45 protein-coding genes and 5 pseudogenes are annotated in these 50,244 nt (G+C 65.1%); 25 read left to right on the top strand and 25 right to left on the bottom strand.

Annotation, left to right across the window (positions count from 1 at the left end; genetic code table 11):
• From sctJ to sctV, 8 genes are all read right to left on the bottom strand, one after another.
• A partial coding sequence (gene sctJ, locus FUT88_RS15115; protein ID WP_261797178.1) for a type III secretion system inner membrane ring lipoprotein SctJ occupies positions 1-724 on the bottom strand: 724 nt, incomplete at its 3' end.
• Between the two features lie 2 nt (positions 725-726).
• Positions 727-1,152, bottom strand: a complete 426-nt coding sequence (locus tag FUT88_RS15110; RefSeq protein ID WP_147216320.1) for a hypothetical protein — start codon at positions 1,150-1,152, stop codon at positions 727-729.
• Between the two features lie 101 nt (positions 1,153-1,253).
• Positions 1,254-1,466 carry a hypothetical protein gene (locus FUT88_RS15105; protein ID WP_147216318.1) on the bottom strand — a complete coding sequence of 71 codons (213 nt, stop codon included), beginning with the start codon at positions 1,464-1,466 and terminating at the stop codon, positions 1,254-1,256.
• A gap of 116 nt (positions 1,467-1,582) precedes the next feature.
• Positions 1,583-2,458, bottom strand: coding sequence for a hypothetical protein (locus tag FUT88_RS15100; RefSeq protein WP_147216316.1), 876 nt, complete (start codon positions 2,456-2,458; stop codon positions 1,583-1,585).
• Positions 2,446-2,853 (bottom strand): FHA domain-containing protein, encoded by a 408-nt coding sequence (locus FUT88_RS15095; RefSeq protein ID WP_147216314.1) that lies wholly within the window; start codon positions 2,851-2,853, stop codon positions 2,446-2,448. The genes FUT88_RS15100 and FUT88_RS15095 overlap by 13 nt, the downstream gene beginning before the upstream one ends.
• On the bottom strand, positions 2,828-4,699 hold the full coding sequence (gene sctC / locus FUT88_RS15090; RefSeq protein WP_261797177.1) for a type III secretion system outer membrane ring subunit SctC: 1,872 nt from the start codon (positions 4,697-4,699) through the stop codon (positions 2,828-2,830). The genes FUT88_RS15095 and sctC overlap by 26 nt, the downstream gene beginning before the upstream one ends.
• Before the next feature lie 38 nt (positions 4,700-4,737).
• Complete coding sequence (locus FUT88_RS15085; protein ID WP_027679288.1) at positions 4,738-5,016, bottom strand: EscS/YscS/HrcS family type III secretion system export apparatus protein; 279 nt, start codon at positions 5,014-5,016, stop codon at positions 4,738-4,740.
• The gene (sctV, locus tag FUT88_RS15080) at positions 5,016-7,211 is read right to left on the bottom strand and encodes a type III secretion system export apparatus subunit SctV (RefSeq protein WP_147216311.1); all 2,196 of its coding nucleotides are present in this window, start codon (positions 7,209-7,211) and stop codon (positions 5,016-5,018) included. Before sctV ends, FUT88_RS15085 begins: the two co-directional genes overlap by 1 nt.
• 295 nt (positions 7,212-7,506) lie before the next feature.
• Between sctV and sctQ the strand changes: the two genes are divergently transcribed.
• The 4 genes from sctQ to FUT88_RS15060 all read left to right on the top strand — a co-directional run bounded on the left by sctQ (position 7,507) and on the right by FUT88_RS15060 (position 11,097).
• Positions 7,507-8,670 (top strand): type III secretion system cytoplasmic ring protein SctQ, encoded by a 1,164-nt coding sequence (sctQ, locus tag FUT88_RS15075; protein ID WP_186829316.1) that lies wholly within the window; start codon positions 7,507-7,509, stop codon positions 8,668-8,670.
• Positions 8,663-9,322: a type III secretion system export apparatus subunit SctR gene (gene sctR, locus FUT88_RS15070; RefSeq protein WP_065854284.1), complete on the top strand. Its 660-nt coding sequence runs from the start codon at positions 8,663-8,665 to the stop codon at positions 9,320-9,322. The genes sctQ and sctR overlap by 8 nt, the downstream gene beginning before the upstream one ends.
• A gap of 24 nt (positions 9,323-9,346) precedes the next feature.
• The gene (locus FUT88_RS15065; RefSeq protein ID WP_147216308.1) at positions 9,347-10,099 is read left to right on the top strand and encodes a lytic transglycosylase domain-containing protein; all 753 of its coding nucleotides are present in this window, start codon (positions 9,347-9,349) and stop codon (positions 10,097-10,099) included.
• A gap of 110 nt (positions 10,100-10,209) precedes the next feature.
• Complete coding sequence (locus FUT88_RS15060; RefSeq protein WP_147216307.1) at positions 10,210-11,097, top strand: helix-turn-helix transcriptional regulator; 888 nt, start codon at positions 10,210-10,212, stop codon at positions 11,095-11,097.
• A 22-nt stretch (positions 11,098-11,119) separates the two neighbouring features.
• Here FUT88_RS15060 and FUT88_RS15055 read toward each other — a convergent pair whose 3' ends face one another.
• A complete protein-coding gene (locus FUT88_RS15055; protein ID WP_147216305.1) occupies positions 11,120-12,217 on the bottom strand; it encodes a LysR family transcriptional regulator in 1,098 nt (365 codons plus the stop codon).
• Positions 12,218-12,698: 481 nt separating this feature from the next.
• Here FUT88_RS15055 and FUT88_RS15050 point away from each other — a divergent pair, with 481 nt between their 5' ends.
• Entirely contained in the window at positions 12,699-13,259 is a 561-nt protein-coding gene (locus FUT88_RS15050; protein WP_147216304.1) for a hypothetical protein, read from the top strand.
• On the opposite strand, the gene FUT88_RS15045 is transcribed toward FUT88_RS15050, so the two are convergent.
• Both FUT88_RS15045 and FUT88_RS15040 read right to left on the bottom strand, forming a co-directional pair.
• Positions 13,253-13,501 carry a hypothetical protein gene (locus FUT88_RS15045; protein WP_147216302.1) on the bottom strand — a complete coding sequence of 83 codons (249 nt, stop codon included), beginning with the start codon at positions 13,499-13,501 and terminating at the stop codon, positions 13,253-13,255. The genes FUT88_RS15050 and FUT88_RS15045 overlap by 7 nt on opposite strands.
• A gap of 142 nt (positions 13,502-13,643) precedes the next feature.
• Positions 13,644-14,708, bottom strand: a complete 1,065-nt coding sequence (locus tag FUT88_RS15040) for a hypothetical protein (RefSeq protein WP_147216300.1) — start codon at positions 14,706-14,708, stop codon at positions 13,644-13,646.
• Positions 14,709-15,056: 348 nt separating this feature from the next.
• Here FUT88_RS15040 and FUT88_RS15035 point away from each other — a divergent pair, with 348 nt between their 5' ends.
• Positions 15,057-16,484: a nucleobase:cation symporter-2 family protein gene (locus tag FUT88_RS15035; protein ID WP_147216298.1), complete on the top strand. Its 1,428-nt coding sequence runs from the start codon at positions 15,057-15,059 to the stop codon at positions 16,482-16,484.
• 27 nt (positions 16,485-16,511) lie between these two features.
• Here the strand turns inward: FUT88_RS15035 and FUT88_RS15030 are convergent, their stop codons facing one another.
• Both FUT88_RS15030 and FUT88_RS15025 read right to left on the bottom strand, forming a co-directional pair.
• Positions 16,512-17,594, bottom strand: a complete 1,083-nt coding sequence (locus FUT88_RS15030; protein WP_147216296.1) for an aldose epimerase family protein — start codon at positions 17,592-17,594, stop codon at positions 16,512-16,514.
• Positions 17,591-18,814, bottom strand: coding sequence for a XylR family transcriptional regulator (locus FUT88_RS15025; RefSeq protein ID WP_147216295.1), 1,224 nt, complete (start codon positions 18,812-18,814; stop codon positions 17,591-17,593). The genes FUT88_RS15030 and FUT88_RS15025 overlap by 4 nt, the downstream gene beginning before the upstream one ends.
• Before the next feature lie 270 nt (positions 18,815-19,084).
• On the opposite strand from FUT88_RS15025, the pseudogene xylF reads away from it, so the two are divergent.
• From xylF to FUT88_RS15000, 6 genes and pseudogenes are all read left to right on the top strand, one after another.
• Positions 19,085-20,112 (top strand): annotated as a pseudogene (gene xylF / locus FUT88_RS15020) (D-xylose ABC transporter substrate-binding protein).
• Positions 20,113-20,193: 81 nt separating this feature from the next.
• Positions 20,194-20,650: pseudogene (locus tag FUT88_RS27190) on the top strand (ATP-binding cassette domain-containing protein); the annotation flags it as partial.
• A gap of 225 nt (positions 20,651-20,875) precedes the next feature.
• Positions 20,876-21,763 (top strand): ATP-binding cassette domain-containing protein, encoded by an 888-nt coding sequence (locus FUT88_RS27185; protein ID WP_410003884.1) that lies wholly within the window; start codon positions 20,876-20,878, stop codon positions 21,761-21,763.
• Complete coding sequence (locus tag FUT88_RS15010; protein ID WP_147216293.1) at positions 21,760-22,962, top strand: sugar ABC transporter permease; 1,203 nt, start codon at positions 21,760-21,762, stop codon at positions 22,960-22,962. The genes FUT88_RS27185 and FUT88_RS15010 overlap by 4 nt, the downstream gene beginning before the upstream one ends.
• 46 nt (positions 22,963-23,008) lie before the next feature.
• Positions 23,009-23,776 (top strand): SDR family NAD(P)-dependent oxidoreductase, encoded by a 768-nt coding sequence (locus tag FUT88_RS15005; protein ID WP_147216291.1) that lies wholly within the window; start codon positions 23,009-23,011, stop codon positions 23,774-23,776.
• Positions 23,773-24,678 (top strand): SMP-30/gluconolactonase/LRE family protein, encoded by a 906-nt coding sequence (locus FUT88_RS15000; protein ID WP_147216289.1) that lies wholly within the window; start codon positions 23,773-23,775, stop codon positions 24,676-24,678. The genes FUT88_RS15005 and FUT88_RS15000 overlap by 4 nt, the downstream gene beginning before the upstream one ends.
• Here the strand turns inward: FUT88_RS15000 and FUT88_RS14995 are convergent.
• Positions 24,669-25,852, bottom strand: a pseudogene (locus FUT88_RS14995) (fumarylacetoacetate hydrolase family protein). The gene FUT88_RS15000 and the pseudogene FUT88_RS14995 overlap by 10 nt on opposite strands.
• A 139-nt stretch (positions 25,853-25,991) precedes the next feature.
• Between FUT88_RS14995 and FUT88_RS14990 the strand changes: the two are divergent.
• Positions 25,992-26,747: an IclR family transcriptional regulator gene (locus tag FUT88_RS14990; RefSeq protein WP_147216287.1), complete on the top strand. Its 756-nt coding sequence runs from the start codon at positions 25,992-25,994 to the stop codon at positions 26,745-26,747.
• A gap of 112 nt (positions 26,748-26,859) precedes the next feature.
• Positions 26,860-27,848: pseudogene (locus FUT88_RS14985) on the top strand (LacI family DNA-binding transcriptional regulator).
• Between the two features lie 21 nt (positions 27,849-27,869).
• Here the strand turns inward: FUT88_RS14985 and FUT88_RS14980 are convergent.
• Complete coding sequence (locus FUT88_RS14980) at positions 27,870-29,654, bottom strand: IlvD/Edd family dehydratase (RefSeq protein ID WP_147216285.1); 1,785 nt, start codon at positions 29,652-29,654, stop codon at positions 27,870-27,872.
• A 300-nt stretch (positions 29,655-29,954) separates the two neighbouring features.
• On the opposite strand from FUT88_RS14980, the gene FUT88_RS14975 reads away from it, so the two are divergent.
• Positions 29,955-30,485, top strand: a complete 531-nt coding sequence (locus FUT88_RS14975; protein ID WP_147216284.1) for a hypothetical protein — start codon at positions 29,955-29,957, stop codon at positions 30,483-30,485.
• A 4-nt stretch (positions 30,486-30,489) separates the two neighbouring features.
• Here FUT88_RS14975 and FUT88_RS14970 read toward each other — a convergent pair whose 3' ends face one another.
• A complete protein-coding gene (locus FUT88_RS14970; protein ID WP_147216282.1) occupies positions 30,490-31,149 on the bottom strand; it encodes a cysteine hydrolase family protein in 660 nt (219 codons plus the stop codon).
• Between the two features lie 134 nt (positions 31,150-31,283).
• On the opposite strand from FUT88_RS14970, the gene FUT88_RS14965 reads away from it, so the two are divergent.
• A complete protein-coding gene (locus tag FUT88_RS14965) occupies positions 31,284-32,261 on the top strand; it encodes a GlxA family transcriptional regulator (protein WP_147216280.1) in 978 nt (325 codons plus the stop codon).
• A gap of 40 nt (positions 32,262-32,301) precedes the next feature.
• Here the strand turns inward: FUT88_RS14965 and FUT88_RS14960 are convergent, their stop codons facing one another.
• The gene (locus tag FUT88_RS14960) at positions 32,302-32,484 is read right to left on the bottom strand and encodes a glycine zipper 2TM domain-containing protein (RefSeq protein ID WP_027679263.1); all 183 of its coding nucleotides are present in this window, start codon (positions 32,482-32,484) and stop codon (positions 32,302-32,304) included.
• A gap of 72 nt (positions 32,485-32,556) precedes the next feature.
• Positions 32,557-33,117 (bottom strand): YggT family protein, encoded by a 561-nt coding sequence (locus FUT88_RS14955; RefSeq protein WP_065854340.1) that lies wholly within the window; start codon positions 33,115-33,117, stop codon positions 32,557-32,559.
• A 177-nt stretch (positions 33,118-33,294) separates the two neighbouring features.
• Between FUT88_RS14955 and FUT88_RS14950 the strand changes: the two genes are divergently transcribed.
• The gene (locus tag FUT88_RS14950) at positions 33,295-33,858 is read left to right on the top strand and encodes a YbhB/YbcL family Raf kinase inhibitor-like protein (protein WP_147216278.1); all 564 of its coding nucleotides are present in this window, start codon (positions 33,295-33,297) and stop codon (positions 33,856-33,858) included.
• 50 nt (positions 33,859-33,908) lie between these two features.
• Here FUT88_RS14950 and FUT88_RS14945 read toward each other — a convergent pair.
• The 6 genes and pseudogenes from FUT88_RS14945 to FUT88_RS14920 all read right to left on the bottom strand — a co-directional run bounded on the left by FUT88_RS14945 (position 33,909) and on the right by FUT88_RS14920 (position 39,020).
• Positions 33,909-34,900: pseudogene (locus FUT88_RS14945) on the bottom strand (aliphatic sulfonate ABC transporter substrate-binding protein).
• A gap of 97 nt (positions 34,901-34,997) precedes the next feature.
• Entirely contained in the window at positions 34,998-35,291 is a 294-nt protein-coding gene (locus FUT88_RS14940; RefSeq protein ID WP_147216276.1) for a DUF971 domain-containing protein, read from the bottom strand.
• Positions 35,278-36,237, bottom strand: a complete 960-nt coding sequence (locus FUT88_RS14935; protein ID WP_147216274.1) for a HEAT repeat domain-containing protein — start codon at positions 36,235-36,237, stop codon at positions 35,278-35,280. The genes FUT88_RS14940 and FUT88_RS14935 overlap by 14 nt, the downstream gene beginning before the upstream one ends.
• 7 nt (positions 36,238-36,244) lie before the next feature.
• Positions 36,245-36,511, bottom strand: a complete 267-nt coding sequence (locus FUT88_RS14930) for a ferredoxin family protein (RefSeq protein ID WP_147216272.1) — start codon at positions 36,509-36,511, stop codon at positions 36,245-36,247.
• A 2-nt stretch (positions 36,512-36,513) separates the two neighbouring features.
• Entirely contained in the window at positions 36,514-38,238 is a 1,725-nt protein-coding gene (locus FUT88_RS14925; RefSeq protein ID WP_147216270.1) for a fumarate reductase/succinate dehydrogenase flavoprotein subunit, read from the bottom strand.
• A complete protein-coding gene (locus tag FUT88_RS14920) occupies positions 38,235-39,020 on the bottom strand; it encodes a GntR family transcriptional regulator (protein ID WP_147216268.1) in 786 nt (261 codons plus the stop codon). The genes FUT88_RS14925 and FUT88_RS14920 overlap by 4 nt, the downstream gene beginning before the upstream one ends.
• A gap of 215 nt (positions 39,021-39,235) precedes the next feature.
• Between FUT88_RS14920 and FUT88_RS14915 the strand changes: the two genes are divergently transcribed.
• The 8 genes from FUT88_RS14915 to FUT88_RS14880 all read left to right on the top strand — a co-directional run bounded on the left by FUT88_RS14915 (position 39,236) and on the right by FUT88_RS14880 (position 49,068).
• Complete coding sequence (locus FUT88_RS14915) at positions 39,236-40,171, top strand: helix-turn-helix domain-containing protein (protein WP_147216266.1); 936 nt, start codon at positions 39,236-39,238, stop codon at positions 40,169-40,171.
• A gap of 271 nt (positions 40,172-40,442) precedes the next feature.
• Positions 40,443-41,432 carry an ABC transporter substrate-binding protein gene (locus FUT88_RS14910; RefSeq protein WP_147216265.1) on the top strand — a complete coding sequence of 330 codons (990 nt, stop codon included), beginning with the start codon at positions 40,443-40,445 and terminating at the stop codon, positions 41,430-41,432.
• A gap of 198 nt (positions 41,433-41,630) precedes the next feature.
• On the top strand, positions 41,631-43,220 hold the full coding sequence (locus FUT88_RS14905; protein ID WP_147216263.1) for a sugar ABC transporter ATP-binding protein: 1,590 nt from the start codon (positions 41,631-41,633) through the stop codon (positions 43,218-43,220).
• On the top strand, positions 43,217-44,266 hold the full coding sequence (locus FUT88_RS14900) for an ABC transporter permease (protein WP_147216261.1): 1,050 nt from the start codon (positions 43,217-43,219) through the stop codon (positions 44,264-44,266). The genes FUT88_RS14905 and FUT88_RS14900 overlap by 4 nt, the downstream gene beginning before the upstream one ends.
• Complete coding sequence (gene yjfF, locus FUT88_RS14895) at positions 44,263-45,336, top strand: galactofuranose ABC transporter, permease protein YjfF (protein ID WP_147216259.1); 1,074 nt, start codon at positions 44,263-44,265, stop codon at positions 45,334-45,336. Before FUT88_RS14900 ends, yjfF begins: the two co-directional genes overlap by 4 nt.
• 225 nt (positions 45,337-45,561) lie before the next feature.
• Positions 45,562-47,136: a methyl-accepting chemotaxis protein gene (locus FUT88_RS14890; RefSeq protein ID WP_147216258.1), complete on the top strand. Its 1,575-nt coding sequence runs from the start codon at positions 45,562-45,564 to the stop codon at positions 47,134-47,136.
• Positions 47,137-47,248: 112 nt separating this feature from the next.
• Positions 47,249-48,223 (top strand): helix-turn-helix domain-containing GNAT family N-acetyltransferase, encoded by a 975-nt coding sequence (locus FUT88_RS14885; protein WP_147216256.1) that lies wholly within the window; start codon positions 47,249-47,251, stop codon positions 48,221-48,223.
• 35 nt (positions 48,224-48,258) lie between these two features.
• The gene (locus FUT88_RS14880) at positions 48,259-49,068 is read left to right on the top strand and encodes an arylamine N-acetyltransferase family protein (RefSeq protein ID WP_147216254.1); all 810 of its coding nucleotides are present in this window, start codon (positions 48,259-48,261) and stop codon (positions 49,066-49,068) included.
• 39 nt (positions 49,069-49,107) lie between these two features.
• Here the strand turns inward: FUT88_RS14880 and FUT88_RS14875 are convergent, their stop codons facing one another.
• The gene (locus FUT88_RS14875) at positions 49,108-50,007 is read right to left on the bottom strand and encodes an alpha/beta fold hydrolase (protein ID WP_222614271.1); all 900 of its coding nucleotides are present in this window, start codon (positions 50,005-50,007) and stop codon (positions 49,108-49,110) included.
• Positions 50,008-50,244 lie beyond the last annotated feature (237 nt).

The following is a 50,244-nucleotide window of genomic DNA, read 5'->3' as shown; positions in this document are numbered from 1 at the left end:
GCAATGCCGTGGCCAGCGCCGCCAACACGCCCAGCACGATCAGCACGCCCACCAGCCAGACCAACGGATTGCGCGCATTGATCAGCAGATAGGGCGACGTGGCTGCGCGCGAGCGGCGTTCGTTGGCGCCCAGATCGGTACCTTGCAGCACGAGCGAGACGTTGTCGTAATTCAGCCCCTCGATGCTGTGCGCGACGAGGTCTTTGACCATCGGCGTCATGGCGCGCAGGTTCACGCCGTCGCGGTACTTGATGTAGACCGCCGCGGAGGAAGGCCGCACCTTGTCGGACAGCGGATCGTTCTCGGGAATCACCACGTGCACACGTGCGGTGACCACACCATCCATGGCCTGCAGCGTGCGCGAAAGCTCTTCCGACATGCCGTAGAGATAGCGCACGCGCTCCTCTGCCGGGGTCGCGACCAGACCCTGCTTGCGGAAGATCTCGCCCAGGCGTGCCAGCGGTTCGCGCGGCAGGCCTTGTGCACGCAGCACGTCCAGCGCCTGCCCCATGTCGGAGTCGTCGACCAGCACCTGCCAGCCGTGCTCGTCCACGGCTTCCTTGCGCGCGCCGATGCCGGCGTTGCTCAGGGCGGACAGCACTTCGTTGGCCTGCGGCTCGCCGAGGTTGGAGACGAGCTCCTTGTCGCAGCTGCAGAGGAGAAGGGCGGCGGCGCATGCCAGCCCAAAGCGCAGCCAGCGGGCCGAGCCGGTAGGGATTGCCATCATCATTGACTGGAGTTGTGCAGCAGCGATTTCAGGGTGCCGTTGGCGGCGTTGGCGAGGCCGTAGTTCATCTGCAGGTCGGCGGTGGTGGATGCGATCAGCAGGCTGGCCTCGGTATTCGCAGCGCTCATCTGCATGATGTCGCCGCTTTGCGAGGCGCGATGCACCTGCGTGATCTTGTCTTCCAGATCGGCGTAGCGGTTTGCCACGTCCTTGCCGTAACGACGCAGCTCGACCATCACGCCGGAGCTTGATACGGGCGCGCTGGCATGGGCGGAAGCGTTCGACATGGCCGCGTTGGCCATCATGGCGTCGAACTGCTGCACGTCGGCCGCCCGGTTGGGCGCGGTGTGTGCGGCGGCCTGCGCAGGTGGAGCAGGGGCATTGATGCTGGGCGCCATTGCCGCGGCCGCGATTTCAGTCGACATGGTGTTTTCTCCTGATGAGGAATGGGATGGCCCCCGGAAGAAAAAAGGGCGACGTCCCGAAACAAAGGGAGGACGCAGCAGTACGGTCCTCCCTTTGTGTGTTACTGGGGACGCGAGCCCTCGGACGCCAGTTGCTTGAGGTTTTCCGCGTTGTGCTCCTGCGTGGTGCACAGCATGGTGGTCAACTGTCCGTCGCTGCTCACCTTGGCGAGCTGCATCTGGATCTTGTTGTTCTCCTGCATCTGGTTGATGGTGTCCTGGCTCGAAGCCGCCGCGGTGTTGGTGGTGTTGCCGATGTTCACATCGAATGCCATGGTTTTCTCCAGGTCGGTCTAGGGGGAAAGGCGCCTCGTGAGAGGCAACGGTTGCTTGCCATGCCGGCGGGCCGGCACGAGCGCACAAAGGGTTCGAAAGGCGTTGGCGATTGGCGTCATGGTGTGGGGGCTACTGCCGGTGCTGAAGCAGACACCAGCCCGGGCGCGCCGGCTGTATTGACCGCACTGGCAGCAGCGTCCGACGCAGCCGGCGTGCTCGCCGCCTGCAAATCCACACCCCCGCCCTGGATCGGCCGCACAAACGCCGTACCGCCGTGGTCGAACGTCACCCCCGTGGTGGAGATCTGCCGGATCACGTCGCCGTCGGGCATGCGGGACCCCTCGAAGTAATGCTGCCCGTCGCGCGTGGTGACAAAGCGCATGCCGTCTTCATCGGCATACACGCCCACGATGCTGTTCTTGGCGATGTCCACGTTCTGGCCCACCTCGACGGGGCCGCCGTCCTTGTACTGCACGTTGTCCACGACCTCGATGGCGGGGCGTGCGTCCCGCGCAAACACGCGCAGGTGGTCGCGCACCCGGTAATCGTTTGTCTCGCCCGACACGACCACGCGGCCGTGTCCGGCGTATTCCACTTTGAGTCGGCCGTCGCTCACGAACTGCTGCGCCGTGGCCAGCAGATCGCCCACCACATAGATCTCGCCCAGCGTGAGCTTGGGGATACGCGCGGCGCGCTCGCCGATGGTCTTTCGGTCGGCCTGCGTTTCGACGTACCCACTTGCTTGATACGTGCCATCGCTCATCGGGGCCACTACGATTTCACGTGGATTGCCCAGCGCCTGCTGAATCTGCGCGATGCGATCGGTGGTGGATCCGCTGCGAAAGCGGAACTCGCCGCGAATGGCCAGCACCGCCGCCAGCAGCGTGATCATGGCCAGCACGCACCACAGCGCCACCAGCGCGGGCGCCGCGCGGGAACCACGTCCGCGCAGAAAGCGCCCCACACCCGCCATGTCGATCAGCCAGCGCACGCCCCGTTCGCGTGCGGGCGCAGGCGGTTCCGGCACCGCCGTTGCGGGGCGCCGATGCGCTCGACACCAAAGCGGATGGGCCCGAGGTCCACCGCATCGCTGGGTGACAGCGTGCGCCGCACGCCCTGCGGCAGCGGCGTGCCGCCCAGTTGCACGGGCGTGGCTTCCGCACCTGCCGGCGTGTCTGCCACATTGCGCACGGCCACGGCAATGTCGCCCACCTCCAGGCACAGGTGGCGGCCTGCCACGGCGCGGTCCGGCAGGATCACATCGCAATCGGCCGATGAGCCGACCCAGTTCTGCCCGCGCTTGAGCGGCATCGAGCGCCCATACAGCGGCCCGCTCAGGAAGCGCAGGCTCCACGGCGATTTAGGCAGCGAGGCGGTCGGTTGCATACGGCGTCTTCAGCAGAGTGGCGACGGGGCGCGGCGCCTGCGTGGCGGGTTGATCTGCCGCCGGCGATGTGGGTGACGGAGGCGCCGATGGGGCGGCTGGCGCATCGCTGCTCGGCACCGGCAGCGGGCGGGGCGCATTCGGGCCTTCCATCGGCTGCGGGAAGGCGGGCACATCCGCCTCCGCGAACGGCGTGGTGGCCAGCCGAGGCGTCAGCAGATAGAAGCGCTCCATGTGCTTGCCAGACTTGGTCGTGTACTTGAACAGGTTGCCCAGGATGGGGATGTCCGACAGCAGCGGCACACCGCTCTTGGTGAAGCGCTGCTCGTCGGCGTTGAAGCCGGCAATCAGCAGGCTCTTGCCTTCCTCCACCATGGCCTGCGTGACGATGGCGCGCTGCTGGATCACCGGCAGGTTCTGCACGGTGTCTTGCGTGACGTTGCCGTCGTCGATGCTGATGCTGAGCATCACGCTCTTGTTGCCGTTTTCATCCACCACCAGCGGTGTCACCTTCACGCTGGTGCCGGCCTGCACCGTATAGAGCGACGAATCCTGAAAGCCGCTGACCGGGATGTAGAACTGCGTGAGGTTTTCCAGAATGGCCTCGGTGTTGTCGAGCGCCAGCACCTTCGGTTTGGCCTGCGTCTGGGCGTTGCCGTTCTGCGTCAGGGCGTTGATGCGCGCGAGCAGGTAGTTGCGCAGGCTGCCGCCAATGGACGCGGTGAGCGCAATGCCGTTGGGCGTGCTTGGTCCGGTCGAGCCCTGCTCGGTGCTGCCCACGCTGAAGGTGAGCGGCGGGTTCTGCCCGTTGCCCGATTGGAAGTCGCCGTGCGTGGTGTGCAGGCGCCAATCCACACCGAGGCTGTCGAGCGAATCGGCGCTGATGTCGATGATGGTCAGGCTGATTTCCACCAGACGCGGGCGGATGTCGAGCGACGAGATCACCTTCTGATACTGCGCCAGCCGCTCGGGCAGGTCGCGAATCACTACCGAGTTGATGCCGGGGTCTGGTTCGATGCGCGGCAGGTCCGGCCCCGGGCCGTTCGACGCCAGCAGCGGCGGGCCGGAATCGGCAGGGGGCTCCGTGTAATTGCTGGTGTCGATGCGCGGGATGCTGAGCATGGCGCCCTGGCCGAGCTTGACCTGCCGCGTGGCACTGCCCAGGCGCGGCGCCGCGCTGGTGCTCGACGTGCTCGACCCTTGCCCGTAGAGGCGCCGCAGGATGGTGGCAATGCCAGGCACGGTCACCGAGCGGCCCGAGCGGTTGACCTGGAAGTCCGTCGCCCATGCGTATTTGAGCGGAAAGGCGCGAATCTCCGCGCGCTCGCCCGAATGCGCGCCATCGCCCACGCTGGAGATGGATTGCTTGACCAGTTCGACATAGCGGCGCGGGCCGGACACATACACCGTGCTGTCCTTGTCGCTTACCAGGAGCGGAAAACGTTTGTCCGTGATCTGCATCGACTGCAGCACCTGGCCGACCTGCTCGGCGCTGCCTTTCGGGATGGGAAAGACCTGCGTCTGTGCCTCTTCTGCGCGATCGATGTAGAGGAACGAGCCGTCGTAATACCAGGTGAGCCCGTAGGTGGCGCACACCGTGTTGAGCGTGCTGGCGGGCGAGCCGGAGAAGCGTCCGCTGATCGTCGCGTCAATCTTGCTGTCGACCACGGCCGTGACGCCCTGCGCGGCGGCCAGCTCGCGCAGGAAGTCCGTCAGCCGCTTGTTCTCGGCCACGATCTGGTAAGGGCGATTGCGCCAGTGCAGCTCGGCCGCAGCAGCCGAGGAGGACAAGTCGACGGTACAGCAGGCCAGCAGTGCGGCGAGGCACAGGAGACGGTGCGGGTTCACGAAGAGGTGCTCAAGAAAGGTGGATGAAGACTGCGTGCTCAAAGCAGGCCGGGACGGCCCGTCAAAACGAGTTCCAATGCACCGCCGGCATAGCGCAGCAGTTCCTGGCCGGCCCATCCGGCCATGAGCAGCACGGTCACCATCACGGCGATCATCCGCACCGTGAGGCCGATGCTCTGGTCCTGGATTTGCGTGACGGCCTGCAGCACAGCGATCAGCAACGCCGAGATGCCAGCCACCAGAATCACCGGCAGCGACAGCACCAGCACGAGCGTGAGCGCGTGGCGCGTGATCTCGATCACGGTGGCGGCGTTCATCATGCGGTGGCTCCCGCGGCGGCCGCAGGGTCGGCCTTGGGGCGATCCTCGGGCGGGTTGCGCACCCAGCCGACGGTGTGCAGCTGCACGTCGGCTTCGATTTCCTGCAGAGAGACGACCGGCAGGTCGGGCAGAGTCGCTTCGATCAGGCGGCGCACATAGGCGCGGCACGTCATCGCGACCATGATGGCGGTGCGCGGCTGGCCCGCCGTTGCCTCGCCGTGGCGCACCGCTTCGGTCACGTTCTGGACCTGGTCGGCAATGTTGGTGCGGACCTCGCGCGAGAGCCCGAGCAGGTTGCCCTGCTTGGTGCGCACCACCGCATCTTCAATGCGCTCCTGCAGGCTCTGCTCGAACAGCACGACGTGCAGCGAGCGGTCAGGCCCGCAGAAGTGATCGGTGATCTGCCGGCGCAGGTCCATGCGCACCAGTTCCACCAGCATGGTCACGTCGTCGGGCTCATGCGGCGAGCGGGCGATGAGGCTTTCGAGGATCGTGTTCAGGTTGCGGATGGGGATGCCTTCGTCCAGCAGGCGGCGCAGGACGTCGGTCACGCGCTGCAGCGGCACGAGGCGCGTCAGTTCGCCGACCAGCTCGGCGCGGTCGCGGCGCACGAGCTGCAGCATGTTCTGCACTTCCTGAATGCCGACCATCTGGGCAGCGTGGCGGCGGATCACGGCTTCCACGTGCCGCGCCACAACCTGCTCGGGCTCGAGCGCCTGGCCCCATGCAGCCTTGGCGGTCTCATCAGCCTGCGATGCCGGCATCGTCATCCACCACGCGTGGGTGAACGGACCGAACGCTGCGGTGCTTTCTGCGTCCACGCCGGCGGGCGGCGCGGCCTCCGTCCAGAGGCGATGCGCGACCTGCAGCGTGCCCTCTGAGGCAAACACGTCCTGCACGTAGATGCGGTAGTGATTGGGGAGCGTCTGCGCGCTGTAGGTCAGGTGCACGCGCGGAAACACCAGGCCGATGTCGTCTTCCACGGCCGCTTTGGAGCGGGCCAGCGCGTTCTGCAGCGGCACCAGCTTGATGTCCTTGCGCAGGTTCTCGGCAAGGCGCACGGCCACCGGCGCGGCAATGCCCGCCGCCGCAGACACTTCTTCGGGGCGGCCCGGCTGCGCGCCAACGCCCTCGGCGCCGACCGACAGCAAATTCAGCATCGGCGGCGCTTGGCGCTCGCGCAGGAAGTGGATCGCGCTTGCACCCGCCAGCAAGGCCAGCGACAGGAATGCCCACTTCGGCATGCCGGGCACGAGCACAAACGCAAACAGCACCAGGGCGCCCATCAGCAGGCCACGCGGGTGTGCGGCGATCTGCGCACCGATCAACTGCCCGAGGTGGCGGTCGTTCATCTCGCGCGACGACACGCGCGTGGTGACCACCCCCGCCGCAATCGACACCATCAGCGAGGGAATCTGCGAGGCCATGCCGTCGCCGACGGTGAGCACGGCATAGCGGTGCAGCGCATCGGCCACCGACATGTCATGCATGAGCGCGCCCACTGCAATGCCGGCCAGGATGTTGATCACGGCGATGAGGATGCCGGCAATGGCATCGCCCTTGACGAACTTCATCGCGCCGTCCATGGCGCCGTGCAATTGCGATTCCTGTTCGAGCAGTTCGCGGCGGTGCTTGGCCTGATCGGACGTGATGATGCCGGCGCGCAGGTCGGCGTCGATGCTCATCTGCTTGCCGGGCATGGCATCGAGCGTGAAGCGCGCGCCCACCTCCGCCACACGTTCCGAACCCTTGGCAATGACCACGAACTGCACGATCGCGATGACGGTGAACACCACGCCGCCCACCACAACGTTGCCGCCCACCACCAGCTTGCCGAACGTGTCGATCACGTGGCCGGCGTTGGCCTGCAGCAGGATCAGCTTGCACGAGGCGATGTTCAGCGAGAGCCGGAACAGCGTCGTAAACAGCAGCAGCGACGGAAAAGAAGAGAACGCCAGCGCCGAGGGCAGGTAGATCGAGATCGTCAGCAGGATCACGCTCGCCGCCAGGTTGAGCGAGATGAGCCCGTCGAGCACGACCGTGGGCAGCGGCAGCACGAACAGCGCCACCACGGAGCCGATGAACAGCGCGATGAGCAGGTCATAGCGCAGCAGGCCGCTGGCAAACGCAGCATGGCCCGGGTCGGACCGCAGTTTGGCGAGGGCTTCCTGCGCGTTGGGGATGCTCGGCATGGCCTTCCTAACCTTCCTTATCTGTTGGCGGCGTGCAGGGCACGACGGGGCAGCAGTGCTTTGAAGAACGCTGTCCCGCACATGCGGTGCGGGCGTGCTGCAAGGCGAGCCCAGTGTAAGAGCGGCCCTTCGCGGCGCCGCGTCCGAACTCACGTAACGGCAGCAGGTGGGATTTGCGACGGCTACGAGAACGAGTAGCGGGCGTGGGGGGGCATCGGCACTACAGTGGCTCCGTTTTCCAGCCACCCTCCCAACGAGCCGCGAGCCGCGAAAGAACGTGAAGCGAGAGATGCCCGTGTCGGTCACTGACCTCGCGCAGGCCGAAGGACTCCTGCGCCTGGACAGCGGCGTTGCGCGGGCCCAGTCGTGGGCGTACGTGCAGGCGCATGGCGACGTGCCGCTGCCGCTGGTGCAGGTTGGTACCGAGCGTTGGCGGTTGCGCTGGACGCCGCTGGGCGCGGATGCGGCAACGCAGCCGGATGCGCCGCTGCCGGGTTGGCATGCATTGCGTTTTGCGGTGGGCAAGCATGAAGGCTGGCTGCTGGCGGACGTGGCATTGGCCACGCGCCTGGCCGATGACGGCGTGCAGCCCGACGTGCCGCATGCCATCTTCTGCGCGCTGGCGGCCGATGCGCTGGGCAACGTGTCGCGCGCGGTCGAGACGCAGTTGCGCCAGCCGGTGCGCTGGCAGCCCGACGCCACCATGCGCCCGACCACTGCATGGCTCATGCAGCACGCCGTGGGCTTTACCGTCGGCACCGACGACGGCGCCACACGCGGCAGCGGCGCCATCGCCATGGATGACCTTGCCGGCTGGCAGCGTTGGCAGCAGGCATTGGAGGAAGTGACCAGTGCAGAAGCGCACCGCGACGCGCCTGCGAACACCGCGAACCGCGCCCCGCAATGGATGGAACGCCTGGCGATCGGTGTGCGTTTCTCGATCGGGCAGACGCAGCTGCGCGCCTCCGAACTGCGTGGCGTGGCCAAGGGCGACATCATCGCCATCGAGAAATGGACTTCGCGCGGTGCAGCGCTGGAGTGCGTCGGCACGGTGCCGGGCATTCCCACGCTGGGCATCGCCGCGCATGCCCTCGGCAAACAAATCATGGTGGACGCCGTCCGCCACACGGAGCGCGACATGCCCGATGACAGGAACCCCGCCAAACCGGTGCAGGCCAAGGGCTTGCCCGGTGCGGCCACAGCAGGCGCCCCGGTGGCCTCGTTTGACGACATCGAGGTGCTGACCACGTTCGAACTGGCCGAGCAGGCGCTGCCGCTGCACGTGCTGCGCAATCTGGCGCCAGGGCAGGTCATCGAGCTGGAGCAGCCGCTGAACCACACGACCGTGCAGATCCGCGCCAACGGCACCCTGGTCGGCAGCGGCCAACTGGTGGCCGTCGGCAACCGGCTCGCCGTGCGCGTCGCCGCCTTCGTGCACGACACGCCCGACCATGCCTAGCCTGCCGAATCCCGTACCGATGATCGCGATGATCGTCGCGATCGGGCTGATCCCGTTCGCGGCGCTCATGGTGACGTGCTACACCAAGCTGGTGATCGTCTTCGGGCTCACGCGCAATGCGCTGGGCATCCAGCAGGTGCCGCCCAACCTCGTGCTCAATGGCATTGCGCTGATCCTGACGCTGTTCATCATGGCCCCCGTGGGCGGCGACATGGTCAACAACCTGAAGGGCCGCAACTTCAATTCCGGCGCGCAGTTCAGCGTGGACGACGTCATGGCCATCGTTGACGCGGGTGTGCCGCCCATCAAGGCTTTCCTGCAGAAGCACACGCAGGAGCGCGAGCGCAATTTCTTCCTGAAATCCGCCACCAACATCTGGCCCAGCGGGCGTGCCCAGAACCTGCAGGCTGATGACCTGACGGTGCTGGTGCCGAGCTTCACGCTGACCGAACTCACCAAGGCGTTCCAGATCGGCTTTGTGGTCTACATCGTCTTCGTCATCGTCGATCTGCTGGTGGCCAACGTGCTGCTGGCGCTGGGCATGCAGATGATCTCACCGACGACGATTTCGGTGCCGTTCAAGCTGCTGCTGTTTGTCATGCTGGACGGCTGGGCCGTGCTGATCCACGGGCTGGTGCTGTCGTACCACTGAACCGTCAACACGGAAGGGGCAGCCATGCGGTTTCGTGTCTTTTTCGGCGTGCTGATGTCCGTGGTGGCGTTTGCCGCCGGCCCGGCACATGCGGGCCCCGCGCTTTCCGCCGCGGAGTTTGCACAGGTGGCACAGCAGTGCGCACCGCGCGTGGATGTGATGACGCTGGCGGCGCTCGTGCGAACCGAGTCCGGCTACAACCCCTACGCGATCGGCGTGGTGGGCGCGCGGCTCGCGCGGCAACCGGTGTCGATGGAAGAAGCGCAGGCGACCATTCAGATGCTTGAGCAGCGCGGCTACGACTTCAGCCTGGGCCTTGCGCAGATCAACCGGCGCAACCTTGCCCGCCTGGGCGAGACCACCGCCACGGTGCTCGACCCGTGCCGGAATCTGGCCGCCAGCCAGCGCATCCTGGGCGAGTGCTTCACGCGGGCCACGCGCAGCACGGCCATCGAACAGCAAGCCTTGCGGCATGCGCTGTCCTGCTACTACTCGGGAGGCTTCAGCGTGGGGTACCGAGAAGGCTACGTGAGCCGCGTGGTGGCCAACGCGCAAGCGGGCGTGCCGCCGATCGACGTTGCCCCCGCACGCGTGCAGCCGATCCCGCTGGCGGAGCCGTCGCGGCGCGTGCAGGCCGCTGCAGCGCCCATGCCAGCGCCCACGCCGTCGCCGTTGTCCACACGCCCGATGACATCGTCCGCAGGTTGCACCGCCGGGCGGCAGGTCATGCTCGTCAGTTGCGGACGCGGGACTTGCGTGCGCTGCCTTGGGCACTGAGCGGAACATCGGACCGCACGCGTCCGATCTCGTTCTCATTCGGCAATGGACAGCGGCATAGGCAACCACAAGACTACGCAGAGCCATTGCGGTTTTTCCGGGAACCCACCATGACGAGTGCCAGCGACAACGCCGGAGCTTCCTACTTCACGCCCCAGTCGGCCACCGCCGGGCTGCATGATGCCGTGCACATGCGCACGCTGGGCGGCGTTCTGTTGTTCGACGACCAGAAGATCATCACGCGCCAGCCGCCGCACACGCTGGCCGTCCATGCGCCGCAGCTCGCCGCGCAGCTGGCCGCCAGCATGCAGCCGTATCAGCGCCGCCAGAAGGTGCAGGAGGTGCTGACCAGCATCGGCTTCGACAGCTTCGAGTACAGCGTCGCGCGCATGATTTCCGGCACGGTGGAAGTGCTCTCCAGCCTCACCACGTACGGCAAGCCTGACTGGATCCATCGCTATTTCTCGCAGCGTTACCACGAGATCGATCCGTGCCTCAAGCGGTGCCTGGCCAGCGGCACACCGCTGGTGTGGGATGCCGATGACCTTGCTGCGTGGACGGATCGCACCCCGGGCCTCGCGCGCATGCAGGCGTATCTGCTGGACTGCGCGGCCTTTGGCGTGTCCAGCGGCGTGACGTATTGCTGGCCGGCCCCGGAGGGGCGGGCGCGTGTGGTGGTGCGCTTTCATTCCAGCAACCGCAACCGGCGCTGGATTTCTGACGCCGTGATCGGGCAGGCGCTGGCACTCGGCATGGCCGTCCATGAGTATCTGACCGCCTACGAGCTGGTGCCGAGTCGACCGCTGCCCGGCGATCCGCATCTCTCGCCGGTGCAGCAGCGCATCCTGGATTGCCTCATCAAGGGGATGACCGATCGCGAGATCGCCCAGCTGCTCGAACTCACCACGCACAACGTCGACTACCACCTGCGCCGCCTGCGCGCCTTGTTTGGCGTGACCACGCGCGTGCAACTGGTGAAGGCCGCCTGCTACGGATAGCGGGCACGGACAAGGTGCCGGCTCAGGCCAGCATGGAGTGCAGGAAGTTCAGGTGATCGTCGGGAAGCACGGTGCTTCCGCATGGCGTGTTCGAAGGAAGCTCGATACGGGCGGGCGCCGGCGGCACGGGCGTGCCCGTGTCCGTCAGCACACCGAGGCCCGGCACGGACAAGAGCTTCGACTGCGGGGCCGGTGCGCCGGGGCTGTGTGTGCCGCTCAGGGCTGACACCACGGCACTCACGACCGGATGGCAATCGGCCTTCGGGTACACGAGGGCGGTGTGGATCTGCGGCGCGTCCCACGCCAGTTGCACGCGCACCAGGTCGGGCGGCAGGGCGGTGTGTGCCTGGCCCACCTGCAGTGTCACGGCGATGCCGCTGGCAGCCAGGTCGCTGGCGCCGGCAGCGTCGGGGGTGATCAACAGCGGCCCCGGCGTGGCGCCATGCCGCCCGCACCAGTGAGTCAGTGCACCGAACAGGCCATCCTGCAACGCGGTGTCCAGCGCAATGGGCACGTTGTCCAGCTGCCAGGCGTCCACTACGTTCTGGCGGGCCAGCCAATGGTTGATCGAGACCACCAGCGTCACGCGCTCATAGGCGACCGACACCTGGTCCAGACCGTCATGCACGGGGACGTAGCCCGCGATCAGGCCGGCGTGCAACACGCCGCGCATGACGTTGGCGACGATACGCTCCGGGGCCATCACGAGCATGTCGGCACGCATGCCGGGGGCCGTTGTCGACAGGGCCCTCACCACGCGCTGCAGTGCCGCGGGCATGCCCGGCATAAGCGACGACTGCGTATAGGCGAATGTCATCGCCGTGCGGGCTTCGACTTGCGGGTCGGCCTGGGCCTGGCTGGTGTCGGGCTGGACGATGCGCCGTGCCAGCGTATCGGCCTGCTGAAGCAAAGCCCGGGCCTCGGTGAGCAGCCTGCGTCCCGCCTCCGTCAGCTTGAGGCGCTTGCGCTCGCGCTCGAACAGCACCACACCCAGCGCTTCCTCCAGGCGGATGATCTGCCGGCTCAGCGGTGAGGCTGAAATATGCAGGCGTTCAGACGCTTGAGCGATGTTCTCGGTCGTGGCAACCGTGACGAAATAGCGAAGCTGTCGCAGATCCATGCGCGTACACATCGTGGAAACAGAGGCGGTGATCCGCCTCGCTAGGGTATGTCTTCAAGACTTGGGCAGTTGTCCGGCTTTTCGTAGGGCGCCGCTGCTCAAGGGCCTGCGAAAACGATAGCGCGTTGGCTTATGGGGCGTGCGCGCTTTCTTGCGACGATTGTCGGGTTCCTGCCATTGGGCATGGCAAAAGCGTGGGCATGGGTTTGCGGCGCAATAGCCAAAACCGTAGTCCTTATGCTGAAAAGGCATGGGCGCCGGGGCTTACGTCATATGAGCGGGCGCCTTTGCCGGCGTGAAAGTGCGCGACGCGCTTCCCCCGCAGGCTCCCTGGCACGCTACGCCAGCCCTCCCGGGCCTACGGTGCGTGACGCATCGTTTGACAACAGCCGGACCAGCCGCACGATTTCTCGGAGGCACCGTGCGTGCGGGCCGCTGCCAGAATCGACGGATCGCTTTTCTTGCTGGTCAGGAGCCCGTCATGCAACGCGACGCTTCGAGCAAACCGCGCCGGAAGGCGTATATCGCCTTCATTGTGGTTGGCGGCGCTTTCCTGGTGGGCGTCGTCATCTGCTGGGCCATTGCGCTCCATATCCTGCGCACTCAAGTACGCGCATCGACGCCGCTGATGGCGGTGGTGGGCATGGGCTGGGCGGTGCTCACCATGACGCTGTCGATGGTGCTGACGATGCTCGGAGCGCGGGTGCGTGCGGCACGGCTGGGCGCGCGGCGCGGGCACGTCGTGATCAGCGGGTACGACCCCGCGTTGGCGCGGGACCGACTGATCGTGGAAGGCGAGGGCGTCGAGGCCGTCGGCGAGACTGATGTCGAAATCACCTCCGTGCTGCCGGCGGTCGTCACAGCCATCAGCACGCTCATGCTCGCGGTGGTCACCATCGGTTTGTTCTGGGTTGGCCGCACGACGCCCATGGGCGTGTTCATCGGCGGCCTGCTTTGCTACTTCATGTCGGACTGGGTGTACCGCATGTGGCCGCGCCGAAAGGCCGATGGCGGCACCGCAGCGTCGTCAGGGCGTCAGTAATCGATGCGTGCCTGGCCGCCGGCCAATTCCGGGTGGGCGGCCAGGATGGCGCGCGCATCGCCCATCGGCTTGCGCTTCGTGAGCGTGCTGGTGAGCGTGATGCGATAGATCTGCCCCGGCGCCACGGTGCTCAGGTCCTGCCCGGGCTCGTAGCGGACCACGCGGCCGTGACGGCCCACATAGACCTTGTCCGGCGTGTAGTAGCGATAGCCATGCGCCGCTGCATCCCACGCGCACCACACGGATTCGTAAGGCGTGTGCCGGGTGGTGCAGTGGTAAGGGAGGATTTCGATGCAGGAGCCAAGAGGAACCCACCAAAAGCGGAGACGTTGTGCTGGCTTCCGGTTTTCGCGCCGATCCCTGCATCTCTTATCGTCGGACTTATCAGCGCGACCACCGCAACGAAGGATCGCTGATAAGCGCTTCCAGTCCACTGCTCGAATAAATATCCGCTTGCAGCATTGCCTCGCCAGTTGGGTTAGTCACGCCTCCCAACACCTGTTGGATCGTGGTCACAGCGTTGGATGGGTCCATCACGCTCTTGTGTGCCGCCTCGACGTCATTCAGGGCCGCCAGAGCGTTGTCACGCAGGCCCGCCAGATTCGGCGTATGCGTGATCGCCACATCGATCACGCCCTGGCGCTGCACTTGAGTAGCGTCCCGCATGAGCGGCTCCAGTTGGTTCAACTGGTTGAATCCCCACGTCATGTGCTGCGTGGCCTGCGTTTGCAGGGCACCGCCGAGGTTCTGCATGTTGCCGGCGGCAGCGCCATCCTGCTGGAGCGTTTGCCGGGTGGTCTTCAGCACGTCCAGGTCATGCGTCAGGTTGATCAGCGCGGCGTTGTTCTCCGGACTGCCGGGCAGATGTTGCGCGACTGCCTGCATGTCGTGTCGGGTCTGGTCCAGCAGCGGCGCAACCGTGTTGTGCGCATAGCTGTCGGTGTCCATCACCGTGTAGGGGCTGCTGTTCTGTGCGCCGACGATGTTCCTGACGTCGTCCGCGCGTTGGGTCTCGACTTGGAAGTCGGCCAAGAAGTCTGCCGGCTTGCCGTCCGCCATGTAGTTGCGGACACTCGTCTTGATGGCTTCGCTGCCGCTGTTGGCCTCTGCGTTGACCACGTCCTGGAACTGCTGCGTCTGCGAGCGGACCTCGCGCAGCATGTCGGTGTCGAGCTTGCCGGCACGCGCCTGGGCGACCAGGGTGCGGCACGCATCCTCAGCGGCGCTGACCTGCTCGCGCTCACGGTTGACGGCCTCCATGGCCGCGCTGGCGCCAGGCTCGGACGTCTTCGTGGCGAGCAGGTTTGCGGTCGTGAGCACTTGCGAGGGCCCGCCGTTCAGCGGATGCGAGGCGTTGAAGGTCCTCAGCGTGTTCAGCGCGGCCGTGGTTTCCGGCGTCGGCGCGTGCGCTTTCCAGTAGCCGAGGCTGGCTCCGTCGATCATCGTCATGATGGGCTCGTGTAGAAAAATGACCGACCCAGTCTAGTCACGCTCCGGCGGCAGCAGGCCTACGAACATTCCGAGCCCGCGCAGCTGGATGCGTCGCGCGGCTGACCGGTTTGCTTTTTTGTTTTAGGGCGGAGCAGCGTTGGATGGTGTCCCAAGCGCACACGCGTTTCAGAACGCAAAATATGTACACAAAAAACGTATGTAATTGTTGACAGAAAAATGGCGCCCCTCCAAGATTCCGGCAAATACGCGGCATCACGCCGCATGAATGCTGGCGAATGGAACCCGCGCCATCCGCCTCAAGCACGCTCCCGGCATTGACACGGGGGCGGCCCCAGGAGACAGACAATGCGCCAATCCCCCGGCCAACCCTCGCCCTCTTCGTCGACAATCACCGGCGCCGTTGCCGATCCCGTCAACGAGTTTCTGCCCCTGCCGCGCCTGTTTGCGCTTGGCCTGCAGCACCTGCTGGTGATGTATGCCGGCGCGATTGCCGTGCCGCTGATTGTCGGCAATGCGCTCGGCCTGTCGAAGACCGATCTTTCGTATCTCGTCAATTGCGACCTGTTTGCGGCCGGGATCGGCACGTTGATCCAATCGCTCGGTTTCCTGATTTTCGGGATCCGCCTGCCGGTCATGATGGGCGTCACGTTTGCGGCGGTTGCGCCCATGATTGCCATCGGTGTGGAGCCCGGCATGGGGCTGCCCGGCATCTTCGGGGCGTCGATCGTTTCCGGCGTGTTCGGCATTGCCGTTGCGCCGCTGATGGGGCGGCTGCTCGGCCTGTTCCCGCGCGTGGTGACAGGCACGGTCATCATGCTGATCGGTTTTTCGCTGCTGAGCGTCGGCATCAACTGGGCCGCGGGCGGCCAGCAGACGATTCCGCAGGTGGTGGATGGGGTGACGCACATGGTGCCGAACCCGGCGTTTGGCGATCCGTTCGGCCTGGCCATTGCCGCGCTCGTGCTGGTGACGATCCTGCTGCTGACCAAGTTCGGCAACGCTCTGCTGTGCAACATCGCCGTGCTGCTGGGCATCGTGACGGGCACGCTTGTCGCGGCGGCGTTCGGCAAGGTGTCGCTGGCCGACGCCAGCGCCGCGCCGCTGATGACGCTGGTGACGCCGTTCTACTTCGGCATGCCGAAGTTCGAGCTGTCGGCGATCATCTCAATGTGCATCGTGATCGTGATCACGCTGGTGGAGTCGACCGGCATGTTCCTCGCGCTGGCGCACGTGGTCGGCAAGCCGATCTCGCGCAATGAACTGACCAACGGCTTGCGTGCCGATGGTCTGGCGACGGTGGTGGCGGGGGTGTTCAACACGTTCCCGCATACGTCGTTCTCGCAGAACATCGGGCTGGTGTCGATCACGGGCGTGCGCTCACGCTACGTGGCGGCCGCCGGCGGGGTGCTGCTGATCGTGCTGGGGCTGTTTCCGAAGCTGTCGTGTGTGGTGGCATCGGTGCCGCAGTACGTACTGGGCGGGGCGGGCATCGTGATGTTCGGCATGGTGGCCGCAGCCGGTATCCGCATGCTGGGCATGGTGGATTTCCAGCAGCAGCGCCATAACCTCCTGATCATCGCGGTGTCGGTCGGCTTCGGCATGATGCCGACGCTGGCGCCGGCCTTCTTCCATCACTTTCCGGACTGGATGCGCCCGATCACCCACAGCGGCATCGTGATGGGCACGCTGGTGGCCGTGGTGCTGAACGCCTGGTTCAACGGCATCCGCGGCTCGCACGAAGTCATGCACGGCGCGGCCGCAGCTGCGCATTGAACATCCAACGCCGCGCTTCAACGCGGTTCAGGTTTCTCCGGCAACCGAGACGCGGTATGCGGTGTGCTGCCGATAGACCTGGCCCGGGCGCAGCATGACTGCTTCCGCATCGGGCATGTTGACCTGGTTCGGGAACGCGCTCGCTTCCAGACATAAGCCACTGCGTTGCGCGTGCGTGCCCGACAGCATGTGCCCGGAATAGAACTGAAGGCCGCGCTGATCGGTCAGCACCGTCAACTCGCGGCCGCTGCCTGGGTCATACAGCCGCGCGACCGGGCGCACATGCGGGCGATCGTCCGGCGCCGTATTGCGCAGCACGAAGCAGTGGTCGAACCCGCCGGCCTGCGCCAACTGCGCGTTGGGCCAGTCCAGCCGCACGCCAATGGGCGCCCCTTGCCGAAAGTCGAATGCCGTTCCCGCGACACTCATTGTTCGCGTCGGGATCAGCTTGGCATCGACTTCCAGATAGGCATCGGCATCGATCGAGAGGATGTGGCCCCTGATGTCGGTGCCGGGTTTGCCGCTCAGGTTGAAATATCCGTGGCTGGTCAGGTTGACCGGCGTGGGCGCATCGGTGCGGGCTTCGTAATCAATCGACAGCGTGCCGTCATCGTCCAGCGCATAGCGAACCTGCACGGCGACATTGCCGGGGAATCCGGCATCGCCTTCGGCAGACGTGAGCCGCATGACCAAGGCGCCGTCCTGCTCTACGGTGTCCCACAGCGCCCGATGGAATCCACTCGCCCCACCATGGAGCAGGTTGTTGCCCTCATTGCGGTCGAGCGCGTAGTCGATGCCGTCGAGCGTAAAGCGCGCGCCTGCTATCCGGTTGGCCCAGCGTCCGATCAAACCGCCCAGATAGCCGCCCGATTCAAGGTAGGCGGCAGGCGTCGCATGGTTGAGAAGAATCTCGCCCAGACGCCCGCCGCGATCCGGCGCCTGCCAGGAGACGAGCGTCGCCCCTAGATCGCTGATGGAAACGCGCATGCCCGAGGCATTGCGCAGCGTGAACAGCTGAACCGGTTCACCGTCCGGCAAGTGCCCCCACCTTGCCGACGAGATGGCGCCGTCGAGCGGCGCGTGTGCGGAGAGCGCGGGCGCGATGCTCATGATTGGCCCTCTGCGATGGCGCGTTCCTGGTATTCGCGCGGCGTGCAATCCAGCTCACGGCGGAATACGGCATGCATGTATTGCGGGGAGGTAAAGCCGCAGCGCACCGCCACCTCGGCGGTAGCGACATCACGGCTGGCCAGCATGTGCTTGGCCGCGTCGAGCTTATGGCGAAGGATTTCCTGGTGCACGGTGCAATGCAATTCACGACGAAAGTGTTCTTCGAGCGATGACCGCGAGATACCGACGTAGTCCGCGACCTGCTCGGTCTTGATCCCTTGGCAGGCGTATTGCCGAATGAAGTGCCGCGCCCGCATGACATACGGGCTGGCAAGCGGCTGGTGCCGGGACGACGCCAGCACATTGATGCCCACGGGTGGCACGAGAATCTGCCGACCCGCCAGGCGCGCGCCGCCCAGCATCTGGTGCAGCAGATGTGCGGCGGTGCGGCCCATCTCCACGGTGCCCTGAATGACCGATGACAGCGGGATGCGGCTCAGCGTGCGCGTGAGCGGATCGTTGTCGATGCCGATGATGGCGATCTCTTCCGGCACGGCGAACCCTGCCGTCATGCACGCCTGCAGCAGATGCCGCGCCCGCGCATCCGTCACGGCAATGATGCCGATCGGCTTGGGCAAGCCGCGCAGCCATTCGATCAACTGGCTGATCGCCTGATGCCAGGTCGGTGCGCTGGTCGATAGGCCCCGGTAAATCTCCTGCTCAACGGGCGCGGCGGGATTGTCCTGCTGGCGCAAGCGCGTAAAGGCCAGTTCGCGCTGCTGTGCCCAGCGGTTCTCGGGCGCTTGGGGCAGGCTGTACAGCGCAAAGTGCTGCAGGCCCGCTTCGATCAGGTGTCGGTAGGCGAGCGAGACAAGCTTGCCGTTGTCCGTGGCGACATAAGGTTCCTTTGCCGGGTAGTGCGCCGGGTCTTCATACGAAGAGCCGACGGCCACGACCGGTAGCGGGCAACCACGTAGCGCCTCGGCGACGGCGGGGTCGTCGAAATCCGCAATGATGCCGTCGCCGTCAAAGCGCTCGATGCCGGGCAGGCGGCAGCGGAAATCCTCTTCCAGGAACAGATCCCATGTCACACGGGTGGAGCGCATGTAGTCGCCAATGCCCGCGATGATCTCGCGGTCGTACACCTTGTTGGCGTTGAACAGCAGCGCAATGCGATGAATCCGCGCGTGCTGCGATGGAACGGGCAATTGACGATGCATGGGCTGTTGGGCGCTCGCGGTGGCAGGGGTTTGCCATACGGCGGCGGTGCTGGGGCGTGCCGCTCGCCCGCACATTCTAGGGGCTGCATGCGGCGCTGTCAGACGATGCCCGCCCGGTGGCAAGAAATGTTAGGGCGGTTGGGCAATTTCGTAATTGCCGGTGCCAAGGCGGCACATGCACCATGCGACTGCCGTCGAGCCGGCCGAAATCTATTGCGGCGCAGCAGACGCCACGTCGGTACCCACCAACAAAAGAAGATGGAGTGAGACATGAAATCGAACCAACGCCGTTGTGTTCTGAGGGCCGCCTTTTGCGGTGCAGTGCTCGCCAGCCTGTCGATGGCCGCGCCGCTGGCGCACGCGAGCAAGGCGCATCCGGAAATCGGCTTCTGCATTGACGACCTGCGCGTGGAGCGCTGGTCGCGCGACCGCGATTACTTTGTCGCGGCGGCGGAAAAACTGGGTGCCAAGGTGTCGGTGCAATCGGCGGACGCCAGCGAGCAACGCCAGATTTCGCAGATCGAGAACCTGATCTCGCGCGGTGTCGACGTGATCGTTATCGTGCCGTTCAACTCCAAGGCGCTGACCAACGTGGTGGCCGAAGCGAAGAAGGCCGGCATCAAGGTGGTGTCGTATGACCGCCTGATTCTCGATGCCGACGTTGATGCCTACATTTCGTTCGACAACGAGAAGGTGGGCGAGCTGCAAGCGCAGGGCGTTTACAACGTGCGCCCGAAGGGCAATTACTTCCTGCTGGGCGGCGCGCGACGGACAACAACGCGAAGATGCTGCGGCAGGGCCAGTTGAAGGTGCTGCAGCCGGCCATCGACCGCGGCGACATCAAAGTGGTCGGCTCGCAATGGGTGCCGGAGTGGAGCGCCTCTGCAGCGCTGGGTATCGTTGAAAACGCGCTGACGGCGAACAACAACAAGATCGACGCCGTGGTCGCCTCCAACGACGGCACGGCCGGGGGCGCGATCCAGGCGCTGGCTGCGCAGAAGCTGGCCGGCAAGGTGCCGGTGTCGGGGCAGGATGCCGACCTTGCTGCCGTCAAGCGTGTGATTGCCGGCACGCAGACGATGACGGTCTACAAGCCGCTCAAGCTGATTGCCACCGAGGCCGCGCAGCTTTCGGTGGCGCTCGCCAAGGGCGACAAGCCCAAGTTCAATGCACAGTACGACAACGGCAAGAAGAAGGTCGACACGGTGCTGCTGCAGCCCACCCAGCTCACGAAGGACAACGTCAACCTGGTGGTGAAAGACGGCTTCTACACGCAGGCGCAGATCGGCGGCCAGTAAGGTCGAGCAGTCAGGGCCGCTTTGTGCCGGCGATGAGCCAACGCTGCATCGCCGGCCGCGTTCGTACCTCAAGGACGGGGCATGTCTGAACCACTGTTGCAGATGCGCGGCATCGTCAAGACGTTTGACGGTGTGAAGGCGCTTGACGGTATCAACCTGGTCGTGAGGCCGGGCGAGTGTGTGGGGCTGTGCGGCGAGAACGGCGCCGGAAAGTCAACGCTCATGAAGGTGCTCTCGGGTGTGTACCCGAGCGGTACCTGGGATGGAGAAATCCTTTGGGAAGGCCGGCCGCTCCAGGCCAGCGGTATTCGCGACACGGAGCGCGCCGGCATCGTCATCATCCATCAGGAACTGATGCTGGTGCCGGAGCTGTCGGTGGCCGAGAACATCTATCTCGGCAACGAAATCACGCTGCCCGGCGCGCATGAACTACGCGGCCATGTATCAGGGCGCCGACAAGCTGCTGCGCGACCTGAACATCCAGGGCATCAACGTGGCGTTGCCCGTGATGCACTACGGCGGCGGCCACCAGCAGCTGATCGAAATCGCCAAGGCGCTCAACAAGCGCGCCAAGCTGCTGATTCTTGACGAGCCATCGTCATCGCTCACGGCGGCGGAGACGCGCATCCTGCTCGATATCGTGCGTGACCTGAAGGCGCGCGGCATTGCGTGCGTCTATATCTCGCACAAGCTCGACGAGGTGGAGGCGGTGTGCGACACGGTCACCGTCATCCGTGACGGCCGCCATGTGTCCACCGCGCCGATGCGCGACCTGAGCACCGACCGCATCATCGCGCAGATGGTCGGGCGCGAGATTACACAGCTGTTTCCGCGTGAACCGCATCCCATCGGGGAGGTGGTTTTCGAGGCGCGCAATGTGACGTGCTACGACGTGAACAACCCGGGGCGCAAGCGTGTCGACGATGTGTCGTTCGCCGTGCGGCGTGGCGAAATTCTTGGCGTGGCGGGGCTGGTCGGGGCGGGGCGCACCGAGCTGATGCAGGCAGTGTTTGGCGCGTATGAAGGTGCCAGTGAAGTGGAGCTTGTACTTGACGGCAAACCGCTGAAAGTCCGCGCGCCGCTTGACGCCATTCGTGCGGGCATCGCGATGGTGCCTGAAGACCGCAAACGTCACGGCATCGTTTCGCTGATGAGCGTTGGGCACAACATCACGCTGGCCGTCCTTCAGCGTTTCTCGCGTCTCGGACGCATTGACGGCGCGGCCGAACTCGACACGATCCGCAAGGAGATGCGGCGGCTTGCCGTGCGTGCCGCGCATCCGATGCTTCCCATTGCCAGCCTGTCGGGCGGCAATCAGCAGAAGGCGGTCCTCACCCGAATGTTGCTCACGGAGCCGCGCGTCCTGATTCTGGATGAGCCAACCCGCGGCGTGGACGTCGGCGCCAAGTACGAGATCTACAAGCTGATCGGTGACTTGGCTAAGCGTGGCATGGCCATCATCGTGATTTCGTCGGAGCTGCCCGAAGTGCTTGGCATTTCAGACCGCGTGCTCGTGATCGGCGAGGGTGAACTGCGCGGCGATTTCGTGAACGACGGACTGACGCAGGAACACATTCTGACCGCCGCCATTCAGCCAGTCCGGCACACACCCAGGCACGCACCCACTTTCCATCAGGCAGGTCACGCATGACTTCTCAAACCAGCCCACAAGCCGCCGGCGGGGTCGGCGATTCGCGCAATACGTTCAAGGCAAGCCAGCGCCTGAGGCAACTGTTCGCACGCTACAAGATCCTGGCGTTGCTGATCGCCGTGGCCGCGATCTGGCTGTTCTTTTCGATGCTGACCAACGGCGCATTCACCTCGCCGCGCAATCTGTCCAACCTGCTGCGCCAGATGTCGATCACGGGGATGCTGGCCTGCGGGATGGTGTTCGTCATCATCGCGGGCGAGATCGATCTTTCCGTCGGATCGCTGCTCGGCTTGCTCGGCGGCGTGGCGGCCATTCTGGATCAAGGATTGGGCTGGCCGATCACGGCGACGGTGCCCGTGGTGCTGCTGCTCGGCGTGGGCATGGGCCTGTTCAACGGATGGTGGTCGACCTACCGCGGCGTGCCGTCATTCATCGTCGGCCTGGGCGGCATGCTCGCGTATCGCGGCATCCTGCTGGGCCTCACACATGGCTCAACCGTTGCGCCGGTCTCGGACAGCTTCGTGCTGATCGGGCAGGGCTACCTGCCGCGCCGCGTGGGCGACCTGATGGCGGTGCTGATCTTCTGCCTGTTGATCTTCGTGGTGATCCGGCAGCGGCGTGAGCATCGCCGTTATGAACTCGACGTTGCACCGCTCTGGCAGGACGTCGCCAAGCTTGTCGTGGCGGGTGCGGTCATCGTCGCGTTTGTCGCCACGCTCAATAGCTATGGCGGCATTCCGGTGCCCGTTCTGCTCGTGCTGGCGTTGCTCGGTATTTTTTCTTGGATCGCCAGCCAGACGGTGTTCGGCCGCCGTATCTATTCCGTGGGTTCAAACCTCGAGGCCACGCGCCTGTCGGGCATCAACACCGATCGCGTGAAGCTTGCCATCTTCGGGCTCATGGGCCTGATGTGTGCGTTTGCCGGCATCGTCAATACGGCGCGTCTTGCGGCGGGTTCACCGTCCGCCGGGACCATGGGCGAGCTGGATGCCATTGCGGCCTGCTTCATCGGCGGCACTTCCATGCGCGGCGGCGCAGGCACCGTGTACGGCGCGCTGGTCGGCGCGCTGGTCATGGCCAGCCTCGACAACGGCATGTCGATGCTCGACGTCGACGCCTACTGGCAGATGATCGTCAAGGGCGGGATTCTCGTGCTGGCCGTCTGGGTCGATGTCATCTCGCGCTCCGGCCGCCGCTGAGGTTGCGCTATCGGTTTTACCTCTTTTGCTGTAACTGGAATCTCCTATGTCTTATGCAATCTATCCGAGCCTCGTTAACAAGAACGTTGTGATTACCGGCGGCGGCAGCGGCATTGGCGCGGCCATCGTTGAAGGCTTCGCGAAACAGGGGGCGCGCGTGACGTTTCTGGATATCGCGCGGGCTGACTCCGAAGCGCTGGCGACATCGCTGGGCGAATGCGTGCATCCGCCGGTCTTCCGCCACTGCGACTTGCGCGATATCGACGCGCTCAACGCCACGTTCGCGGCCATCGAGGCCGACACCGGTGCCATCGACGTCCTGATCAACAACGCCGCGAACGATGACCGCCATCAGATCGGAACCGTGACGCCGGCGTATTGGGACAACCGCATCGAGGTGAACCTGCGCCATCAGTTTTTCTGCGCGCAAGCCGTGCTGCCCGGCATGAAGAAGCAAGGGCACGGCGTGATCCTGAACCTCGGGTCCATCTCGTGGCACCTGGCCCAGCCGGACCTCGCCATCTACATGACGGCCAAGGCCGGCATTGAGGGCCTGACGCGTGGTCTAGCGCGCGATCTGGGCGGGTTCGGCATTCGCGTCAATTGCATCGTGCCCGGCGCGGTGCGCACGCCGCGTCAGATGGCGCTCTGGCAATCGCCCGAAAGCGAAGCCAAGCTGCTGGGCGAACAATGCCTGCACGAACGCGTCGAGCCGGAACACGTGGCGCGCATGGCGCTGTTTCTTGCATCGGACGACGCTGCCCGCTGCACGGCGCGCGAATACTTTGTCGATGGCGGGTGGTACGGCGGATGATCGCGCCCATCAATCCGGAATGCGTCTGGCGCATCGGTGCCACGCTGGGGGAAGGCGCGGTGTGGCACGCCGCGTCGCGCTGCGTGGTCTTTGTCGATATCAAGGGCCGGCGGCTCTATCGCTATGACCCGGATACCGATGTGCGCCGCAGTTGGGTCGCGCCCGGCCAGATCGGCTTTGCGCTGCCCTGCGTTGACGGCAGCTGGGTCTGCGGCGTGCAGGGCGGTCTCTACCGGTTCGATTTCGCAAGCGGTACCTTCAGCCGCATGCTGCCCGTCGAAACCGATCGGCCGGGAAACCGCCTGAACGACGGCTATGTCGATCGCACCGGGGCGCTGTGGTTCGGCTCGATGGACGATGGGGAGCGCGAGGCGAGCGGGCAGCTCTACCGCGTCGGTCGGGATGGCCGGCTCAGCGTGCGCGATTCGGGCTACGTCATCACGAACGGCCCGACCGCGAGCCCGGACGGTCGCACGCTGTATCACACAGATACCTTGCAGCGCGTGGTTTACGCCTTCGACCTCGGGGACGACGGCAGCCTGGAACGCAAGCGCGTCTTCACCACAATCGAAGGCGCCGGCTACCCCGACGGCATGGCTGTCGATGAAGAAGGGTGCGTGTGGATCGCGTTGTTTGGCGGAGGCCGGATCGAGCGGTTCTCACCGGACGGCCGATGCGTCGGGCGCGTCGCCTTTCCGTGTTCCAACATCACCAAGCTCGCGTTCGGCGGCGACGACTTGCAGACCGTCTATGCAACCACCGCACGAAAGGGCCTGATGGAACAGGCGTTGGAGAAGGAGCCGCTTGCCGGCGGCTTGTTCGCGTTTCGCGCGCCGGTCAAGGGGCTCCCGTCCACGGAATGTGCCGTGGACTTTTCCGCAGCGAAGACCGATCAGTCCTGACGGACGAGCCCGCGTGCCGCCAGGTTGCGATACAGGGCGCGCACACCGAACGTCCACGGTGCGATCTCCGTCGACAGGCGGACCGTGTTGACCAGCGCGCCGAGGGGTGGGGCGCTGATCGTCACGCGGTCGCCGAGGTGGTGCGTAAAGCCGGCGCCCGGCGCGTCGCGGTCCTTGATCGGCGAGAACATCGTGCCGAGGAACAGCATGAAGCCGTCCGGATACTGATGGTGCGGCCCACAGGTCTGGGCGACGAGGTCGAGCGGGTCACGGCTGATCTCGCTCATATGGCTCACGCCGTCGAGCACGAAGCCGTCGTCGGCGCCCTCAACGCGCAGCGATACCTGCGTCGTGCGAATCGTGTCGATCGTGAAGTGCTCGTCAAACAGGCGCACGAACGGGCCGATGGCGCAGGAGCCGTTGTTGTCCTTGCATTTGCCCAGCAGCAGCGCCGAGCGCCCTTCGATGTCGCGCAGGTTCACGTCGTTGCCGAGCGCCGCTCCCACGACATGCCCGGCGCTGCTGACCGCCAGCACGATCTCGGGCTCCGGGTTGTTCCAGCGCGAGGCCGGATGCAGGCCCACATCGGCCCCGAACCCGACTGCGACATCGGCTGCGATTTGGAGAACACTTCCGCATCGGGGCCGATGCCGACTTCCATGTATTGCGACCACGCGCCCCGGCGCTGCAGTTCTTCCTTGAGCCGCATGGCGGCATCGGAGCCGGGCTTGATCTTCGAGAAATCGGAGCCCACCACGCCGACAATGGATTCGCGCACGTCGCGCGCCTTGGCCGGGTCGCCGCCGGCCTGTTCTTCGATCACACGTTCGATCAGGCTGACTGCGAACGTCACGCCGCAGGCCTTGATCGCCTGCAGATCATTCGGGGCGAGCAGGGTGGGCGCGTTGCTTGCACGATCGGCGGCCATGGAGCGCGCGATGAGTGCTTCGACGCGGCCCAGGTTTTCCCCGGGTGCCTGCCGGGCGACGGCCAGTGCGTCGGGATGCTCGAACAGGTCTGACACGGTCGGCACGGCTTCCGTGATGTCGAACACGACACCGTTGCGTACTACCACGACGGATGGCCCCCCGCCGTTGGCCGTTCTGCGCCATACCCGACCGACGAGCGTTGCATGCTCAAGATCGTGCGGCAAGTAGTTGGCGATGTCGGTCATGTGCGCTCCGTCAATTGGACACCCCTGTTGCCAGGGAATCCGCGTGATCGTAGAGAGGGCGACGCAGGGTGTCCAACAACGTGACGCAATTTCCAACCTGTTGGACAATCTAGCCACTCATGAACAGGGCAGGTTTTCAGTGAAGACAGACTATGAGGTGCCAGCGCTCAAGCGCATTCACGACGTGCTGGAGATACTCTGCGCGGCGACGTCTCCTGTGCGGCCAGCGGCGTTGGCGCAGGCGACGGGTATGTCCAGAAGCACGTTGTACCTGCTGCTGGAGTCGCTCGAAAAGCGCCGCTGGATCGAGAAGCGGGCCGAGGGCTACCTGATCGGCTTGACGTTGTTTGAGCTGGGCAACGCCTATTTCCGCCACGACAGCTTGCTGGCCGCGTTCCGGCGCGAATCCGCCGCCTTCGTGGCCACGCACAACGAAGTCGTGCAGCTTGCCGTGCTTGACGGCACGGAGGTCGTCTATATCGCCCGGGAGGATGCGCCGCGGCCGGTTCGCCTAGTATCGGACGTTGGCCTGCGCCTGCCGGCCCATTGCTGCGCGCTCGGCAAAGCGCTGCTGGCGAGCCTCGATGACGAAGCGGTGTGTGCGCTGCTGCCGGCGCGTCTTGCCGCCATGACGGAGCGCACCACCACGCGCCGCGCCGATTTGCTCGATGAGCTTGAGCGCATTCGCGTGCGGGGCCTGGCGACGGAGCGCGAGGAGGTGGTGGCGGGGCTGGCCTGCTTTGCGGCGTTTGTAGGTGTGACGCCGCTCGGCAAGCGCGTTGCGGTGAGTTCCAGCGTGCCGGTCAGCCGATTGGACGCCCGCCGGGAGAAGCGCCTCGTCGTTGGTGTTGCAGGCATGGCGGACCGCATCGGCCGCGCGCTCGCGCAGGCATAGCGGCGGGCTGCTGCGTGGCCGGTTCCGCTATGATCGCCACTCCTCTTTTTTGTTTCCTCCTTCCCTTGGCGCGTACGCGTTTCTCATGACCACCGGCACCACTCCTCCTCGCATGGCCGATGTTGCGCGCGTTGCCGGCGTGTCGAAGATGACCGTGTCACGGGTGCTGGCAGGCGGCAGCGTGTCGCCAGAAACCCGCGCGCGCGTGCAGGAGGCCATCGACGCGCTCGGCTACGTTGCCACGGCCGCGGCGGGATGCTGTCCAGCGGTCGATCGGAATTCGTCGCCGCCCTGGTGCCTTCGCTGGCCAGTTCCAACTTTGCCGATACCGTGCGCGGGCTCAGCGATGCGCTTGCGCCGCATGGTCTGCAACTGCTGCTGGGTGATACCGACTACCACCTCGATCAGGAGGAGGCGCTGGTGAAGTCGCTGCTGCGCCATCAGCCGCGTGGCATTGCCTTGACCGGACGCCACCACAGTGCAGGCACGCGCGCGCTGCTGGAGCGCGCCGGGATCCCGATCGTGGAGATGTGGGATCTGCCTGAGCGCCCGATCGACAGGGCGGTCGGGTTCTCGAACGCCAAGGCATCGCTCGCGATGGTGCATCACCTGCACAAACGGGGCTACCGGCGCATCGGCTTCCTGTGCGGCGCAAGCGAGCTGGACCGGCGCGGCACCGACCGCATGCGTGGATACGTCAGCGGAATCAAGGCGCTTGGCCTGGGCGAGCCGCGCGTGATCCGCCTGGGCGAATCACCCATCACCATGAGCCACGGCGGCCCCGCGATGGCCGCTTTGCTGGAAGCGTGGCCCGATACCGATGCCGTAATGTGCGTGAGCGACATGTCCGCATTCGGCGCCATCATGGAATGCCACCGGCGCGGCATGTCCGTGCCCGGCGACATTGCCGTTGCGGGCTTCGGCAACTTTGAAGTCGCGTGGTGCTGCCATCCGACCATCACGACGATTTCCGTCGATGCTTACGGCATCGGCCTGCGCACGGGCGAGGTCTTGCTCGATGCGCTGGGCGTTGGCGAGGCCACGGGCGCACCCAAGCTCTCGCGCATCGACTTCAGCGTGGTCGAACGCGAGAGCGCATAGCGGGCTGCTTCATGCGCGCCGTCAATGCGAGTGCCGCGGATTGCCGCGCGTCTCGATCACGTTCAGATACAGCGTTGCCGGCTCCAGGCATCCGCCCGTCGAAAGCTGCCCGACAAACTGCCGATAGATTTCCTGCCAAGGCGTTTGCGACTGCGGCACGCTGAACGTTGCGGTTTCACGCCGGCGCTCAAGCTCTTCCGCGTCGACCAATACGTCGACCTTGCGCGCGTTGAGGTCCACACGAATCCGATCGCCCGTGCGCAGTAGCGCCAGGCCGCCACCCGCCGCCGCCTCGGGCGACATGTTCAAAATGGAGGGGCTCGCCGATGTGCCGCTCTGCCGGCCATCGCCCATGCACGGCAGCGATTCGATCCCCTGCTTGACCAGTGCCGCCGGCGGCGCCATGTTGACAACCTCCGCGCTGCCCGGATAACCGACCGTTCCGCAGCCGCGGATGACGAGGATGCAGCGCTCGTCAATCGCCAGCGCCGGATCGTTGATGCGGGCGTGATAGTCCTCTGGGCCATCGAAGACGATTGCGCGCGTCTCGAAGACGTTTTCCGCGCCGGGCTCGCTCAGGTAGGTCTGCCGGAATGCCTCGCCTACCACTGACATTTTCATGATGGCGCTGTCAAAGAAATTGCCCGACAGGACGATGAAGCCCGCGCGATGCTTGAGCGGCGCGTCCACAGGGAAGATGACATCGCGGTCGGCGTCGGGCGCGGCATCGGCAATCGCGCCGATCGTGCGGCCAGACACGGTGCGGCAATCGCGCCGCAGCAACCCGCCCGCGTCCAACTGGCGCAACACGGCGGGCACGCCGCCGGAGCGGTGAAAGCTCTCCCCCAGATATTCGCCGGCCGGCATGCAGTTCACCAGCAGCGGCACCGATTCTCCGTGGCGTTGCCAGTCTTCAAGGCTCAGTTCCACGCCCATGTGGCGCGCGATTGCGATGAGGTGCGGCGGGCAGTTGGTCGACGCACCAAGCGCCGAAGCCACCATGATGGCGTTCTCGAATGCCGCGCGCGTCATGATCGTCGAGGGGCGGATGTCTTCACGCACGAGGTCGACGATGCGCTTGCCGGTGGCATAGGCCATCTGCCCGCGCTCGCGATACGCCGCCGGAATGCTGGCGCACCCTGGCAGCGACATGCCCAGCGCTTCGGCCAGGCTGTTCATCGACAGCGCCGTGCCCATCGTGTTGCAGTGGCCGATCGACGGCGACGACGCGGTGGTCAGCTCCATGAAGCCTTCGTAGTCGATGTCGCCGGCAGCCAGCCGGTTGCGCGCATGCCAGATGACGGTGCCGGAGCCGACCCGTTTGCCTTCGTGCCAGCCGTCAAGCATCGGCCCGCCAGACAGGACGATGGCCGGCAGGTCCACCGTGGCGGCGGCCATCAGGCAGGCGGGCGTGGTCTTGTCGCACCCGGTGGTCAGCACAACGCCGTCGAGCGGGAAGCCGTGCAGGATCTCGACCAGGCCGAGATAGGCCAGATTGCGATCGAGCGCGGCGGTCGGCCGGCGGCTCTGCTCGGCCAGCGGGTGAACCGGAAACTCCATCGGAATGCCGCCCGCGTCGCGTATGCCGGCCTTCACCCGCTGCGCCAGCTCAATGTGGTGCCGGTTGCATGGCGCCAGATCGCTTCCCGTCTGCGCGATCCCGATGATCGGCCGGCCCGACTGCAACTCTTCGCGCGTCAGGCCGTAGTTCATGAAGCGTTCGACGTAGAGGGCGGTCATGTCTGCGTGGCTCGGGTCGTCGAACCAGAGCTGGCTGCGCAGTCGGCGTGGAGGTTGGGCGGGCATGGTGTCTCGGTTGTTATGTGGAACAGGGTTCCCTCTGCGGGGAATCGGTGCGGCGCTTTCCGGAAGCCTGGGATGGAATTTTGGTACCGGTAACAACGCATGGTAGAGCCGGAAGAAGGCGCAGGCAATAGCGAGTGTTATCAGCCCTGCTTTCGGAAAGGGTGTTTGGAGTTGCTGACACTTGCCTGAGCGCAAGCGTTTGCCGCTCCCCCGGTTGGTGGGGGAGGGCTTGCGGTTTCACGATTCTGCAAACAACCCGCCCTATGTTGTGCCGATCTTCGGGGGAAGACGGGGGCTGCCATGCAGGGGTTGTCTGCACGATTCGAAAAGACTGACGCAGGGCGACGTGAAATCGCCACGCGCGGGGGCGCGCTCAGCCGTTCAAGCCGCGCGTTGCTCATCATGGTGGACGGGCAAGTCACGGGCGAGGACCTTGCCGTACGTGCCGGCCAGCTCGGCCTCGAAGCGCAGGCCGTGTTCGAGCTGATGCACGCAGGCTTCATTCAGCGCGCAACCGATGCAGCCGGTGAGCCCGTCTTCGTTCAAGTGGACGCGCCGCAGCCTGCGACACCCAAGCCGGCTGGACCGGCGCGCAAGCGTTCGCTGGCGGCGGCGCGCATGTATCTCATGGACATTGCGGCGCGCACATTCAGCTCGGCCGAGCATCCGATCCGCCAGCGCCTGGTGGAGGCCACCGACCGCGCCTCAGTGGAAAGCGCGTTCGATGCATTGCTGGCGGCCCTGCGCGAAGCCACATCGGCGTCGATGGTGGAGCAGGTGGAAGTGTCGTTCCGCGGGTTTCTGCCGGCCGACGAGGCCGCGGCCGGCTGAACGGTCACGCTGCCTGCTGTGCCACCTGGTCCTTGAGCAGCCCGCGCGCCCGTTGATTCGACTTGTAGATGTTGTCGCGCACCGGCGCCGCACCGGTCTTCACGCTGTGCACCCATTCCTGGGTCGACATCACCGCCGCAAAGCGCGATTGCAGCACCACGCTGAACACGCGGTGGATCTCTTCCGCGCTCGCAAAGCCGGCCTGGTTTTGATACGGCACCGCGCCCGACGCGTCATGCAGGAACTCCACCGCCGTGCCGTTGTGCAGGGCGTGATTGATCGTCGACGCATCGCAGTTGTGCGTCATGTAGCCGACCACGGTGAGCGTATCGATGCCACGCGCTTCCAGCCATTGCGCCAGGTCCGTCTCCGGATAGGCGCTGGGCAGCAGCTTGCGCAGATAGTGGTCATGCGGGCGTGATGCCACCACCGGGTGCAGTTGCCAGCCGTCGGTGTCGATGGCAAACAGCGGAGAACTAGCCGGCGAGGTCTGCTGCACGACGATCACCGGAATGCCCGCCTCGCGTGCCGCATCCATGGCGACACCGATGTTGGCGACGGTCTGCTGCGGGTCCGGATACTCGATCGGCAGGCCGCCGGTGAAATATTCGTTCTGGACATCGATGACGATCAAGGCGCGCTTCGGGGCGTTGTTCGTGGTCATGGCTGACTCCTCAAGGTCGGTTGGATCGGGCATTTGCGTGAGCCCGTGGACAGCATCTTGGCGGATGGCTATCCTTCCCGACAGTGGCCCGGAAGACGTTTATCGAAAGAATCGGGCCAAAGCGCGGAGCCCGTATGCAAACGCTGCAGCCCCAGGAAATCGCCGTTCTGGCATTCAACGACATCAGCCCGTTTCACCTGTCCGTGCCATGTCTTGTGTTTGAAGACCGCGTCTGGGCAGGACTGCCGTCCTACAACCTGCGGATCTGCGCCGGCGAGCCCGCGAGGAAGGGCGGCCTGCGCACCACGGCGGGGTTTGCCGTGCAGACGGATTTCACACTCGAAGATGCCGCCCGCGCCGACGTGCTGATCGTGCCGTCATGGCGTGATACGGACGAGCGGCCCCCCGCAGCCATGGTGAATGCGGTGCGCGATGCCTACGCGCGCGGTGCAACGGTGGTCGGGCTGTGCCTGGGCGCGTTTGTGCTGGCCGAAGCGGGCGTGCTCGACGGCCATGAGGCGACGACGCATTGGAGCGCCGCCGATGCGTTTTCGCAGCGCTACCCGCGTGTGAAGCTGGTGCCGGATGTGCTCTATCTGGACGCGGCGCACGGCCGTCTTGTGACCTCCGCAGGCACGGCCGCTGGGCTGGACTGCTGCCTGCATCTCGTGCGCCGTTGGCATGGTGCGGAGGTGGCCAACCGCATTGCACGGCGGCTGGTGGTTGCGCCGCACCGGCAGGGCGGCCAGGCGCAGTACATCGAGCAACCGCTGCATGATGCCCCGGGCGGCGACCGCCTGTCGGATCTGCTGAACTGGACCGTGACCAACCTGGCGCTGCCGCATTCGCTCGATTCGCTCGCCGAGCGCGCGGCCATGAGCCGACGCAATTTCACGCGGCGCTTCCGTGAGCTGACGGGAACCACCGTCGGTCAATGGTTGCTGGGGCAGCGTCTGGCCTATGCGCAGCGCATGCTGGAGACCACGCGCCAGCCGGTCGAAGCGATTGCGCAACTGGCGGGATTTGGCAGCGCGGTATCGCTGCGGCAGCATTTCAGCCGGACGTATCACACGTCGCCCAGCGCTTACCGCGCCTTGTTTGCGCAAGCCTGAAAAGAAAAAAAGCGGCTGGTCAGCCGCTGTGGTGTGTTGCTTACTTGCTCAGCTCGTGGCCGATGACGGCGCCGGCTGCGGCACCCCCGATCGTCCCGGCCGTGCTGTGCGTCATTTCGTGGCCGGCCACACCGCCTGCCACCGCGCCACCGGCCGTACACGCCGTGAGCGTGGGCGCCAGCGCGGCAAGTGCGCATATCAGCGCTGTCTTCCATGCATTCATGATGTCCTCCTGAGTCGCCGGCCAGATGCAGCGGCCGGCATATCCCTCAGTTGAGCAAAGCGCGTGCCGCGCTCACATGAACAGCGGTGACAGCGAAAGATGCGACAGCGCGATCACGATCACCTGCGCGATCACCAGCAGGATCAGCGGAGACAGATCGAGGCGCCCGCCCAGCGGCGGCACCACGCGACGGATCGGGCGCAAGAGCGGGTCGACCAGCGTATTGAGCACCGCGCCCATGGGCGACGCCGGCCCCATCCACGACAGCACGGCCGACGCAATGGTCACCCACACCAGCACGTTGAACGCCCACTTCAGCACGGTGAACAGCGCGGCCACAAAGCCCATCGGCACAAGCGCCACCGGGCTCAAGCCCACCGAGGCGAGCAGCAGGAACAGATAGACAAGCGCCGTGAGGTAAGCCGCCACCAGCGACGACCAGTCGATATAGCCCGTGGCCGGAATCACCCGGCGCAGCGGGTGCACCAGCCAGCCGGTCAGCTGGAAGATGGCCTGCGACAGCGGATTGCGCGGTGACAGCCGCACCGCTTGCGTCCAGGCGCGCAGCAGCAGAGCCGCGCCAAAGAGCGAGAAGATCGTGTCGAGCAGAAAACGCGTGATATCGCCGAACATGCGTCCGGTTCTCCTATGGTCAGGTCGGGCAAAAGCGCGCGGCAAACGCGCGTGCTGGGGCGCGGTATTGTCGCACGGCAATCTGACGGGGATCTGTGTGGCGATGCCTGTGCGCAGGCGCGGCGCATTCGCGTATTGTGGTGCCCGTTCGCTGTTTTCCCTGTGAGGAGACCCGCCTTGAAACCCACCTTGTTTCGCGCGTTGTTGTCGCTGGCGTGCCTGTCTGCCGTGCCGCAGGTGCATGCGCAGGCCGATACCACGTTCACCGTCGAATCGCCCGCCTTTGCCGACAACGGCGTCATGGACCGCAAATACGCCGGGAAGAACCCCGCCAACGCCAATTGCACGGGCGACAACGTCTCGCCGCCGCTGCACTGGTCGAACGTTCCGGCCGGCACCAGCAGCCTCGTTCTGATTGCCACCGACCCGCAGGGCGCAGGCGGCCTGGGCGTGAACCACTGGATGGCTTACGGCATTCCCGCTACGCAGACGAGCCTGCCGGAAGGCGCCGGCACGGGCAGTGCCTTGCGCATGGGCCAGAACGCCATCGACAAGCCGGCGTATCTGGGGCCGTGTCCGCCCAAGGGCACGGGCATGCACCACTACGTCTTTGTGCTGATCGCGACGGATCTGGCGCCGGACGCGTTGCCCAATGGGCTGACTCGCGCTGAACTGGACGCGGCAATCAAGGGGCATAGCAAAGGCGCCGCCGCGTGGATTGGCCGCTTCGGCAATTTCTGACCGATGAGAGGCCGTTCACGGGTGCCGCACCGCGCGCGGCCGCTAGCGGCTCACAATCCAGCTACAGGGAAGCTCGCCTGCCAGACAGCGCTTTGCATGTTCACCGGTTTCGGAATCAGCTTCTGCTGCAGGAACAGGTCTGCAATCTGCTGCTGCGAAGCCACGATCTGCGGTGTGACCGGCGTGACGCCGTAGGGCACGCGGCGCAGCCAGGTTTCGACAACGGGCTGTTCGATGCCGAGCTTGGGCGCCAGCAGGGCGGCAGTCTCCTGCGGATGCTGATTCACCCATAGCCCCGCCGTACGCAACTGGGCCAGGATGGCGTTGACCGCGCGCGGATGCGTCTTCACGAATTCCGGGGTGGCTTCGTAGAAGTTGAACACCGGCAACTCGCTGAAATCACCCAGCGTGCGCGTCTTCAACGCCTTCTGTGCCAGCGCGTAATACGGATCCCATACGACCCACGCATCGACCGCGCCGCTCTCGAGGGCGGCCCGCGCCTCGGCCGGCGGCAGGTAGATCGGCTGAATGTCCTGCACCGTGAGGTTGGCGCGCCGAAGCAGTTGCACTAGCAGATAGTTGGAGCTGGAGCCCTTCTGCAGTGCAATGCGCTTACCTTTAAGGTCCGCCACGCTGTGCGCGGGTGAGCTGTCCAGCACGAACAGCGCCTCGTTGGTCTTGCCGCCGGGCTCGGCCCCCACGTAGACAAGGCGCGCGCCTGCAGCCTGCGCAAACACGGCCGGCGCGCGCCGGTGTAGCCGAAGTCAATGCTGCCCGTGTTGAGTGCCTCCAGCAGTTGCGGCCCGGCAGGGAATTCCTTCCATTCCACCTTGTAGCCAAGCTCGGCCAGCGGTTTGTCGAGTGAGCCTTGCGCTTTCAGCACGGCCAGCAGCCCCGCTTTCTGAAAGCCGACGCGCACCGTGCCGGCCGGGTCTGCGGCTTGGGTGAGCCCTGCGCTCAGGGCGAGGCCGGCGCCCAGCAGCGCGGCAAGCCAGCGTCGTCGGCCAAACGATGCGGCGGTATGGGGCGACTGGGTTTGCATGATTCCTCCAGCGAGTCAGGTGTTGTGCGGTCGATGCTACGGACCGCGCACGCGCGAAGGAACGAACAAGATTGCATGTGCATAGACGCCGCCAACGTCAGCCCGGTGCTGCAGTAGCGGCAAGCTCCGCCAGATACGCCCACGGATAGATGCCGCGCGCATGGCCATCACTGAACACCAGTTGCACGCCGTAACCCGCGGGCGCGATGGTGGTGACGCGCACGGCGGCCGGCACGTTGATCGGCGTGCCGTGATGGCGCTTGAACTGGCACTCCGCGCAGCGGCACGCCTCGCGCAATGCGGCGTGGTCGAGTGCGACCACGGCGTCTGCCCAGTGCAGCCGCAGCCGGCCCTGTGCGACGTCGTTGTCGATGCGCTCAGGGGGTTGCACGGGCGCTCTCGATTTGTGCCAAGGCAATCCGCACCGCCTTGACGACTTCCGGGTCGCCGTCGGTTTCTGCGCTGCGCAGGGCGGGCAGGGCAGAGGCTTCGCCGATTTCGCCCAAGGCGAGCGCGGCTTCCTTGCGCAGATTGCTGATCGGGTGCGTGAGCAGCGCGGCGAGCGCATCGACGGCATGCGCAGCGCGCCACCGGCCGAGCGCCCGGGCGGCCTGCAAGCGGACTTGCCAATACGCGTCGGCCAGCGCCTCGACCAACGCCTGCGTGACACGCGCATCGGGAGCAAGCGCCCGCAACTTGCCGAGCGTGCTGGCACTCTCCTCGCGCACGCGCCAGGCGGTGTCATGCAGCGCAGCGAGCAGCGCGGGCAGCACAGCGGCATCGGTGGCGAGGCCGAGGGCGCCGACTGCGGCACGGCGCACGTCGACATCTGCGTCATGACGTGCGCGTTCCGCCAGCGCGGGCAATGCACCCACATGCTTGCGCCAGCCGAGCACCGCAACGGCCTCGCGGCGTACGGCGGCGTTAGCGTCTTGCAGCGCGTGCAGCGCGGGCGCTTCGCTCTCGGGCACGCGAAGCTCACGCAACCCGCGCAACGCGGCGGCGCGCACAAAGGCGCTGGCATGGTCGACGTAAGGCAACAGCGCGGGCGCCGAGTCGGGCGATTTCAAATCCGCCAGGCCGATTGCCGCCGCGTCACGTACGGTGCCATCCACGTCTTCCAGTGCACGGGCAAGGGCGGCCACGGTGTCCGGCTGTTCCCAGGTCGCCAGGATGCGCGCGGCTTCCAGCCGGATTTCCGGCGCCGGGTCCTGCGCCAGCAGCGCAATCACATCGGGCAGCGCGTCGGCGTCTTCCGCATCGGCAAGCTGGAGGAGGGCGACGCGGCGGGTGGCGGCGTCCGCGTCGTGCAGGCGCGCCAGGAGGGTTGTCGTCATCGCGGCCTCAGCGCAGCAGATACGGGATGTCGACCTTCACCGCGCCGGTCGGGCAATCCTGCTCGCACGGCATGCAGTACCAGCATTCGTCGAATTGCATGAAAGCCTTGCCTTTGGTCAGGTCGATGGCGAGCAGGTCGAGCGGGCAGACATCGACACACACGGTGCAGCCCTTGTCGGCAATGCACTTGGCTTCGTCGATGGTGACGGGCGCGCTGCTGCGCGAGGTGATGTCGTGCGGCGTGTGGGCGAAATGAACGGTCGTCTGTTGCATGGTCATGCAGCCTTCGGAATGCGCATGTGCGCGTAGGAATCGGTGCCGAGCACATCGACAGGGATGACATACGGCTCGACGGCCTGCTTGCGGCTGGCCATGGCGCCGTGTGCGTCCTTGTACAAGCGTGTGTGGCAGAACCAATTGGCGTCGTCGCGTTCGGGGTAGTCCACGCGATGGTGATACAGGCCCCAGCGGCTTTCGGTGCGGAAGAGCGAGGCGCGCGCGGCCATCTCGGCGCAATCGCGGATGAAGCTGACTTCCATCGCGCGCATCAGCTCATGCGGATTGCGTGCGTGCAGGTGCGTGATGTCTTCGGCAATCTCGTCGAAGCGCCGCAGGCCGATTTCCATCTTGCGCGTGACCTTGGGCGGCTGGAGGTAATCGTTCACCATGCGGCGCAGCTTGTATTCCACTTGCGCAGGCGCGAGGCCATGATCGCGTTGCAGCGGCGCAAAGATGCGCGTGCGCTCGCGTTCGATTTGCGCGTCGTCGACGCGGGCGTCGCCTTGCCGGCCGGCGATGTAGTCCGCCGCGTTCTGCCCCGCAAACCAGCCGTACGTGAATGCGCCGAGCATGTAGTTGTGCGGCACGGCGGCCATGTCGCCCGCCGCGTAAAGGCCAGGCACGGTGGTTTCCGCGCGCGCATTCACATACACGCCAGACGCGCTGTGCCCGCTGCAGAAGCCGATTTCCGAGATGTGCATCTCCACCATCTGCGTGCGGTAATCGGTGCCGCGCCCCGCGTGGAAGCGGCCGCGGCTCGGGCGCTCGTTGGTGTGCAGGATGGTCTCGATGGTCTGGATGGTTTCTTCGGCCAGGTGGTCGAGCTTGAGAAACACCGGCCCCTTGCCGCCCTGCAGCTCCTGGTAGAACTCCCACATCATCTGGCCGCTCCAGTAGTCGCACTGGATGAAGCGCTCGCCGCGCGCGTTGGCGGTGTAGCCGCCCAGCGGGCCGGTCACATACGCACAGGCGGGGCCGTTGTAGTCCTTGATGAGTGGGTTGATCTGGAAGCATTCCAGGTTGGAAAGCTCCGCGCCCGCGTGATACGCCATCGCATAGCCATCGCCCGCGTTGGTGGGATTTTCGTATGTGCCCATCAGGTAGCCGGAAGCCGGCAGGCCAAGCCGCCCGGCGGCGCCGCAGCTCAGCACCACGGCCTTGGCGCGCACCACGAGAAGATCCGCCGTGCGGCAATCGAAGCCGAGCACGCCGCAGGCGGCCCCATCGGCATCCGTCAGCACGCGCGTGACGACGATGCGGTTCGTGATCTCCACCCGCGCACGCTTGAGCTGCCGGTACAGCACCTTCTTGATGTCGTGCCCCTCTGGCATCGGCAGCACGTAGCTGCCCATGTGATGGACCTTCTTGACGGCGTAGTCGCCGGTTTCGTCCTTCTCGAACTTCACGCCCCAGCGGTCCAGCTGCTCGATGGTGGCGAAACTGTGCTGCGCATAGGCATACACGCCCGATTGATCGACGATGCCATCGTTGGCCAGCGTGATCTCGCGCGTGTATTGCTCGGGCGTGGCATGCCCGGGAATGACGGCGTTGTTCAGCCCGTCCATGCCCATGGAGATCGCGCCGCTGCGCTTCACATGCGCCTTGTCGATCAGCAGCACACGCAACGCGGGATTGCGTTCTTTTGCCTTGATGGCCGCCATCGGGCCGGCCGTGCCGCCGCCCACGACGACGAGGTCGTACTCCAGTTCCAGCGTATTCATACGGTGCCTTGCAAAGGAAGGATGGATTGCGCATGCGCCGCCACCTGCCGATCCAGCCGAAGCCGGTACTGGAAGGCGTCGCCGCGAAAATAAAGGCGTTCGAAGTCGATGGGGGCGCCCTGTGCGTCGTGCGTCAGGCGTTCTACGCGCAGCAGTGCCGCGCCTGCGCCCGTGTCGAGCGCGGTGGCTGTCGCGTGATCGGCCAATGCCGCATCGATGGCCAACGTCGCGTGGCCCAGCGCCACACCCGCGTCCTGCTCCAACACGAGAAACACATCGCGCGTGACGAGGTCCGCCCGGGCGACGATGCTGCCCAGTGCTTCCGGCAGCCACGTCACCTCAAGCGACACGGGCGACTGGTCCAGCAACCGCACGCGATGCAACTCCACGACGGCCGTGCCGGGCGCCAGCTGCAGCGCTTGCGCCACGTCGGTCGGCGCCGGGACGGTCCGCAGGATCAGCACGCGATTGCGAATCGCGTGACCTTGTGCCGACATCGCCTCGGCAAAGCCCTGCAGCGCGGTCACGTTCTGAAAGGCCTTCGGCTGGCTCACGAACGTGCCCTTTCCGTGGCGGCGGAAGATCAGCCCTTCGTTCTGCAGATCGGCCAGCGCCTGGCGCACGGTGATGCGGCTGGCGTTGAACTGCTCGCCCAGCGCCGCCTCCGAAGGCAGCAGCGAGGCGGGCGCGTAGTGGCCGCTGAGAATGCCCTCGCGCAGCGTGCCCTTGATGCGCTCATAGAGCGGCGGGGCAGGCTGGCGGTGCAAATTAGAGGTGGTCATCGATGGGCGCAACTCGTCATAACAAGTGCGCCCAGTGTAAAAAGCAGAGGTATGCGGCGGAACGAAGCTTTTTCGATATGCATGCTCGGTTTTTGACGCGAGCCGCCGCTATAGTGGCGAGATCGTTTTGCGCCCGCGCGCGGCGCACGCGGGTCGACATCTGATGCACGGAGCGCCGCACCTCAGACGGCGCGCGAAAACAACGGATACGGGTGATGGATCTGGGCGCACGCCTGCAAGACTTTTCTGCCGGCTTTGCCGATACGTTGCGGCAAGCCATGCACGACGTCGGCTTCGAGTGGCTCTCGTTTGGCCTGATGGAATACATCGGCGAGGCGGGCAAGCAGCGGGGCGAGCAACGCGTGCTCTACAACACCAATTCCCCCGCCGGGTGGGAAGAGCGCTATCTGGAGCAGCGCCATTTCGAGATCGACCCGCGCATCGCGCTGCAAGGGGACTGCGGCTTGCCCCTGGCGTGGGACATTCCTTATCTGCATGAACGCGTGGGCACGGAGCACACCGACCCCCGCGTCGAAACCTTCTTCGCGGATCTGGCCCGCTTCCACCTGCACAGCGGCATCGTCTGGGGCGCGCCATTGCGCCATCAGATGACGCCGCGCTCCACCTGGATCGTCTTCTGCAGCCTGTCGTCATCCAGGCCAGACCGCGCGTGGATGAACGACACGGTGATGGGCGGCGCCATGCGCATCATCGTGCGCGCCTGCACGCATCTGGAAGAGGCGCGCGACAGCGCCCAGCGGAACAAGGAGATCGCCACGCGCGCGTCGTTGCCCGCGCATGTCCTGCGCCGCGTGATGGAGTTTGTGGAAGCCAATGTGACGCAGCCCATCAGCGTGCGCGACATGGCCCATATTGCGGACCTCAGCGTTCACCACTTTGCCCGCAGCTTCAAAGAGGCCAGCGGCCGCACGCCGCACCAGTACGTGACCGAGCGCCGCCTGCAGCTTGCCAGCCGTCTGCTGACGGAGACGCGCATGTCCGTCCTGGAGATCGCAACCGCGGTGGGCTTCGAAAGCGCGAGCCATTTTGCGGTGGTGTTCCGCCGCCGCCAGGGCCTGTCGCCCAATGACTTCCGGCGCCAGCGCGTGGCGTTTTCACACGTGGCGGCATCGCTGGCCGAATCGGGCTGAGCGGCCGCACGGCTGGTCGTAGCCGTGTGCGATTTTGGTGCGCTGCACGATGCGCAAACACGCCATCTGATATCAAAACCGATATCGGTTGGCCCCCAAAAAAACATTAGACGGTCATGTCAGGCTGTCCATACCATGGCTCACCACGAATCGTCGGCAGCGGAAGACGGGCGCCGCATGCCGGATTCGACTCGTGTATCGCGTTGCAAAGACGACGTGCGCAGCCCCGGGGGCAGTGACCGGCTGCGTTCCACCATAACGGAGACAAACGATGAAAAAAACGAGCGCTGCGTGCGCGCGACGGACCGTATTGACCTTCCTGGCCACCGCGGGTGTGCTGCTGGCCACGGGCTTGACGACAGCGGCTCACGCGGCCGACAAGTCGTTCACCATGGGTTTCGCACAGGTGGGTGCCGAGAGCGAATGGCGCACCGCCAATTCGGAGTCGATCAAATCGACGGCCAAGGCGCAGGGCGTGAACCTGAAGTTCTCCGACGCGCAGCAGAAGCAGGAAAACCAGATCAAGGCGATCCGCTCGTACATCGCGCAGAAGGTCGACGTGATTGCGTTCTCGCCGGTGGTGGAATCCGGCTGGGACACCGTGCTGCAGGAGGCCAAGGCCGCCAAGATCCCGGTCATCCTCACCGACCGCGGCATCGACAGCAAAGACACCTCGCTCTACACCACGTTCATCGGTTCGGATTTCGTCGAGGAAGGCCGCAAGGCGGGCCGCTGGCTGCTTGAAAACGTCAAGCCCAAGGGCGGCGATGTGAACATCGTCGAACTGCAAGGCACCGTCGGCTCCGCACCCGCCATCGATCGCAAGCGCGGGTTTGAAGAGATCATCAAGGCCGACCCGCACTACAAGATCATCCGCTCGCAAACCGGCGACTTCACCCGCGCCAAGGGCAAGGAAGTGATGGAAGCCTTCCTGAAGGCCGAGGGCAAGAAGATCAACGTGCTGTTTGCGCATAACGACGACATGGCCATCGGCGCCATCCAGGCCATTGAAGAAGCCGGGCTGAAACCGGGCAAGGACATCACCATCATTTCCATCGACGGCGTGAAGGGCGCGTTTGAAGCCATGATGGCCGGCAAGCTGAACGTGACGGTGGAATGCAGCCCGCTGCTCGGGCCGCAGCTGATGGACACCGCGCGCGACGTGCTGGCAGGCAAGGCCGTGCCCAAGCGCATCGTCACCAAGGAAGGCATCTTCCCGATGGAGGTGGCGGCCAAGGAGTTCCCGAACCGCAAGTACTGATCCTGCTGCGCGGCCCGATCTTGACACCGGGTTTGCCGAACTCGTGCTCGCCGTACCCATGTACGGCTGCCGGTTTGGATAACTCGTCCTGCCAACCTCGGGCCGCTCGCTACGGATCATGAACAGGTTCGGAGCATGCCGGCAGCGCGGGTTACGGTGACTCGCCTGCCGGCTGCGCCACGTTAACAGGTGACACCCATGTCCGATCACGTTGATCAACCCGCCGCGACAGATGCACGCGGCGCGCTGCTGCACATGCGCGGCATCTGCAAGAACTTTCCCGGCGTGCAGGCGCTGGCCGGGGTCGATTTCCGCTTGTTGCCCGGTGAGGTGCATGCCCTGATGGGGCAGAACGGTGCCGGCAAGTCGACGCTCATCAAAGTGCTGACCGGCGTTGAAGCGCCGGATGCGGGCGAGATCCTGCTAGGCGGTCAGCCCATCGCGCCGGGCTCGCCGCTGGAGGCGCAAAAGCTCGGTATCAGCACGGTGTATCAGGAGGTCAATCTCTGCCCGAACCTGACCGTGGCGGAGAACATCCACATCGGCCGCTTTCCCATGCGGCTGGGCAGCATCGACTGGCGCGCCACCAACCGGGCGGCGCAGGCGCTGCTGGCGGATCTGAACATCCACATCGATGTGACGCTGCCGCTGTCGCTGTATCCGGTCGCCATTCAGCAGATGGTGGCGATTGCGCGCGCGCTCTCCACCGAAGCCCGCATCCTGATCCTGGACGAGCCCACCTCAAGCCTGGACGACGATGAAGTCGCCCGGCTGTTTACCGCCATCCGCACGCTCAAGGCGCGCGGCATGGCCGTGCTGTTCGTCACGCATTTTCTGGAGCAGACGTACGCGATTGCCGACCGCATTACCGTGCTGCGCAATGGCCGGCTGGAAGGCGAATACGCCGCGCGCGATCTGCCGCAGCTGCAACTGATCAACAAGATGGTCGGGCGCGACATTGATGCGAGCCGTTTCGAGCGCACCGAAGTGCCGCCCGTGGACGACACGGCGCCGGCATTCCTGAGCGCGCGCGGCATGGGCCGCCGTGGCGTGGTGCAGCCGCTCGATCTGGACGTCCGCCCCGGGCAGGTGTTGGGCCTGGGCGGCCTGCTGGGTTCGGGCCGCACCGAGACCGCGCGCCTGCTGTTCGGCGTAGACCGCAACGATGCGGGCTCGATCAACGTGCAGGGCCAGTCCCACCAGTTCAGCTCGCCGCGTGACGCCATCCGGCAGGGCATCGGCTTTTGCCCGGAAGACCGCAAGACCGAAGGCATCATTGCCGAGCTGTCGATTCGCGAGAACATCATCCTCGCGCTGCAGGCCAAGCGCGGCCTGTTCCGCTATCTGCCCAAGAAGCGCCAGCGTGAGATTGCCGACCAGTACATCGCCCAGCTCGGCATCAAGACGCCCGACGCTGAAAAGCCCATCGGCCAGCTCTCGGGCGGCAACCAGCAGAAGGCCGTGCTCGCGCGCTGGCTGGCGACCGACCCCGCCATGCTGATCCTGGATGAGCCCACGCGCGGCATCGACATCGCCGCCAAGCTCGACATCATGGACCTGGTGACCGCGCAGTGCCGCAAGGGCATGGCCATCCTGTTCATCTCCAGCGAGCTGCCGGAGGTGCTGCGCGTAAGCCACCGGCTGGCGATCCTGCGCGATCGCAAGAAGGTGGGCGAGCTGGCCGGCGCCGATGTGACCGAAGACAACCTGTGCCACGTGATTGCCGGCGGCGACGTGCCCGCCAGCCAGTCCAACACCCAGTCCACCACCACCGGAGGCGCCGCATGAATCCCGCCAATCTGCGCGCACTGACCAGCCACCGATTGTTCTGGCCCGGCGTGACGCTGCTCCTGCTGTGTCTGCTCAACGCGTGGTTCAACCCGCATTTCTTTCACCTCGACGTTCGTAATGGGCATCTGTACGGCAGCCTGATCGACATCCTCAACCGCGCAGCGCCGCTGATGCTCGTCTCGCTCGGCATGACGCTGGTGATTGCGGTGGGCGGCATCGATATTTCGGTGGGCGCGGTGGTCGCCATATCCGGCGCCATTGCGGCATCGCTTGTCGGCGGCACGCTGGTCGTGCAGAACGGCCTGCCTGTCTACGTGACCAAGGTGCCGCTGCTGCTGGCGCTGCTCGCGGCCGTGGGCGCGGCGCTGGTGTGCGGCATGTGGAACGGCCTGCTGGTGGCGGGGGCGGGCATGCAGCCCATCATCGCCACGCTGATCCTGATGGTGGCCGGCCGCGGCGTGGCGCAGCTCATTACCGGCGGGCAGATCATCACCGTCTACTACGAGCCGTTCTTCTTCGTAGGCAACGGCTATCTGTTCGGCCTGCCGTTCGGGCTGTACATCGCCGCCGCCGTGCTCGGCCTGTTGCTGCTGTTGATGCATCGCACGGCGCTGGGCCTGTTCATCGAGGCCGTCGGCATCAACCCCGTGGCCGCGCGGCTTGCGGGGCTGAATACCAAGGCGCTGCTGTTTGGCATCTACGCGTTCTGCGGAGCCATGGCCGGTGTTGCGGGGCTCATCATCTGCTCCAACGTCAAGAGCGCGGACGGCAACAACGCCGGGCTGCTGCTCGAGCTTGACGCCATCCTGGCCGTCACGCTGGGCGGTACCTCGCTGGCGGGCGGCAAGTTCAGCCTGTGGGGCAGCGTGATCGGCGCGCTCATCATCCAGACGCTTACCTACGCGATCTACTCCATGGGCGTGCCGCCGGAAATCAACCTCGTGGTGAAAGCCGTGGTGGTGTTTGCCGTGTGCCTGGCGCAATCGCCGGCGTTTCGCAGCATGCTCTTTCAACGCCACAGCCGTGCAGGGGCGCAGTCATGAGAATCAATCCACGGCGCTTACCGTTCTACGTCACGCTGTTTCTGTTTGCGCTGCTGTTCGGCTTCGGTTCGGTCACTTACACGGGCTTCTTCAGCGTGCAGGTGTTTCTCAATCTGCTGATCGACAACGCGTTCCTGATCGTCGTGGCCATCGGCATGACGTTCGTCATTCTGTCGGGCGGCATCGATCTATCGGTGGGGGCGGTGGTGGCGCTGACCACCATGATCTCGGCCGCGCTGGTCGAGCACCACGGCTGGTCGATCGGTGTGGTGGTGCCGCTGGTGCTCGCCGCCGGGTGCCTGTTCGGCCTGGTGATGGGCGTGCTGATCCAGGTGTTCCGCATCCAGCCGTTCATCGTCACGTTGGGCGGCATGTTTCTCGCGCGGGGGCTGTGCTACCTCATCAGCATCGACTCGATCAGCATTACGGACCCCATCTACACCGCGCTCTCGCAGTACAAGGTCCAGGTGGGCGGCGGCAACTACGTGTCGCCCAGCGTGGTAATTGCGCTGGTCGTGTTCGCCGCGGCTGCGTGGCTTGCGCATTGCAGCCGCTTTGGCCGTACGGTGTACGCGCTGGGCGGCAATGAGCGGTCTGCCTTGCTGATGGGCCTGCCCGTGGCGCGCACGCGCATCCTCGTCTATGTGCTCAGCGGCTTCTGCTCGGCGCTGGGCGGTGTGCTGGTCACGTTCTACATGCTGTCCGGCTACGGGCTGCACGCGCAAGGGATGGAACTGGACGCCATTGCCGCCACGGTGGTCGGCGGCACGCTGCTCACCGGTGGCGTGGGGCTCATCAGCGGCAGTGTGGTGGGCGTGCTGTTGCTGGGCGTCATCCAGTCGTTGATCACCTTTGACGGCACGCTCAGCTCCTGGTGGGCGCGCATTGCCATTGGCGTATTGCTGTGCGTGTTCTGCCTCATGCAGCGTTTCCTGGGGCGCGTGCAACGGGGGACGTCATTGCCGCCCGCGAGCCCGCACAGGCCGGCGCAGCGGTCCAATGAATCGGCCAAGGACACTCCTGCCTCGGCCATGCTCATGCAGTCGCACGCCGTGCCACCGTTCAACTAGGCGCACGCATTCTTCCTGCTCAATGTCGCCCGTCGCTCGAACGGGCCGACGCTCCGATGTCTTCCGTCGCGCACCCAACCTGCCAATGCATGCATGGATGCAGGGCGCAATGTGGACGCTTCAACTCACGCACTTAAGGTATTTCCACGGCCTACCGATATGCAGACGTAGAAGATCCAACAATCCGGAGCACGTGCGTCCGGAGAAACAAAGCGGGGGGAAATCATGCCGTCTATCGTGCATTCGGTGCGCTTCAAATTGCTCGGCGCGTTCGGTCTGTGTCTGGTGCTTCTGCTGGCCACAGGTGTGTTTGGGGTGCGCGGCCTGATGCGTCTGAACGGCAACATTGTCGACGCGTACGCCAGCAACACGCTGCCCATCGCCAAGCTTGCCGAGCTTCGTAGCACGCAACTGGACGTACGCCTGCAACTGCGCCGCGCACAGGTCTTCACGGACGATGCAGCGCAGGTTGCAGGAGCCGTGCGCACCATGCGCGCAGATCTGGACAAGATCAACGGTGCGTGGAAGCAGTACTACCCCGCCAGCGTGACGAGCGAAAAGGAACGCGAAGTCGCCAGCAAGATCAACGACGCCCTGCCGCAATTCAACACCGCCACAAACGAAGCGATCGAAGCGCTGCAAAGCGGCCACCACGACGCGGCCGCGCAGATCATCAACCGCCATGCCTCCTCCGGACAGGCCGTGAGCGACCTGCTCACAAAAGACATTGCGCTCAACCTGGAAGAGGCCAAGGCCTCCGTCGACGATAGCGAGGCCACCTACCACTCCATCTTCAGCGTGGCCGTTGTGCTGGTGTGTGCGGGGTTTGCGGTGGGCGTGGGCATGTGCTGGTATCTGCTGCGCGCCATCTCTCGTCCGCTGAGCCGCGCGGTCAACGTTGCCAACCACATTGCCGGCGGGCAGTTGGAGAACAACATCGTGATCGACACGCGGGGCGAGTTCGGCGAACTGCTGGCCGCCCTGCGCACGATGGACCACCAATTGGCCGAGACGGTGCGCGGCATCAAGGTATCGGCCGAATCCGTGACGGTGGCGTCCAAGGAAATTGCGGCCGGCAACATTGATTTGTCTTCGCGCACGGAACAGCAGGCCGCATCGCTGGAGGAAACCGCGTCGAGCATGACGCAGTTGACGGAGACCGTGAAGCAGAACGCCGAGAACGCCGCCCAGGCGGACAGCCTTGCCTCCAGCGCCAGCACGATCGCGCAGGCCGGCAACGAGGCCGTGCAGGCCATGGTCGGCACCATCGACCGGATCAGCACCAGCTCCGGCAAGATTTCCGAGATCACGGGGTTGATCGAGGGCATCGCCTTCCAGACCAACATCCTCGCGCTCAACGCCGCAGTGGAAGCCGCGCGCGCCGGTGAGCAGGGCAGGGGTTTTGCCGTCGTTGCCAGCGAGGTGCGCACCCTTGCGCAACGCTCGGCCTCCGCCGCCAAGGAAATCAAGGGATTGATTGGTGACTCTGCTGCCGTCGTGCAGGCGGGCTCGCAGCAGGCCGCTGCGGTGGGCGAGACCATGAGCGAAGTGAAGGACGCCATCCGCCGCGTGTCGGAGATCGTGGCCGAGATTGCCGCTGCCTCTGCCGAACAGAGCCGTGGCATCGAGCAGGTCAACCAGGCTGTCACGCAGATGGACGAGGTCACGCAGCAGAACGCCGCCCTGGTCGAGCAGGCCGCCGCCGCAGCGCAATCGCTGGAAGAGCAGGCGACGACCTTGCGGCACGCGGTGTCGGTGTTCCGCTTGGCGGACGGGGCGGGACGGCCCGCGTTTGCTTAAGCGGCCCGCGCGGATGAGGCGTTAGGCGCGCTTCCATTCAGGAATTGCCGGTCTTGTAAAAGTTGTTTCGTGCAACTATATTGGTTGCATGAAACAACTATTTGAGGCCGGCATGGACATCATTGAAGCGCCCGCGCAATCGCGCGAACAGACCATCCGCGAGTTGCGAGAGGTGTCCCGCAAGCTCGTTCGCGAACTGGGCTTCATGCGCAACACGCTGGCGGAGAGCGACTTGCCGCCCTCCGCCGTGCACGCGATTCTGGAGATTGCCGGCGCGCCCGGCATCCAGGCGCGCGACCTGGCCGAACGCCTGCGGCTGGACAAATCGAGCACCAGCCGCCAGGTCACGCGGCTCGAATCTGCCGGGCTGGTCGAACGTCGCACGCGCGCCGACGATGCCCGATCTTCCGAACTGCACCTGACCAAGAGCGGCCAGCAGGTGCGCCGCAAGATCGACGCATTTGCCTCCGAGCAGGTTTCCAACGCGCTGCGCCACCTGACTCCGGCGGATCAGCAGCGGCTTGTCGCATCGCTGTCGCAATACGTCAGCGCGCTGGCCGATGACAACGACCACAAGCCCGCGCAAGCCCCCGCCGATGCCGGGCCCCAGATCGTGCAAGGCTACGTGCCCGGCTGCATTGGCGACATCGCCAGCCTGCACGGCCGCTTCTACGCGCAGCACTGGGGCTTTGGCGTGTTCTTCGAGCGCCGCGTCGCCAAGGAACTCGCCGACTTTGCGCAAACCTTGCCCGATCCAGACAAAGCTCTCTGGCTGTGTGTGGAGAACGGCCGCTGCCTCGCATCGCTGGCGATCGATGGCAATCCGCACTATCGTGCTGCACACCTGCGCTGGTTCATCGTGGACGATTCCCTGCGTGGCACCGGCATTGGCCGTAAGCTCATGTCGCAAGCCATGCGCTTTGTCGACGAGCGCTTTGACGAGACCTACCTCAACACCTTCAAAGGCCTGGATGCCGCCCGTCACCTGTACGAATCGTTCGGCTTTCAGCTCACGCAGGAAGAAGCCGGTACGCAGTGGGGCAGCACCGTAACCGAACAACAATTCCGCCGCCGCAAACCGGGCTGACCTTGCGTCGCCCCAGGCGCACAAGGAGACCGTACGTGACATCGCAACTGAATCTGGATGCCTATTTCAACCGTATCCAGTGGGGCGGCAGCGTCAGCCCAAACTACGACACGCTCGCGCAGCTGGTGCACGCGCACATGCGGCACATTCCGTTCGAAAACCTCGACGTGCTGCTCGGACGCGGCATCCGCATCGACCTGGAAAGCCTTCAGAACAAGCTCGTTCACGCACGCCGCGGCGGCTACTGCTTCGAGCACGCCACCTTGTTTGCTGCCGTGTTGGAGCAGCTTGGCTTTCAGCCGACGCGCCACTCGTCGCGCGTCGTCCTCCTCGCCCCGCGCACCGAGGCGCCGCGCACCCACATGTTCCTGACGGTGCCGTTGCCCGAAGGCACCTTCGTCGTCGACCCCGGCTTTGGCTCTTTGGCCCCGCGTGTGCCTGTGCCGCTGGATGGCACGCAAGCCAATATCGACGGAGAACTGCACTGGATGGTGCGTGACGAAGACCGCTGGATACTCCGCGCCCAGGTGCGCAGCGACACGCCGGTCGACGCATGGGTCACCACGATGGAGCAGGACTACCCGATCGATTTCGAAATGGCGAACCACTACACGAGCACGTATCCGAACTCGCCCTTCATGAACCGCATCCTCATGCGGTCGTTGACCGACGAAGGGCGCGTGACGGTCATGAATCGGGACGCCACGATCTGGCGCGGGAATACGCCGTACAGGTTCGAGCTGGAAGATCGCCGCGCGTTGCGTGGGCTGTTGGTTGAGTACTTTGGGATTGATCTGCCGGAGGTGGAGGGGATGCGGGTGCCGGGGGTGGAGGGGTGGAATTGAGGAGGACGGTTTGTAAGTCGCGCCGTCCGCCAGCCGATGTCAGGTCTGCCTCTGTAGGAATTTGCGAAGAACATCCGCAGTCCGTTCCGGCATTTCTTCAGGAAAAAAGTGGCCGCCATCAAGCGCAAGACCTTCAACGTCACATGCAAAACTCCGCCAGATTTCTAGTGGCCCGCCATCGTCTTGGTACCACTTTTCGATTCCACCGTTTTTACTCCACACTGCAAGTAAAGGGCAGGTCACCTTTTTATTTGCAGCCATATCTGCAGCGTCATGCTCACGGTCTATCGTTGCGGCTGCTCGATATTCCTCACAAATTGCATGAACACGCGCGGGATCGCGCAACGCATCGATATATGCATTTCGCACGTCTATTGAAAACGTGTCGGCTGCGGTTCCCCAGGAGTTCAACGCATTATCAATAACCGCGTCTGGTGCTGCCGAAATCAGTCGTTCTGGAAGCGGGGCGGGCTGAGATAGCAGTGACCACGGCCAGAAGGCCAATGCCAATTTCGCGTCAGCCCTGTCCCAGACCACTTCCGTCGGCAAGATATCGAGCACAGCAAGAAGGCGGACAGAGGCCGGGAAATCCAAGGCCATACGGTGTGCAACGCGGGCGCCTCTGTCGTGACCAACGACCGCGAAATGCTCATGGCCGAATCTATGCATGAGTTCAACCATGTCGCTTGCCATTGCCCGTTTGCTATAAGGCGCGTGGTCGGGGGTTGAATCAGGACAGCTGCTCTTTCCGTATCCACGTAGGTCGGGGCAGAACACTTCATGCTGATTGGAGAGTCGTGGCGCGATTTCCCTCCACATCAAATGTGTTTCAGGAAAGCCGTGAAGCAGAAGCAACGGTGGACCTGAGCCGAGTCTTTTGAGGAATATCTCAGCTTCGCCTGTATTGACAGTGATACCTGGGGCGCTATCGAACATCATGGTGCCTCATAGAGGACGATGTGCGATTCATTATGGACGATGGACTGCTCTTTGCCCGACGTGTACCACGGACCGCTTACGATAGATTCATGCAGCCAATGCAAGTGATCTACGTTTTCTCGTAGCTAAAAAAAGATAAAGAGCGGAATTGGATAGAGAAGAAAGAACAGCGCTCTATCAATCAGGTCCGTGCGGGCAATGATGAGTGTGCTTGCTGACGCGTCGACCGCTGGCGCC

This window comes from Ralstonia sp. TCR112, from assembly GCF_007997035.1.
Lineage (GTDB): Bacteria > Pseudomonadota > Gammaproteobacteria > Burkholderiales > Burkholderiaceae > Ralstonia > Ralstonia edaphi.
Note: the sequence above shows the minus strand (reverse complement) of the source record. Positions and strands in the feature narration are given on the sequence as shown.

What these genes read in the sequence shown, in the direction of transcription:
- FUT88_RS15110 (WP_147216320.1), bottom strand. Translation starts at nt 1,152, where the DNA reads ATGTCGACTGAAATCGCGGCCGCGGCAATGGCGCCCAGCATCAATGCC.
- FUT88_RS15105 (WP_147216318.1), bottom strand. Translation starts at nt 1,466, where the DNA reads ATGGCATTCGATGTGAACATCGGCAACACCACCAACACCGCGGCGGCT.
- FUT88_RS15095 (WP_147216314.1), bottom strand. Translation starts at nt 2,853, where the DNA reads ATGCAACCGACCGCCTCGCTGCCTAAATCGCCGTGGAGCCTGCGCTTC.
- FUT88_RS15085 (WP_027679288.1), bottom strand. Translation starts at nt 5,016, where the DNA reads ATGAACGCCGCCACCGTGATCGAGATCACGCGCCACGCGCTCACGCTC.
- sctV (WP_147216311.1), bottom strand. Translation starts at nt 7,211, where the DNA reads ATGCCGAGCATCCCCAACGCGCAGGAAGCCCTCGCCAAACTGCGGTCC.
- sctR (WP_065854284.1), top strand. Translation starts at nt 8,663, where the DNA reads ATGCCTAGCCTGCCGAATCCCGTACCGATGATCGCGATGATCGTCGCG.
- FUT88_RS15065 (WP_147216308.1), top strand. Translation starts at nt 9,347, where the DNA reads ATGCGGTTTCGTGTCTTTTTCGGCGTGCTGATGTCCGTGGTGGCGTTT.
- FUT88_RS15060 (WP_147216307.1), top strand. Translation starts at nt 10,210, where the DNA reads ATGACGAGTGCCAGCGACAACGCCGGAGCTTCCTACTTCACGCCCCAG.
- FUT88_RS15055 (WP_147216305.1), bottom strand. Translation starts at nt 12,217, where the DNA reads ATGGATCTGCGACAGCTTCGCTATTTCGTCACGGTTGCCACGACCGAG.
- FUT88_RS15050 (WP_147216304.1), top strand. Translation starts at nt 12,699, where the DNA reads ATGCAACGCGACGCTTCGAGCAAACCGCGCCGGAAGGCGTATATCGCC.
- FUT88_RS15040 (WP_147216300.1), bottom strand. Translation starts at nt 14,708, where the DNA reads ATGACGATGATCGACGGAGCCAGCCTCGGCTACTGGAAAGCGCACGCG.
- FUT88_RS15035 (WP_147216298.1), top strand. Translation starts at nt 15,057, where the DNA reads ATGCGCCAATCCCCCGGCCAACCCTCGCCCTCTTCGTCGACAATCACC.
- FUT88_RS15030 (WP_147216296.1), bottom strand. Translation starts at nt 17,594, where the DNA reads ATGAGCATCGCGCCCGCGCTCTCCGCACACGCGCCGCTCGACGGCGCC.
- FUT88_RS15025 (WP_147216295.1), bottom strand. Translation starts at nt 18,814, where the DNA reads ATGCATCGTCAATTGCCCGTTCCATCGCAGCACGCGCGGATTCATCGC.
- FUT88_RS27185 (WP_410003884.1), top strand. Translation starts at nt 20,876, where the DNA reads ATGCGCGACCTGAGCACCGACCGCATCATCGCGCAGATGGTCGGGCGC.
- FUT88_RS15010 (WP_147216293.1), top strand. Translation starts at nt 21,760, where the DNA reads ATGACTTCTCAAACCAGCCCACAAGCCGCCGGCGGGGTCGGCGATTCG.
- FUT88_RS15005 (WP_147216291.1), top strand. Translation starts at nt 23,009, where the DNA reads ATGTCTTATGCAATCTATCCGAGCCTCGTTAACAAGAACGTTGTGATT.
- FUT88_RS15000 (WP_147216289.1), top strand. Translation starts at nt 23,773, where the DNA reads ATGATCGCGCCCATCAATCCGGAATGCGTCTGGCGCATCGGTGCCACG.
- FUT88_RS14980 (WP_147216285.1), bottom strand. Translation starts at nt 29,654, where the DNA reads ATGCCCGCCCAACCTCCACGCCGACTGCGCAGCCAGCTCTGGTTCGAC.
- FUT88_RS14975 (WP_147216284.1), top strand. Translation starts at nt 29,955, where the DNA reads ATGCAGGGGTTGTCTGCACGATTCGAAAAGACTGACGCAGGGCGACGT.
- FUT88_RS14970 (WP_147216282.1), bottom strand. Translation starts at nt 31,149, where the DNA reads ATGACCACGAACAACGCCCCGAAGCGCGCCTTGATCGTCATCGATGTC.
- FUT88_RS14965 (WP_147216280.1), top strand. Translation starts at nt 31,284, where the DNA reads ATGCAAACGCTGCAGCCCCAGGAAATCGCCGTTCTGGCATTCAACGAC.
- FUT88_RS14960 (WP_027679263.1), bottom strand. Translation starts at nt 32,484, where the DNA reads ATGAATGCATGGAAGACAGCGCTGATATGCGCACTTGCCGCGCTGGCG.
- FUT88_RS14955 (WP_065854340.1), bottom strand. Translation starts at nt 33,117, where the DNA reads ATGTTCGGCGATATCACGCGTTTTCTGCTCGACACGATCTTCTCGCTC.
- FUT88_RS14935 (WP_147216274.1), bottom strand. Translation starts at nt 36,237, where the DNA reads ATGACGACAACCCTCCTGGCGCGCCTGCACGACGCGGACGCCGCCACC.
- FUT88_RS14930 (WP_147216272.1), bottom strand. Translation starts at nt 36,511, where the DNA reads ATGCAACAGACGACCGTTCATTTCGCCCACACGCCGCACGACATCACC.
- FUT88_RS14925 (WP_147216270.1), bottom strand. Translation starts at nt 38,238, where the DNA reads ATGAATACGCTGGAACTGGAGTACGACCTCGTCGTCGTGGGCGGCGGC.
- FUT88_RS14920 (WP_147216268.1), bottom strand. Translation starts at nt 39,020, where the DNA reads ATGACCACCTCTAATTTGCACCGCCAGCCTGCCCCGCCGCTCTATGAG.
- FUT88_RS14915 (WP_147216266.1), top strand. Translation starts at nt 39,236, where the DNA reads ATGGATCTGGGCGCACGCCTGCAAGACTTTTCTGCCGGCTTTGCCGAT.
- FUT88_RS14910 (WP_147216265.1), top strand. Translation starts at nt 40,443, where the DNA reads ATGAAAAAAACGAGCGCTGCGTGCGCGCGACGGACCGTATTGACCTTC.
- FUT88_RS14905 (WP_147216263.1), top strand. Translation starts at nt 41,631, where the DNA reads ATGTCCGATCACGTTGATCAACCCGCCGCGACAGATGCACGCGGCGCG.
- FUT88_RS14900 (WP_147216261.1), top strand. Translation starts at nt 43,217, where the DNA reads ATGAATCCCGCCAATCTGCGCGCACTGACCAGCCACCGATTGTTCTGG.
- yjfF (WP_147216259.1), top strand. Translation starts at nt 44,263, where the DNA reads ATGAGAATCAATCCACGGCGCTTACCGTTCTACGTCACGCTGTTTCTG.
- FUT88_RS14890 (WP_147216258.1), top strand. Translation starts at nt 45,562, where the DNA reads ATGCCGTCTATCGTGCATTCGGTGCGCTTCAAATTGCTCGGCGCGTTC.
- FUT88_RS14885 (WP_147216256.1), top strand. Translation starts at nt 47,249, where the DNA reads ATGGACATCATTGAAGCGCCCGCGCAATCGCGCGAACAGACCATCCGC.
- FUT88_RS14875 (WP_222614271.1), bottom strand. Translation starts at nt 50,007, where the DNA reads ATGATGTTCGATAGCGCCCCAGGTATCACTGTCAATACAGGCGAAGCT.